Here is a 57,671-nt window from a genome sequence, read left to right as displayed (position 1 = left end):
GCACGTGCTCGTCGATCTCGAACTGGGTTACACCCTTGCGGGTCTGGATTTCCACGGGGACGATCTGGCTATCGAAACGTCCTTCGGCGATGGCGCGGGCTGCCCGCTGCTGGCTCTGCAAGGCTAGGGCATCCTGGTCTTCTCGTGTGATGCCGTGCAGCTTGGCGACGTTCTCGGCGGTGATACCCATGTGGATGCCGTGTAGCGGGTCCTGCAGGGCGCCGAGCATGAAGTCGAGCATCTTGCTATCGCCCATGCGAGCGCCCCAGCGTGCGCTCGGCACGAGGTAGGGGGCCAGGCTCATGGATTCGGCACCACCGGCAATGGCGATGCGCGCGTCACCCAGCAGCAGGCCCTGGGCGGCGCTGACGATGGCTTGCAGGCCCGAACCGCACAGGCGATTGACGCCAAAGGCCGGGGTTTCCTTGGGAATTCCGGCCTGCAGTGCGGCGACCCGGCTGATGTAGGCGTCCTTGGGTGTGCTAGGGATCACGTTGCCGAACACGACATGTTCCACCTGCTGCGGATCGCAGTTGGCGCGCGCGAGGGCAGTTCGGGTGACTAGTGTGGCAAGTTGCGCGGGCGGGGTATCCTTGAGGGTGCCGCCATAGGTACCGATGGCGGTACGCACCGCGCTGACAACGAAAACTTCAGGTCTGTTCATCTGAGACGCTCCTGGATTGATGGCCGGAAGTCTAGGGGGCAGTGGCCTGCCCACCTATGCCGGAATTGCGCGCACTCGGATGTCGAATTTGGACATATCAGCTGATGGGCAAGGACTATGACGGGCAACGCTGAAGAGCACATCGTCCGGACGAATGACTCTGTGGCCGCCTATTTCGTGAAGGCCGCCGTGCACCGACTGGCGCAGGCACCTACGCGCGTGGAGGCGATTCTGCGCGAAGCGGGTATCGAGCCTTCCTGGCTCGATGAACCCTTGCGCCGGGTACCGGCGGAATCGGTGACACGGCTGTGGCTGCTGCTCACCGAGGAGCTGGGAGATGAATTCTTCGCTTTCGATTCGGGTGGGATGCCTCGTGGTACGTTCGCGATCATCTGCCGCAGTGTGCTCCACGAGCCGGACCTGGGGCGCGCGCTGCGCCAGTGCCTGTCCGGCTTCAACTTGTTCCTGCGCGACATCCGCGCGCATCTGGAACTGCGCGGCAATCGCACCGCGATCGTCCTGGAAACCCGTATCGACGATCCCGCTATCCGTGGAGTCGCCGAGGAGATCTACCTCAGCATGGTAATTGGCGTGGCCTGCTGGCTTGTGGGACGCCGGCTCAATTTCGACCGTACCCAGTTTGGCCATCCTCCGCCTCCGCACGGCGCTGAACCCTTGCTCTGGGGACCCTGGATCGAGTTCGAGGCCAGGCGTACCGAGGTGGAGTTCGGTTCAGCCCAGCTGTCGCTGCCGGTGATCCGCAACTTCGCCAGTCTCAAGCAGTTCCTCCGTCACGCGCCAGAGGGTGTGGTGGTGCGATTCCGCAATCGATCAGGGCTTTCGGCCGACGTTTATCGCCGCCTCAAGACGTCCCCTGAGCTGGAATGGCCGTCCCAGACGCAGATGGCAAGCCAGGTTTCGATGAGCGAATCCGCCTTCCGCCGACAGCTGGAGCGCGAGGGTTTTTCCTATCAGGCGATCAAGCACGAAGTGCGTAAGGCATTGGCCTTCGATTACCTCAACGATGAGACCTTGAGCATCTCCGAGATCGCGATTCGTTGCGGATTCCAGGAGCCCAGCGCGTTTCATCGAGCCTTCCGCCAGTGGACCGGCATGAGTCCTGGTAGCTACCGGGCCACGCAAGCCGTTGGTAGGCGCTGAGCGCAGCCTGGCTAGTGCTGCCTTGTCGCGCGCCGTGAATCGTTCGACGTAACTCACCCTCTCGACCGCGTCCGCCCCCCCCCCCCGCTGTCTGACCCACTCCCATGCCGAGATCTGAATCTGCAGTGGGCCATGCTGTCGGGCAGGTTTCATTTGCGCTGCGCCATCCCCCATATCGCCAATCCACTGAACGGAAACGGCGCAAATCAATTCATTTCCTGCTGCCGGTTGCGATTGTGCCCGCCCGTTCAATTTTCGCCGGAGCGGCTGAAGAGCCGCGATTGTTCGTCCCGGGGCGTTGCCTTGTCTGGGTCGTAACAAGTGTTTTGCATAACAACTGTTGCGTAAAAATAAAGACAGGATTACAGTTCTGCAAAACAACAAGAGACCCCCCTGGAGGTCGCGCATGAAAAGCTTCAAGACAGGTTCCCGTCCCAACGACGGCTTCGCCGTCTGCAGAGGTTTTCCCGGCGAAAAGAGCATTGCTTCGTTCGCCATTCAATCCAACTGCCCGGGCGTGCAGTGCCTGATGATTTGTTTGCCGGTGTCGGCGGAGGTGGTCTGATGATTACGCTCAAGCCCAACCTCACCCTTCCTGCGGCCGGACTGTCCGGTTTCGAAACTCCTCTCTCCGAGGAAGAAGCAGCCATACAGGCCTCTGTGCACCGTTTCGCCAAGGACGTGCTGCGTCCTTTGGGTCGCGAGCTGGACCGGATGACCGCCGAAGAAGTGGCTGCGCCGGGCTCTCCCTACTACTCGGTGTTCAGCGAATTCGCCAAGCTGGGGCTGGACCCCGCACTGCTAGCGGAGCTGCCGCCGGAGATGGCAGTGCGGATCGAATCCATGATCGGCGAAGAGCTGGGGTGGGGCGATGCTGGCCTGGCGGTCTCCCTTGGGTGTGCTGGCTTCCCCCTGCAGATGGCCGTCGCTGCCGGCAACGCCGAACTGATCGAGTTGTGCCAGGGGCGGATCGGTTGCTGGATGGCCACCCAGCCGGATCGCGGCAGCGACAACCAGTTGCTCGATATCAAGCGCGATTGGCCCGTAGGTACGCCGGCCAACATCGGGAACCTGACCGCCAAGGTCGTTGGCGACGAGATCATCATCAATGGCCAGAGCTCGGCCTGGGTCTCCAACGGTGCTGTCGCGCAGGTGGCATTCGGTCTGATGTGCGCCGACTACGGTGACGGTTTCTACGGTGAGGATGGATTGCCCAATGGCATCGCTGTGATCGTTCCGCTGGATATCAAGGGGGTTTCCAAGGGCAAGCCCCTGGAGAAGATCGGTCAACGTTCCTTGCCTCAGGGGGAAATATACTTCGATGACGTACGTGTCCCGCGCCGCTTCGCCATTGCCGAGCGGGACGGTTACTACGGCGCCGTGAGCTCCTCCTGGTCCTATGCCGGTACCCATATGAGCCAGGTCTTCACCGGTGTGGCTCGGGCGGCCTTCGAACTGGCGTTGCAGTACTGCCACGAGCGCCGCCAGGGTGGTCGGATGCTGATCGATCACCAGATGACCCGCCTGCGCCTGGGCGAAATGCTCCGCCGCGTGGAAATCGCCCGTGCGGTTGCCCGCCGCTCACTGAGCTTTGCACGCCTCTCGCCACAGACCCATCCCTATGCCACAGCCTCGGCCAAGGTCACCGTGACCGAAGAAGCGTTGGCGGTGGTGGAGGAGGCATTCCGCCTGTTCGGCGGCAATGGCACCACGCTCGAGTACCCCATCGAGAAGCTGCTACGCGACACCCAGTCCGCCCTGATCGAAGACGGCGAGAACCGCATCCTGACCATGCGCCTGGGGTTGCTTGCGCAGCAGCTCTACGCCGAAGGCTGGGCCCAAAACTGATTCGATCATCCGATTCAATCCATCCAAGAACAAAAGCGAGGAACACCCCAATGGCCAAATATCCTGTCGTTGTCTATGGCGCGAGCGGTTACACCGGCATGCTCACCATGGACTGGCTTATTGACCAGAAGATCCCCTTCACTGCCGTGGCCCGTAACGCCAAGCGTGCCCAGGAGATGATGGCGCAACGCGTCGTCGGCCTGGAGTCGGCCACCTACGAAATCGTCGAGTGCCCTCACGAGGTCGAGGCCCTGACTGCCGTCTTCAAGGGTGCAAAAGTTGTGTGCAACACCGTCGGCCCGTTCGTCAACTTCGGTCTGACCACCGCCGAGGCTGCCCTGAAAGCTGGCTGCCACTACCTGGACCCGGCCGGTGAGCAGGAGCATATCCGTGCCCTGCGCGATCAGTTCGGCGAGCTGTACCGCCAGGCCGGCCTGCTGCTGTCGCCCTCGCTGGCCTACATGTACACCTTCGCCGAGATCGCCGCTGAGCTGGCCCTGGAAACCCCCGGTGTCGACTCCCTGGAAACCGCGACCCTGACCCGCGGCCCGCGCGTGGGCGCTGCCGGCGTGACCGTTGGCTCCACCGCCACCATTTTCGAAGGCTTCCGTCACCCGGGTGGTTACCTGTGGGAGAAGGAACTGATTCCGTACGCGCCCAACACCAGCTTCAACGTGGTCTGCCCCAGCCTGCTCGAGTCCGTGTTCTGCTTGCCGTGGGGCGGTACCTCGCTGCCGATCTATTTCCAGAATGACGGCCGCGTGCGCAGCTGCATGTCCTGTGTCGGCTTCTACGACAACCCGGTGATGAGGACCGTCCATGCCCTGGGGCAGAAGTGGGAGGCCGAGTACAAGCATCTGCCGAAGGAGCAGCAGGACGCGGTGATCCAGAACCTGGTGGATTCCACCACCCCGAGCATGCCGCCGCGCGAGCGCAGCACCCTGCAGCGCACCGTGGACTTCGCCATCGGTCGCGGTCAGCTGTCGGCGGTGCGTGCCACCGTGCACGGCATCACCCCCTATATCGCCACCGGTGCGCTGCACGCGGCGGCTGCGGTCAAGCTGCTGGACAACGACGTTGCCAAAGTGGGCTTCGCGTCCTCCTCCAAGGCCTTCGGCCACCGTTACATGCTCGGCTTCCTCGAGCAACGCGGCCTGGCTCGCGCAACCATCACCCAGCTGTGAAGTGACGACGATGGCAATCATTGATTTCTTCGACCGTGGCTGGCGGATCAATCCGCAGGGGCCTGCCTATATCCAGGACGGCACGGTCACGACCTTTACCGAAGCGGGGGACATGTCCTGCCGCATCGCCAACGCACTGCTGGCCAGTGGATTCGCGTCCGGGGTGAAGGGCGCAGTCTGGGCAGCTAACGATGTAACCGCCTGGCTCTGTGCCCTGGGTCTGTGGCGCGCCAACCTGTGCTGGATTCCGGTGGGCGCGCGCAACGCGCCCGAGGAGAACCGCTACGTACTGGACGCGTTCGACTGCGAGATCCTGTTCTTCCAGCGCGAATTTGCCGAGACCATTGCTACCCTGCGGCCGCAGCTGCCGAAGATCAGTCAGTGGGTCTGCATAGATGGTGAAGTGGAGGGGGCCGAATCGCTGGAGCAATTCATCGCGCAACAGCCGGCCACAGATCCACGTGTCTCCGTCGATCCGGACGATGTGATCTGGCTCGGGCCCACGGGTGGCACCACGGGCTTGCCCAAGGGCGTCATGAACACCCATCGCAGCGTGCAGACTAGCTTTGCGCACTTCATGATTAACACGCCGTATCCCGCCAATATCCGGCCGGTGAACCTGGCGGCAGCGCCGATGACCCACACCGCCGGCATGCTGTCGATGCCCTGCACGGCCAGGGGCGGCGCGGTTGTGGTCATCACCAAGCCGGAACCACAACTGTTGCTGGCGGCGATCCCACAATACCGGGTGACGGAGTTCTTCTTGCCGCCAACGGTCATCTACCGGCTGCTGGATATTCCCGACCTGAACAAGAAGGTCGACTTCTCGTCGCTTCGCTACTTCCTCTATGGCGCTGCACCGATGTCGGTGGAGAAGTTGCGCAAGGCGATCGAAGTCTTCGGCCCGGTCATGATGGAAGGCTATGGGCAGACGGAGGCGCCGGGCGCGATTGCGCACCTGACGCCGGGCGAGCACTTCGTGAATGGTGAAGTGGCCAGCGATGAGCGGTTGTCTTCTGTTGGAAAGCCCAACCCCCTGGTCCGCGTGGAGATCATGAACGACGGCAACGAGATTCTCACCCAGGGTGAAACGGGTGAGATCTGTGTGCGCGGCGACCTGATCATGAAGGGCTACTACAAGGATCCGCAGAAAACGGCGGAGACTCTCATCGATGGCTGGCTGCATACCGGCGATATCGGCCACATCGATGCCGACGGCTACTTGCACATCACCGACCGCAAGAAGGACATGATCATCTCGGGCGGGTTCAACGTGTACCCGAGCGAGGTTGAGCAGGTGCTCTGGAGCCATCCTGCCGTACGCGACTGCGCGGTTATCGGCGTGCCCGACGAGACGTGGGGTGAGGCGGTCAAGGCCGTCATCGAGCTGAACGAGGGACAGACCGTCGACGCCGACGCACTGATTGCGTTGTGCAAGGAAAAGCTGGGTTCGGTGAAGGCGCCCAAATCGGTGGACGTCATTGAGGCGCTGCCACGCAGCCCGGTGGGCAAGGTGCTGAAGAAAGACCTGCGTGCCCGTTATTGGCAAGGCGCCAACCGGCAGATCTGAAGTCGAGGAGTCTTCTGATGGAACCCATTTACATTGCCGGTATTGCCATGACCGAGTTCGGTCGTCATCCGGATCGCAGCCTCCAGGACTTGGCCCTGGAGGCGCTCAACGGCGCCTTGGCGGATTCCGGCGCGCAGCGCTCCGACATTGGTGCCGTCTTCTATGCCGGTATTACCAACGGTGCGTTGCAGGGCCAGCTGTCCATCCCGGGGCAGGTGATCATGAGCAAGATCGGCATCGAAGGGGTGCCGGCCTACAACGTCGAGAACGCTTGCGCTTCAGGCAGCACCGCCGTTCACCTGGCAGTGCAGAGCCTGCGCGCAGGCGCTACCGATGTGGCGCTGGCCCTGGGCTGCGAGAAGATGGTGGTGGCCGACAAGGCGAAGTCCTTCGCCCTGTTCGAAGCAGGGTGGGACGTCGCCCGCGCCGAGGAGAACTTCGCCATCCTGTCGAAGATGGGCGACGGCGTCGTGCCGCCGCCCGGCTCGGAGTCCGACCGTCCGTACAGCCGCTTCATGTCCATCTACGCCGGCTTCTGCCGTTGGCACATGAAGACCTACGGCACCACCCAGAGGCAGATCGCGGCGGTGTGCGCGAAGAACCACAACCACTCGGTGCACAACCCGTACTCCCAGTTCCGCAAGCCCTTCACCATCGAGGAAGTGCTAGCGGCGCCGCCGATCACCTACCCGATCACCCTGCCGATGTGCGCACCCATGACCGACGGCGCCGCCGCCGCGATCATCTGCACCGAGGCCGGTCTGAAGCGGATCGGAGCCGACCCCCGGCGCTGCGTGAAGATCGCCGCCAGCGTGATCCGCAGCTTTACCCTGCGGAGCATCGACGAGCCGGAGAAGCACGTCAGCCACCTAGCCGCGCTGCAGGCCTATGAGATCGCCGGCCTGGGGCCGCAGGACATGCATGTCGCCGAGGTTCACGATGCGTCCGCCATGGGGGAGATCATTCAGGCGGAGAACCTCGGACTGGCGCCCCTGGGGCTGGGCGGGGTCTGTGCCGAGCGCGGTGATTTCACCGTGGGTGGCCGAGTCCCGATCAATCCCTCTGGCGGGCTGGAATCCAAAGGGCACCCGCTTGGCGCAACCGGCATTGGCCAACTCTACGAACTGACCACTCAGTTGCGTGGCGAGGCGGGTGCCCGGCAGGTCGAGGGCGCGCGCCATGCAATCCAGGAAAATGGCGGTGGCCTTATCGGGGTCGAAGAAGGCGCCGTCGCAGTTCACATCCTGAGCCGATAGGAGAACGTGTCATGTCAGCACCCCGTCGAGACGCGGAAAACAAGACCAGCTGTGGAGTCGCGCATTTTCGTCGGCTCGGTGGGTGGGTGGAAAGGCCGGCTGACATGCAGCCAGAGCTGGAGGGTGATGTCAGCGCCGATGTGATCGTGGTCGGTGCTGGCTTTGCTGGACTGTCTACTGCATTGGAGCTGACTGCACTCGGTGCGAAGGTAATCATCCTCGAGCAAGAATTCGCCGGCTTCGGCGCGAGTGGGCGCAATGCGGGCTATATCGGTGGCAGCCTGGGGATCGAATTCGAATTCTTCGTCAACCGCGTCGGCATTGAGCAGGCGCGGAAGATCGTCAGCTTCTATGACGAGGGGGTCACCTACGTAGAACGCAGGCTCGAAGAGCTCGGCATCGACTGCGACTACAACCGATCAGGAAATATTCGCGTCGGCGTTCATCCCTCTCAGGAAAAGAAAATGCGCAAGGCCATGGAGCTTGGTCTGGAGCTCGGCTCCACGACGCAGTTCCTGGACAATGCCGACATGCGCGCGCGCGGTATCCCGCCAGCCTTCCTGTTCGGTTATGCCCAGCAGCATGGCGGCACCCTGGACCCCGGCAAGTACGTGATGGGGCTGCGGCGCGCGGCGCTCCGGGCCGGTGTGAAGCTCTACGAGAACACGCCGCTGCTGTCCTACAGCGAAGGTCCGACCATCAGGTGTGCGACCAGGCGGGGCACCGCGAGCGCGTCCTATGTTGTGTTAGCCACAAACGCCTACACCCCGCAGCTCGGCCTTCTAAGGGACAAGGTGGTACCGCTACGGGTCTCGGCGATCGAGACGGAACCCCTGTCGGCAGCGCAACTGACCTCGCTGGGCTGGTCGGGCAGGGAAGGCTTGATCACCTCGCACTGGACGATGGAGAGCCATCGTCTGACCGCTCGCAACACGCTGGTCATCACAACGAAACGGCTCGGTTATGCGTATGGCTCGCAAACCCCAAATGTGCCGGATGAAGTCGCTTATCGAGAATTGGCGGTGGCGCTGAACGATCGATTCCCAACCTTGCGCGGCCTCGGCATCCAGTCGAGTTGGAGCGGGTACGTCAGCATGGCTTATGACGCGCTTCCGGTTGTTGGTGAGACGGGCGCCCAGAAGAACGTCATTTATACCGCCGGGTGTTCCGGGCACGGCGTCGCCACCCAATCGTTGATGGGCTACCTGCTCGCCGAGCGAATTGGCGGTGTCGAGCATCCTCTGCTGGCCGCGTTGCGCCACAAGACGCCCTCGACCCTCCCTGAGCCCTTGCAGTGGTGCGCCGTCAAGCTGGCGCTGGGGGCGGCGAACCTGATGGACAACTGGGTGAATCGTAAGGTGCAGGGCGGCGCCGCTAACTGACCGAGAACCGGAACTGACGTCGCGGGAATCTCCGCACAGTTCCGAACACAACATTTCTGCTTGCGCGGAGCGATGATGAATAACAACTCAAAAGAGGCAGTGCGCGTCACCGCCTGGACCGCGATTCTGGGCGGCATCTTTGCCTACCTGAATGTCGGCTTCATGCTGATGGTCACCCAGGGTGATATGACCGTTTCACTGGACGGTGCGGCGATGCTGGCGTTCCCGGCAGAGATTCGAGAGTTTTTCCGGCTGTCCATGCTCGCCGACATTCTCGGTTTCTATCTGCCGGTGCTGGTGATCGGAGGCTACCTCTGGAGCGTCTTTCGTGAAGAGGCGGGCACCCTTGGGGATATCGCTGTGCTCGCCATCGCCCTCTACGTGGCCCTGGGTGTCATCGGCGCAGCCCTGCAACTTTCCGTGCTTAACCCGCTGGCCGACGCTCATGCGGCGGGTGGTGAAGCAGCCAAGGCAGCGGAAGTTGTCTGGACCAGCATCGCTGTCGGCAGCCAGAAAGGGCTGTGGTGGTGCGAGGGCCCGGTTGTGCTGTTCTGGGGACTGGTGGTCGGTGGCCATCTCAAGCGCGCGGGCTGGGGCCGGTCGGTGCTGCTGCCCCTCAGCTTCGTCGGCTGGTGCTTTGGCCTCTTCTTCCTGGCCGGGTTCTTCCCGCAACTGACCGGACTTTCGGCGGCCCTACTGGTCTTGGTCGTCCTGATCTTCCCGATGTGGATGATCCTGTTCGGCACGCAGTTGCTGCGCCGATCGACCTTCATACTCGCCACAGGGTGAACCCCAGGGCCAGGCCCCGAGGTTCGTTGAATTCCAATAAGCACATCGATCGCCGGGGCTCCCCGGTGAATCTCGCGGCATGCCATCGCCGGCCATTTTGGCTGTTCGCTGCCGTCTTTCCCATGCCGTAACAAGAACGACGACTTCAATAAAAAATACGTGAGGCTACGAGTATGGCGAACAAGCCCAACTCAAATTCTTCTCTCGATCTCAAGCGACGGCAGTTGCTGAAGCTGGCGGGTGCCACTGCAGCGATTGGTGGGTTCGGCCTGACCACAGGGCTGGCGCATGCCAGCGAGACGTCAGGTGACGCGATGGTGTCGACCGGGCAGGACGACGTGCTGGATGTCGTCATTATCGGTGCGGGGCTGGCCGGTCTGACCGCCGCCCGTGACCTGCAATTGGCCGGCAACCAGTCCTTCCTGGTTCTGGAAGCGAGGGATCGAGTAGGGGGGCGTACCCTCAATTACGAGGTGAATGGTTACGTCTCGGAAGTTGGTGGTCAGTGGATCGGGCCTGGTCAGACCGCCGTCGAAGACCTTGCGCGTCAGCTGGAGGTTGGCACCTTCCCGACGTTCTACGAAGGACGCACGGTCGTCATCGGCGGTGACGGTCGGCTGGAAGTCGATTTACAAGGAACCTTCGGCACCGACATGACCGTGGCTGGCAAGCTGAGCGAGATGTCTCGCGAAGTCCCCTCGGGGGCCCCCTGGAAATCCCCCAGGGCTGCTGAGCTGGACAAGCTCTCGGTCGGAGACTGGTTGGCCCAGCAAAACATCAAGCCGGAGGATCGGTCCGGCTGGGATGCCAGCATGACACTGACTGGTGGCGTCACCCCGGCCAAAATGGGGCTGCTGCATTTCCTGTCCATGATCAATTCGGCCGGTTGCGACTACGAAAAACTCGACTCGATCAAGGACAGCGCGCAAGGCACGCGTTTCGTTGGCGGCTCGCAGGCCCTCAGCATCAAGATGGCCGAGCAATTGGGCGATAAGCTGCGTTTGCAGTGCCCGGTGCGGAAGATTTCCGACTGGGATCGCGAGGTCGTGACCCTGCACACGGACCAGGGGGCGATTCGCGCGCGTAAGGTCATCGTGGCCATCCATCCGGCCCTGTGCAACCGGGTGCAGTTCGAGCCGGCCCTGCCGGCGGCGCGTGCAGCACTGCAACGTGCCTGGCCCGCGCATTCGCCGGCACGCAAGATGGCCATGGTGTATTCCCGGCCGTTCTGGCGGGACAAGGGCTTGAACGGGCACATCATGATGATGGATGGCCCCATTATTTGGGCCTGGGACAACTCGCCGCCCAATGGCGAGATCGGCATCATCAATGCCTTCCTCTCCAACGCCAATCTGCCCTCGGATCATGAAACGGCCAAGCGCACGCTGACGGAAATCTTCGCCGACGTTTGGGGCGACGAGGCGCTGCAGCCCGTGGCATACCACGACCAGGACTGGGGGCGTGATGACCCCTGGACGCTCACCTGCGTATCCGCCATCCCGCCGGGCTTCTGGACCACCCATGGCGAGGCGCTGCGGCCACCCTGCGGCAACCTGATCTGGTCCGGTACCGAGACCGCTGATATCTGGGCCGGCTACATGGATGGCGCCGTGCGTTCGGGCCACCAGAGTGCCCTGCAGGCGCTCAACGCGCTGCGTCGGGCATAGGAGGCGAAGATGAAGAAATTGATAGCGGTGGCTGTAGTCGTGGTCCTTGCCGGGCTGCTGGCTTTTTACGGTCGGGATGCCCTTGATCTCTATCGTCTGATGGACCACATCAGCACTTCCACAGAGGCCAAGGAAGCCGACGGCGGCCCATGGCCACGACTGAGCGATGCCTGTGTAGGTTGTCATGGTGTTCAAGGCAAGTCGCAGCATCAGGGGTATCCCAGCCTGGCTGGTCAACCTGCTACCTACCTGGCCAACCAACTGCGTAACTTCGCCAGTGGCGCGCGGGCCAATCCGAACATGGGGCCGCTGGCTATGACCCTGAGCGAGGCCGACGTCCAGCAGTTGGCGGCGTACTTCGCCAAGCAGTCGGCTGCGCAAAACAGCTCCTTCAAGGCTGATCCCGTGCTGCGGGAGAAGGGGCAGAGGCTGGCGTTGAACGGAGGCTGCGCGGCGTGTCACGGCGAAGGGCTGATGGGGCGCGACCAGTTCCCGCGGTTGGCCGGACAGGGGCATGACTACCTGCTGGCCCAACTGAATGCCTTTGCGGAAGGGAGGCGCAAGGATTCGACGGGCGCGATGACAGCCATCGTCTCGACCTTGTCCGCGGATGATCGTCAGGCACTTTCCCACTATCTCGCAGCGCTCGTCCCTGTGGCGAAGTGAACGATCGGTAGAGTATTTGATAGAGGTTATTGCTATGGAAATTAAGGAAGTTCTTGCGCTGCTTTCTAGCGTTTTCTTGATCACTTGCGGTGTGGTTTACGGCCTCAAGTATGTGCGCATTCGGAAGAACTATCTGCTCGGATTTGAGTGGCTGATCGTGGCCTTCTCTGCTTCGAATCTACTGCTATTCCTTGTGACGGGGTTCAAGGTTGGCTACAGCATCTCTTTCTTCCTCGATGCCTTTTCCCGCGCTTTCGGTGTCCCGATTGTGGCCACGCTTGGCCTGATGGCGGTCACCCATAACTACAGGCCTTCGGTTACCAAGGACATCATGATTTTCGGGGTCACCTTCGCCGCCACTTTCGTGCTGGTACTGGCCGACTTCGTTAAAGGGCTGCTGCCGTATTTCTACCTGATCATGTGGGCCTGCTACACCCTCTATCTCTGCTATTTCACTTGGCGTCTGCTGCGCGCCGGCGAGTTCATGCATGCACTGCTCAATGCCTTGACTACGGCGGCTGCTTTGGCCGTGGCGGTCGTCTATGACTTCCTCCCAATCCCGGGAGACGAGGACAAGATGGAGTTCATGATCTACGCCCTGACCGTTTGGGGTTGCCAGATAATCCAGCAGTACTACGCCTACGGCGCGCTGGAGCGGGCGAAGAACAATTCGTTTCAATCGTTTGTCCACGCCAGGTAAGTGACCTGGAGTCTGACTGTAGTGAGCCACCATTGTCTGGCGGCTCACTACACAGCACCAACTTGTCCCCGTAAGAAACGCTCCACTTCATGCTGGCGATACCTTTGTACGGCAACGATAGCGTTGTTGTCAGAGCCTGGGTTTTAACGATCGCCCCATCGGAAGCAGGCAGCCCTTTTTCATCAGTTCAATGGATTGAGCGGAGTGCTGATTCCTACATGCCTCCCCGGAAGTACGTGATTGACGTGCGAGGGGGGCGTGCAGGTATTCAGAAACTCCAGCGCTTACTCACGAAGCACAACAACAAGAGGTAGCGAAAGCATGGGAAAGATGGTCTTTTCAAATTGTTCGCTGGCGCTGAGCCTTGGCCTGATCGGTCAGTTCGCCCTGGGGGCGGTCAGTGTCGAGCAGGCCGCCCAGTTGGGCGCGTCGCTCACGCCTCTGGGAGCCGAAAAGGCGGGTAATGCCGCGGGTACCATTCCCCCTTGGGAGGGGGGACTGTCCAGCGGTGCCGGCAACCGAGATGCCGCGGGATTTCTCAGCAACCCCTTCGCCACAGAGCAGCCGCTGTTCACTATCACCGTGCAGAACATGGCGCAGTACCAGGACCACCTGACGCCTGGGCAAATGGCGATGCTCAAACGCTATCCAGGCACCTACCAATTACCGGTCTACCGTAGCCACCGCTCCGCCAATGCGCCTGACTTTGTCTATCAGGCGGCCAGGGAGAATGCGACAAGAACCAGAATGGTGGACGGCGGCAACGGTCTGGAGAACTTCTCCACCGCGATGCCCTTTCCCATCCCGCAGGATGGCCTGGAAGTAGTGTGGAACCACATCACCCGCTACCGTGGCGGCAGCGCCAAGCGCAGCCATGTGCAGGCCACTCCGCTGGCCGATGGCAGTTTTGTGCCGGTGCACTTCAAAGATCAGTTCACCTTCCGTGATCGCGTTGCCGACTTTGATCCGGCGAACCCAGGAAACGTGCTGTTCTATTACAAGCAGTTGGTGACTGCTCCGTCGCGTCTGGCTGGTGATGTGCTGCTGGTGCACGAGACCCTCAACCAGGTCAAGGAGCCGCGCCTGGCGTGGCTTTATAGCGCCGGGCAGCGACGCGTACGCCGTGCGCCGCAGGTCTCCTATGACGGTCCCTATCCGGCTGCTGACGGCCAGCGTGTCGCCGACAACCAGGACATGTTCAACGGCGCACCGGATCGCTATGAGTGGAAACTGGTCGGCAAGCGCGAAATCTACATCCCCTACAACAGCTACCGGCTCGACGGGGCGGACCTCAAGTACAGCGACATCATCAAGCCCGGGCATATCAATCCCGAGCTGACCCGCTACGAACTGCATCGCGTCTGGCAGGTCGAGGCGACCCTCAAACCAGGCGAGCGGCATATCTATGCCAAGCGGGTCTTCTTCGTCGACGAGGACAGCTGGCAGATTGCGTTGGCCGATCATTACGACGCGCGTGGCGCCCTCTGGCGCGTCGCCGAAGGCCACCTCTCACCGATGTACGACCTGCAGATCCCCTGGCTCGGCACCGAGGCGCTGTATGACCTGATCAACGGCCGATACATCGCGTCCGGCATGCACAACGAGGAGAAAAAGGCGCTGCAGTTCGGCTTCACCTCCAGCGCCGCCGAGTACACCGCCGCCGCACTGCGAAGCTCAGGCATTCGCTGACGACTACTCCATAGTGGGCCACAAGCCCGCTCCTTTTTGCCGCCCTTCGGGGCGGTTTTTTTTCGGTTCTTCGCGGAATGTCGGGGGGAGAGGTCTGTTCACACTGGATTGGCAATGTTGCGCGAGCGCCGTTGTCTGAAACCAAGCCTGCGGATGTTGCCCTCTCTCCCGCCCCCGCTCTGCGCCCCAGCGGGATCGCTTCGCGCTCAGTCGTTCATCGGCACCGGAAGCGATGATTTCGAAAGCGTGCCTCTTTACCCCTGAAGAAGAGAGGGGTGACTCGCGCCGGGGAGTCCACGCAGTCCTGGATTCCTGTACGGACCTGAAATGACGCAATGAAGGTGACGCCGCGCGAACTGCTCCGTCAGGGCGGGCGAGCGGAATGGATCGTCCCTCGCGCCGTACTCCCGGAGCGACGATGCTGGGCGGGGACGCCGAGTTCGGAGGCAGGGGCCAGCCCTTTGGTTCCTTTTTAGAGGACGGGGGGCCATCCGTCGATTGAGAAAGGGACTCGCCCGGACAGGCGAAACAGACACCCGCAGGCCACGCGGGAATGAGCCAGGCGCCAATGCCTGATACCGGACTACCGTTCCGTTGCCGAGCTCTGGAGCAGGGCTAATTTCGTCTGATGAATATTAATAATAACGTGTGTTGTGTTAAATTTATCCGGGATTACCGTTCAGCAAAACACCACAGGCTTCAGAGGTTCGTGCCATGAAAGGCTCTATCGATTTTCAGCGCCGCACGCACAGAACTCCAGGAGTGCGTGCGTCGCTCAGTACTGCTCGTGCTTGAGCAAGGAGACCCGAGATGAAGCTACTCAAGACATTCCTGTTCTGCGGTTATACCTGCAGCCTGGCTATGGCACTGACGGGGTGTCAGGAAGAAATACAAACGACAGAGGCGCCGCGTCCCGTCCGCACGGTCATCGCGAAGTCTGTCTCAATCGGCGATGAGGTCGCCCAGACGGGCGAGATCCAGGCGAATGTCGAAACCAACCTCGGCTTCCGCATCGACGGCCGCGTCGCGACCCGTGCCGCGGAGATCGGCATGAGTGTCGTCAAGGGGCAGGTTCTGGCGACACTCGATCCGAACGACGTCCAGAACGAAGTGCTGACCGCCGAGGCCGAGGTGAAGAGTGCCGAGGCGGCGGAGGGATTGGCGAGGTCGGAGCTCGATCGGCAGCGCACCCTCTTCGCGAAGCAGTTCGTCGCGCGTGCGCGGGTCGAGGAAGCCGAGGCCAACTGGCGCGCCGCCAACGCCAAGCTCAAGGTCGCCAGAACGGGACTGCAGACCGCCCGCAACAAGCTGACCTACACAGAGCTCCGTGCGCCCGACGACGCCATCGTCAGCGCGGTACTGGTCAATGCCGGGCAGGTCGTCGATGCTGGCCAGCCGGCGATCAAGCTGTCTTCCACCCATGAACGCGATGCCGTCTTCAACGTGTCCGAGCGGATCTACACCAGTGTGCCCTCCGACGTGCAAGTCGAAGTGGCGCTCCTCTCCGATCCCTCGGTCAAGGTGATCGGCCGGGTCCGCGATGCGAGTCCAACCGCGGACCCGGCGACCCGCACCTACCGCGTCCGTATCGCGCTACCCGACGCCCCCGTTACCATGGCGCTGGGCGCCACGGTAAGTGGACGCCTGATCCTGCCCGGTAAGTCGCTCATCATCCTGCCGTCCTCGGCCTTGACGAGCGAGGCTGGCAACGCTGCAGTGTTCGTGGTCCAGCCCACCAGCCAGGAGCTTGTCCGCAAACCGGTGGTGGTGGCGCGCTACACGGCGACGCAAGCGCTGGTCGAGTCCGGGCTCAGCGAAGGCGATGCCGTGGTCACCGCGGGTGTGAGCAAACTCAGGCCCGGCCAGAAAGTCACCTACGATGTCGGCGAGGTGGCCAAATGAGTTCGAACAAGGCAGGTCCGGAAGGGCAGGGCGGCTTCAATCTCTCGGCCTGGTCGATCGCTCAAAAGCCGCTGATCTTCTTCCTCATGCTGATCACGCTGCTCGGCGGCGCGATGAGTTATTCGAAACTGAGCCGCAACGAAGACCCGGCCTTCACCATCAAGACCATGGTGGTGGCCGCTCGCTGGCCCGGCGCGAACATCGACGACACGACGAAGCTGCTGACCGATCGCCTGGAGAAGAAGCTCGAAGAGATCCCCTGGCTCGACCGGCTCGACAGCTACACGCGCCCGGGCGAGACGGTGATCATGGTGAACCTGCGCGACGATGCGCCGGCAGACATCGTCCCCGACGCCTGGTACCAGGTGCGCAAGAAGATGGCCGATATCGCCGCGACCCTCCCCAGCGGGGTCCAGGGTCCGTTCTTCGACGACGAGTTCGGCGACACCTATGGCCAGATCTACGGGTTCACGGCCGAGGGATTCTCGGATCGGGAGTTGCGCGACTACCTCGAGGGCGTGCGTGCGGAATTGCTGCGCATCCCGAGCATCGGCAAGGTGCAGCTCCTGGGCGTGCAGGAGGAACAGATCGCCGTCGAATTCTCCCCCAGCCTGCTGGCCGCCTTCGGGCTGGACGAGCAGGCGGTGCTGAGGGCCCTGAGCGCTCAGAACGCTGTCAGCCCCGCCGGAACAGTGCGCCTGGCGGACGACAAGATCGCTCTGCGCGTGAGCGGCAGCTTCGTCTCCGAGGAGAGCCTACGGACCATGACGCTGCGGGCGAACGACCGGTTCGTGCCGCTGACTGAGCTGGCTACTATCCGGCGTATCCCGGCCGACCCGCCATCGCCGCAGTTCCGCGTCAACGGCGAGAAGGCGCTCGGCGTCGCCATCTCCATGGCCTCCGGCGGCAACCTGCTCGAATTCGGACAAGCGGTGCGGGACCGCATGGACGAGGTGAGGAGGGCGTTGCCCCACGGCATCGAGATGCTCCAGGTCGCCGATCAATCTACCGTTGTCAAGCAGGCCGTGAGCGGTTTCCTGAAGGTGCTGGCCGAAGCGATTGCGATCGTGCTCGCTGTCTCGTTCCTCTCGCTCGGCGTCCGCGCCGGCCTCGTCGTCAGCATCTCGATTCCCTTCGTCCTGGCTCTGACCTTCATCGGCATGGAGCTGACTGGCATTGGCCTGCAGCGCATCTCGCTCGGTGCGCTGATCATCGCCCTTGGCCTGCTCGTCGACGACGCGATGATCACTGTCGAGGCGATGATTGGAAAGTTGGAGGAGGGCTGGAGCCTCAAGCGAGCGGCGAGCTTCGCCTACGACTCGACTGCCTTTCCAATGCTGACGGGCACACTGGTGATGATCGCCGGCTTCATCCCGGTCGGATTCGCCGCTTCGAGCGCGGGTGAATACTGCTATTCGATGTTCATGGTGGTATTGATCTCGCTGTCCGCATCCTGGGTGGTCGCCGTCCTTTTCTCGCCCTTGCTCGGCACCTTGCTCCTGCCGAAATCCTTACCGAATCATGGCCATGGCAACGGCCGGATCATGGGGCTCTACCAGCGTGCCTTGTCCTGGGCCCTGGGACATCGCGCGATCACGCTTGCCGCGGCTGGCGTCGCCTTCGCGCTGTCGCTTGTCGCCTCGGGCCAGCTCGAACAGCAGTTCTTCCCGCCCTCCGACCGGCCGGAGCTCCTGGTCAGCCTGACGCTGCCGCAGAACGCGTCGCTGGAGGCGACGGAGCGGGAGGCGCTGAAGCTCGAGAAGCTGCTCAAGGAAGACCCCGGTGTCGATCTGTTCTCGACCTATGTCGGTTCCGGTGCGATCCGCTTCTACCTCCCTATGGAGGTGCTACTGCAGAACGACAATGTGACCCAGGCGGTGGTGGTGACCAAGGGCATCAAGGAGCGTGACGCACTGCAGGTCAAGCTCGCCGGGCTGTTCAAGACGGAGTTCCCAGGGCTCATCGCGCGGGCGACACCTCTCGAGCTCGGCCCGCCGGTTGGCTGGCCCCTCAAGTACCGCGTCACGGGGCCCGACCAGAGCAAGGTGCGCGACCTGGCCGGACAGCTCGCCAACCTGCTCTCGACCAACACGGATACCCGCGAGGTGCATCTGCTGTCGGGCGAGCCGCAACGGAGCGTCATCGTCGCCATCGACCAGACGCAGGCACGGGCGCTGGGGCTTTCCTCCGAGGAGATCGCCAGTGCCATGGCGTCGATCTTCTCTGGCACGACCGTGACCACCGTGCGCGACCAGGATCGTCTCGTTGACGTGATCGTTCGCGCGCAAATCGGTGAGCGCACGAACCTCGCGACCCTGGCCAACCTGCAGATCCGCTCGGCCCAGGGGCTTGCCGTCCCGCTGTCGCAGATTGCCAGGCTCAGCTACGGCGTCGAGGATCCGATCATCTGGCGGAGGCAGCGTCTCCCGCTGGTCACCGTTCAGGGCGACGTTCGTGAGGGCGTCGAGGCGGCGACCGTCGTGCAGGCGCTCGCGCCCGCCGTCGCGCAATTTGCCGCCGGCCTGCCCAAGGGCTACAAGGTCGAAACCGGCGGCGCCGTCGAGGAAGCCGCGAAGGGGAGCGCCTCGCTGGCCGCCGTACTGCCGGTGACCGCACTCGTGATGTGCGTGCTGCTGATGCTGCAGCTGCGCAGTTTCTCGCGGATGTTCCTCGCCCTGGCGATGGCACCGTTCGGCCTGATCGGAGTGGTCCTGGCCATGCTGCCGACCGGAACGCCCATGGGCTTCGTGGCGCAGCTCGGCGTCATCGCCTTGGTCGGCATGATCGTCCGCAACGCCATCATCCTCATCGAGGAAGTGGACATCAATGTCGGCGCGGGCCGGTCGCCACGCGAGGCCATCGTGCACGCCGCGACGCACCGGGCACGCCCCATCGTGCTGACGGCCTGCGCGGCGATCCTCGGCATGATTCCCATCGCGCCGCAGATCTTCTGGGGGCCGATGGCCTTCGCGGTGATCGGCGGGCTCGCCATAGCGACGGTCGTGACCCTGACGGTCCTCCCTTGCGCCATTTCCCTCCTGCTGCAATGGGAGACAGGTCGGTGCAGTCGGCTAGAGCCCGAGCCCTTGCAACATACATAATCGGGCATCAGTTTCGGCACAGTGTTCAGACATGATTGGCAGGTCTCACTGTGCTGCATCTGATAACCCTGACCCAGAAATGCTTTAGGCATCAGCTTTGGGAGGATCCAGTTGAAAAGTCGGCACCGTCCCGGCTTCCTCGCGCGGAGCCGAAAAAACGATTGATGCGTTGCTACGGGAAATCTGGAGTAGTCAACCCTGTTGCTCTGTCTACGGCACGTTGCCGTGACTTTGCCAGGGCTTGGGAAACCGGCGATGTCGGTCTCGCCGCGCTCGGACCAATCTACGGAGTCGAGCACTGGCGTAGGTTGGTGCGGGCGGCGTTACGCTGGAGCGATGCGTTCATCCAAGCCGATAGACGTCTTGCTCGTCCACCTGCACCCGCCCGTCGGCCAGAAGTTCGACCAGGTGCTGCGAAATCGTGCGGGTCTCGGCGTCCACGACCCATGCCGCCTCGAACCCCGGCGGATAAAGCATCCGCCGCTCTACCAACTGCCCCAGCGTCTTCGGTGATTCACGCAACCATGCCAGAAGCCGCTGCTCGCGCTCATCGAGTACTGCCGTGTAGGCGGCCAGGTCCCGCAGGAATCGTGCTCTCTCCGTGTAGACGCCGCGATGGTGGGAGGTGACCCAGACCTTGGCCGGAATTTCCGGCAACCGAGCCAGGCTGCGGCGGAAGTCACGAAGGTTCGAGCAGGCATCGCCGTAGTACGGGCCGAAGCCGGTCAGGTCGATATCGCCGATGAAGGCAATGCCCTCCGGTTCGACCAGCAGAACCGAGTGGCCAGCGGTATGGCCAGGCATGTGGAATGCCCGGATCGTCGACTGGCCGACATTCCAGGACATGCCGTCCTCGTAACCCTGTGCGTCGGGTCGTGGTGCATAGAAAAAATCTCGCTGGAACTTGTCCAGCGTCTGCGAGATCTGGAGCTCGTCCGTCATGCCAAAGGCTGCAGCCATGCCGCTCCAGCTACGCGCTGCCTGCAAGTCGGCTTCTGGCACGTACACCCAGGCGTCGGGAAGGCGGTGCAATCCGGCCATATGGTCTTCGTGCACGTGGCCCATGACCACCAGTTCAGTGGTGTCGAACTCGGGGCCGATGTAGTTCGAAACGATGGGCGTGTCGAAGGCCGCACGCGTGTCCGAGCCACGGATGAGCACCTGGTTACCGTCGGGATATTTGCCGCTCTTCTCGCCGAAGAAGACAGAGACACGGCCGAAATCGAGACGTTGGATGCCTTCCCGCAAAGCGGAATGGGTTGCTGCAGGAACCATGGCGAATTTCTTCCTGAACTGGCAATTCTTTTGTGAAGCCCCATGCGGGGATGCGATGGGACGGCGGCCTTACACTACGCCAGTCCCATCGACAACAGGTCCGGTCAATGGTCTGCGCTACCCAATGCGCGAGCAATGTCACAGGCAGCCTTGGCGCCAGTCTCGATGGCACCCTCGATACCTCCGACACCTATCGCCGCGATGTCCCCGCCTGCGAAATGGATTCGGCCGTGGGGCCTTCGCATCTGTGGAACCACCTGGGTCAGGTTGCCAGGCCGGTGATGAACCCATCCGCCTTGTGAGAAGGGATCGCTTGCCCAGTCATGCCAAGCGGTTTCCAGCACTTCGATATCCGGGACGAAGACCCGCAGTGCGCGTTGCACGGCCTCAGGGTCATTGCCATCGAGTGCCGACGCATCCGAGCAGAAGCACACCACTAGCGTGTCGCCATTGTGGCGCCATTCGGCCCGGGCGGTGCTGATGGGATGCTTGCCGACCGGGGCGTGGGCGAGAAAGGCCTCGATCTCGCCCTTGACCCTCGCCCAGATCTTGCTGGGCATGATCGGGTGTTTCTGCTCGATCATGGCACGCACAGGTTGAGCAAGCGGCGGTTCGATGGAGACGTCGTCCAGGGTGTTGAGAGGGAGTGCCACGACGGCATGCCGCGCCTGGATACGCTGCCCGTCACGGGTGGTCACTATCACTTGGTCCCCGTTGTCCTCGACCGCAGTCACCGGCGTGCTCAGGAGGAGCTCGGCCTTCGAGTCGGCGGCCATCGCGTTGAGCAGTCGTCCGGTTCCACCGTCGATCGGCCAGTGCCCGGCCACTTCCATGAAGGCTTTCCAGTCGCCGAAATAGATCGCGCTCCAGAGCAGGAACTGGGCAAGCCCCTGTTCGCTCTCGGAGCCGATTAGCGTCGCCATTACGTTGACCAGGAGATCACGGTCATAGGCGGAAAGGTTCATCGAATCGATCCGGTCGCCGATAGTTTGCTGGTCAACCGCGCTAACGTTGCACGCTTCGATGCGGTCCACCCGTGGAAAGTGCGCACGTGCATCGGCGAAGCACCGGGTGATGAGCGGGTCGGTCAATCGGGTGAATTCAGCGGGGGTTCCGCAGTGCACCTCGCCATCGGCCAGCCAGTAGGCTTTGGCAATCGACAGGGGTGTCACCAGGCCGATACCGTAGCGCGTGAGTTCACGCCAGACATGCGCCTGGGTCCAGTGTACGTAAGTGCCGCCCAGCTCCAGCGGGCGGCCGAATGCTTCACCCAGATGGGTGCGTCCGCCGATGCGCTCGCGTGCTTCGAGCAGCACCACCGAGTGGCCTGCGATGCTCAGGTCGCGGGCCGCGGTCACACCGGCAAAACCGGCACCGATCACGGCGACGTCGTACAGATCTGTCATGTGAGTTTCTCTAGGTGGAGAGGAGATGAGGGGCGAGCACCGCTCAGGCGGTGCGCACTTTGCGATTGAGGCGTTCGTCCATGCGGTTGGCCGCGGCAAATGCCCCGTTGACGGCACACCAGCGCAGCGGCTCGGGCAATGTCGATGGCGTTTCGTGGTGCATCAGCATCGTCAGCAGTGGGTTCTCGATGCCTCCAATCCGCTCGGCGAGCATGTGTCCGACTAGACCCTGGGTGCCGAGACCATGACCGGAACATCCTGCGGCGTAGTAGATGTTCCGATTGGCCCCGGTTGTGCCGATGACGGGCAACGTATCGTTGGCAAAACTGATGTAGCCGCTCCAGCAGCTCCTGATGGGGATGCCCTTCAAGGTCGGGAAGCGTTCATGCAAAGCAGCCCTCAGCGCGTGGTAGTGACGGTGCTCAGGCTCACTCGGTGTCTTTGAACCGTAGGCGTAGCGCAGCCGCTTGGTGGTCGACACGAGCGTATTGCGGGCCGTCAGGCGGTGACTTTCCATGGTCCAGTGCGCGGTCGTTATGCCTTCGCGCCCTGGCCAGCCCAGTGCCGCCAATTGCACCGACGAAAGAGGTTCCGTCTCGATTGCGGAGACCCGCAACGGCACCACCTTGTTGGCGAGCAGACCGAGCTGCGGCGTATAGGCGTTGGTGGCGAAGATCAGCAGCGGTGCGCTCGCGCTACCGCGCGGAGTGTTCACCTTGATGACCGGACCTTCGGTGTATGACAGCAGTGGCGTGTTCTCGTGGAGTTTCACGCCCGCCCGAATCGCCGCACGCCGCAGTCCCAGGACGTACTTGCCTGGATTGAGCGTGCCGCCGCGTGGCACGTAGCTACCGAACAGGAACGCTGGAGGGATGCCGCGCGCGCGCATATCGGCCTGATCCAGAAACTCCGAAGCGCAGCCGAGCTCGGCGCCGATCTGCATGTTTTCGCGCAACCGCCTTTCCTGGGAGGGGTCGATGCCTGCACGGATCAACCCCGACTGAAGGTAGTCGCAGTCGATCTCGTACTCTTTGAACTTCGCTTCGGCGAAAGCGACGCCTTCCTCGTAGAATTGGACGACCTGTCTCGCTTTTTCGGTGCCGATCTTCTTGAGGAAGAACTCGTATCCGAGCCCTTGCCCGCCAGCCAGATAGCCCGCGTTGCGACCGCTCGCGCCGAAGCCGGCGAACTCACGTTCGAGGACGACCACGCGGGCGCCTTGCCTGGCCAGCTCCAGGGCTGCGCAAAGCCCGGCCAGCCCAGCGCCAACGATCACCACATCCGCGGTGACGTTGCCCACGAGATCCGGCTGCAGGTCCCTCGGCTTCTCTTCCCATCCGCCGAGGGTTCGATACTTGTCATCGAGTCGGGTCATCATTCTGCCTCTTTTGAATGTTTCAGCGTGTACGCTTTGCCTGGCCACACTGCCCAGGCCACGGTCACGCTGGCGAGCGCGGCCTCAGGCAGCGCAGCGACGTACAGATCGGTCATGAAAGTTTCCCTCTTGAGACAGGCAGGTGGGGGGCCAGTGTTCTGCTTGCTCCAGAGCCCGGCTGCGAACCGTTGATAGCGCCGAGCTCCTGGCCAGTGACCAGGTCGAGTGAACGCTTCGTGGTACGAGGCCCATAGAGGACGACGGGGATGGCGAAGATGATGTAGCAGGCCGCTGCGGTGAGCATCACGCTCTCGATCCCCCCGGCGGAGAAGAGCGTTGCGCCCAGGACACCGGAGGCGGCCCCGCCGAACCGGCCGCCGGACATCACGATCCCGCTGCCCAGGGCACGCAATTGGGTGGGAATGGTTTCTGGGATATAGGTGTAGTAGGCGTTGACGACGAGCCCGGTAATGATGGCAGTAGCCCCGCCTGCGATTATGACCACCGAGCTGTTGGTCGAGAGACCGAGCAGCACGAGCGGTATCGCGCTGAGGATGGAGGTGGCGAGGATGGTTGTCTTGCGCTCGAACCGGTCCAGGAACAGGTAGGTGAGGAACGGTGTGACGCAATAGACCAAGTTCCAGACGAACATGGTCTGGTATGCATCGCCCTCGGAGTATTGGAGGCCATGGATGAGTGCGTAGACACCCCAGTTCGCAAACAGGTAGTAGGCCAGGCTCGAGCCGAAATAGCCCAGGGTGACGACGGCCATGGTGCGCAGCACTGCCTTGTTTCTCAGGAGCTGCGGTAGTGAAGGCTCCTTGATCCTTTCCAGGTTCACTACCTGTGGTTCGCTCAGCGGGCCGTTGCGCAAGGCTCGTGCTTCCAGCTTGCGGACGATCTTCTCGGCGCTGTCGATCTGCCCTCGCGAGATATACCAGCGGACCGATTCCGGCAGGACGAAACGCACAATGGGAGCGATCAGCAGACCGACACTGCCTGCGATGAGCAGGTAGCGCCAGGCATTGGGGCCCCCATGGGGTAGAACAAACATGGCGAGTGCCGCCGCCCCCACTCCGGAGACCACGAACCCCAGTGTCACGATGGACACGAAGCGGCCACGTGACTTGCTCGGAAACATCTCTGCGATGTAGACAAGCAGGACCGATGTGGCCGCTTGTACGCCGATACCCGTAACCACGCGGGAGATCAGCATGATCTCGAAGTTCGGTGCGAACGCTGTCGCCAGTGCTCCCAAGGAGTAGAGGACAGTGGACCAGACGAGGACCGAACGGCGTCCCCACTTGTCCGAGAGCCTTCCTCCCACCAGCGCTCCGATGACCATTCCCACGAAGAAGGCGCTGCTGATGACGCCGATCTGCTCCAGGCTCAGGTTGGTGTGCGTTTTGATGGTCGGTATCGAGTAGGCGAAGATGGCGTTGTCGTAGTACTCCAGCATAAGGTTGGCCGCGAGTAACAGAGCCCAGACATAGTGAGTGGCCATTACCGGCAGGCGGTCCAGGCGCGCCGTCAGGTTCAGCGGGTATTCGGGGGGGACGGATTGCTCCGGGCCGTCAAAGCGATTCATGTTCGTCTCCATCAGCGTTTTGTATTTGTTCTGTTGTCTTCTTGATGAAGCTGCACTGACGCGCGCGGACGTTGAGGCGCCAGCAATGGCGTCAGTGCGTAAAAGCGTTACTCAGCGGCTGCCTCATAGGGCAGCATCAGTCGGTACCGCTGCCGGCCACCGCGACGACGCGGATTTCTATCAGGAACTCGGGGCGGGCGAGCTGGCTGACGCCGATACCTGTCCACGAGGGAAATCGCTCGGGGATGAACTCATCCTTGACCTTGATGAATTCCTGGATGTCGCCCCGGAGATCGGTATGGAAAGTCATCAGCTCGACTATGTCGGCCATGCTGGCGCCCGCAGCTTCGAGGACGCTTTTCACGTTGTCGAACGCCAGCCTGGCCTGGGCCTCCATCCCTTCACCCACGGCCTGCGTGAGCCGATCGACTCCCACCTGGCCGGAGGCCCAGATCAGATCACCGACACGGGTCGCTTGTGAGAAGTGAAGCCGGTCGTAGAGTTCCTGGGTGTGTGGCGGGTTGATCATCTGTCGATTCATGGTCGAGATACTCCTTGCGATGTTCAGTCAGATGATCTGGCGGAAGATGGGCGAGCGGAACGGTTCGCCCTCGTTGAGCTTGGCCATCTCTTCGGAGAAAAGGACGCCGTTGCGTGCGTATTTCGGGTTCGATGTCGGCAGGCAGCGGAACCTGGCGTCGTCACCGAAGAAGCGCAGCACCAGCGTGTGGCGGTCCGGGCAGTCGGCATCGACGGCGGCCCCCCCGTGTAGCGAGTGTGGGTGAAGCAAGACGACATCACCCGGCGTGATCGGCCACGAAAGCACGTCCCAGGCGTTGGGGTCTTCTGCGAGGTCTTTGTCGATGTGCGGCAGGCGGGGCAGAGAGCCGTCACCGTAGAGCGGGTCAGTCGGATCCTCTGCATTGGCGAAGCTGGCCCCGTCGTACTGGATGCCGCGGTGTGAACCACGCACGATCTCCAGGGAGTTCTTCTTGGGGATCTTGTGGAAGGTGATCCAGGCATTGCCCCAGTGCTCCCCGGCCCAGGGCAGGTTCGCGGTGTCCTGGTGCCACGGTCCGCGACCGCTCTTGCCTCCTTCCTTGGCGAACACTTCCTCGGCGAAGTACCAGACATGCTCCGAGCCCCAGAGCTCCTGGAACAGCTTGCCGAACGGGAGCGACATCACCAGGTCATCGTACTTGTCCTTGACGGCCGGGTTGGCGTTGTCGATGTGGGTCTGCAGCTTGGTCCCGTCGAGCGCCTGGAACTTGTACGGCCCCGGGTTGGCGACATTCCACTTGAACGCCTCGTAGCACTGCGCCAGTTCCGTTTGGTCGAGGCAGTTCTCGATGAGGACGGCGCCGTCGTTGCGAAAGGCTTCGCGAATCGATTGATCGATGAGCATGAGGTGTCTCCTTCTATTTATTTGTCGGGGTGGAGCCAGACTCCCAGACATGACCTGGCGAGGTGAATGCCTCCAAGTGGGTATTTGCCATTACCCCCCCGCAGTGCCGGTCTGGGGGGCATCACGCTGGCGCCGGCCGGGGGCCGTCGTTCTTTCCGGCTTCGGAGAGGCGTAGTAGTACGGAAGGAGGATGTTCAGGCCGTCAGTCGGGTGCGCTGTGATGGAGCATCTTTCTGAGCCGTGTCGACGCCCTTGGGCGACGGCGTGCGACAGCCCGTGATAAGCGAGTTGGGGTAGTTGGCCAGGGCGTCCGCGACGCGGTTGCCCGACACGATGGCCGAGCTCAGGCGTGTCGGCGAAGTCGATTCCGTTGGGTCAGAGCAGAAGCCCAAGGGCTTTCGCACGGGCCGTCGCCATCGTCCGACTGCTGACTTTCAGCTTTGAATTGATGTGCTTGGCATGGGTTTTGACGGTGTAAGGGGAGAGCGAGAGGATTTTTGCGATCTCGAAGTTGGAGTAGCCCTTGGCGATCAGGCTGAGTACTGCCAACTCGCGCCGGCTCAGCAGCTCGATCTCCGGCGCTGGGGCCGTCTGCAAGTCTGCGACCGGCCCCGCTTGCAGGCTGGACCCCATGGCTTCCAGATGGGTTCCCATGAGCAGGTTGTGTTGGCCTTGGCTTATGGCCATGGCGGCAGCCGAGGCCAGGAGCCGTTCTGCCTTGTGCAGATCCCCCCTCAGGCGGACAACTTCAGCCAAGGCATGCTGGGCCTGGCAGACGATGATATTGAAAGCATTGCCCTCGGCGCGTTGCAGCAGTTGGTCGAGCAGCGTGTTGGCCTCGCCGAAGGAACCCCGGGAGCACAGCACTTCTGCTTGAAGGAAACCCGCCAGGGCGTAAAGGTCGGGGTAGGCACTGGGCGGTGTGAGGGCATGCTCACCTTCGTACTGCTCACGTACGCGGGAGAGCAATCGGGATGCCGATTCGTAGTGATTGGCCTTCATCCAGATCCTGGCGGTGCACAGGTCGAGGACGCCTCTGTAAATCACTTCGGCAACGTTCCAGGAGTGCATCAGTCGTTGCGCATCCGCTAGTCGCTGTTGTGCAGTTGCGAAGTCGCCATTGTTGGCATCGAGCTGCGCAAGTATCGCCGGGGCGTGGCAAGCCACCGGATTACGGCTTGCACAGGAGAGCAACAGACCTTCTTCCAAGGCCTCGCGAGCCTGCCGCTCTTGTCCCGTCAGGATCAGGAGCCAGCCGCGCCGGATCAACGCCGCACCTTGCAGGAGTGCCGAGTCCGGGCCCTGGACCAATAGTTGATCGAATTGGTCCAGGGCCTGCAGGGCCCGAGGCAGATTGCCGGCCAGTTCCTCGATCAGCACTTCGTCCAGTATCAGCAGGCACTCGAACAGCGTTTCTCCCTTGCGGCGGGAAAGCTCGATACCTTGGTGTTGAAGGCGCTTGGCCGTCACGACGTCACCCATGGTCAGGCTGGCACGCGTCAGGCATGAGAAGCAGAGAATCATCTGCGCCCAGCGCTCATTTCTCGCGAGGCGGTCTAGAGCTCGGCATCCAATTCTCTGCGCCTCCTGCGCGTGCCCCTGATGCAGAGCCAGCTCGGCGCTCAGGGCAAGGTGCAGGTCGAAGTCTTGCTCTGCGATGAGCTGGATGGTGCGCTCGGCCTGTTCCAGGCGTCCCCCTAGCAGCAGGGCCCTGGAAACGACTTCCAGAGCTTGCGGGTTCTGCTCGATCCAGGCGATGCCGAGCTGATCGATACCTTCCAGGAGGTAGTTCAGGTTCTGCCCGATGAGCAGCTCCCGTGTGGCGATCTGGCCCATTGAGACCAGCGCGCGTGAGGCGTCCGGGATGGCCAGCGCGTAGCGGAAGGCTTCGACGTGGGCGCCGGCCAGGTGCAGCCATTGGCTAGCGGCGAGCAAGGGAGGGGCCTGGTCGGGATAGCGCTCTTGCAGAAGTCGCTTGAGCGGTGCGAACAGAGTGAAGTGGTCCGTGGAGCCCGGCAGACGACGCAGGAAAACCTGCTCGCTACGCAGCTTGCGCAAGGCCATGGGATCATCGGCCAGGAATGCGCAGAGCGGGCCGTCGACGAATGGCGCATGGGCGATGACGCGCAGAAGAGAGAGCATCTCCTTCGGCAGGTGCTCCAGGACTTCGCTGTCAAGATAATCCTCTACCAGTGAATTGCGATGCAGCAGGCCGAAGGGCCTGTCGACTCCCGACCGCAGAGACAACAGGTGCAGACTGATGCCTGCTATCCATCCGTCGCTCTGTCGCTGTAGTTCCACTGCGGAGATACGTCGGCTCAGCTTCAGCTGAGAGAGCAGCAGCTTTATCTCGGCTTCGGTCAGCGCCAGTTCCTCTGCACCCAGCAGGGTGAGTTCGTCGGCCAACAGCCACCTGCCGACTCTCCAGGAGGGAAGTCGACGTGTGCAGACCAGCCACTGGAGTGTGGTTGGGCAGTGCTCGAACAGGTGCTCGAGCCATTTGTCCGTGGTTTTCTCCGGGCAGTAGCCATCCAGCACGACGAGGCCCTGTTGTCGGTGCTTCAGTACTTCTTCCACCGATGGCGACAGTTCATCGAGGTCCAGGGCCTCGGCGAACTGGGCACGGAGATTCTCAAGGCCTTTCTCAACACTGTGCAGGTCGAGCCACACCACTGGGCAATGAGGCAGACGTGCAGCGAACTGTCGGGCCAGTTCGCTCTTGCCGAACCCCGCCGGAGCGCAAAGCAGGCGAATGCGTCGACCAGAATCCAGGTTCTCCAATAGGCGAGGGCGCACAAGCAGGCCGGGCGCCTTCGATACTTCATCAGGATGGGTCATGTTTTCTGCTCGCCTGATTCCTGGTTGAGTGGCTGTGAGAGAGTCCTGATGACAGCATTCATACCACCATCCCGGCACGTGCTTCAGGAGAAACGCGCCGAGTGGCAATGCTTCCACTCGTCATTCATCTGGGGTTGCTTGATCCTGAGTTCCGTCCAGGGCGTTCCGCCCCGGACGGATAAAGTCTCAACGGACCCCGCTCTTGCGCAGCGCCGAAGGCGTGAAGTCGCTCATTCTTGCCGTGAACCCATACTCCATGCTGCGATCTTCCTCGTTCTTCATGCCCAGCGCGACATAGCGTCCGGCCAGCAGGTCGTACAGCACTTCGAGCGTGTAGCCCATGTGCTGTTGGTTGAAGTAGTGCTTGGCATGGCCTTCGCCGACACGCCAGAGCTGGCCACGACCGTCGTAGTGCTCGGACAAGGCAATTTGCCAGCTATCCTCGTCCACGTAGAACACGCGCTTGGCGTAGATGTTGCGCTGTCCTTCGCGCAGGGTGGCCTCGACCACCCAGACCCGGTGCAGCTCATAACGGGTCAAGTCCTGGTTGATGTGCCCAGGCTTGATGACTTCGTCATACCTGAGCGCAGGCGAGTCCAGCTCGTAGCTGTTGTAGGGGATGTACATCTCGCGCTTGCCCAGAAGCCTCCAGTCATAGCGATCCATCGCGCCGTTGAACATGTCGTGGTTATCGGTGGTGCGCAGTCCATCGGAGGCGGTGCCTGGCCCGTCGTAAGCGACCTGGGGCGCGCGTCTTACGCGGCGCTGACCGGCGTTGTAGACCCAGGCCAGGCGCGGCTCCTTCACCTGGTCCAGAGTCTCATGGACGAGCAACACGTTGCCGGCCATGCGCGCGGGGGACGTGACCGTTTGCTTGAACAACTGCAGCAGATTGCGCGCGCGCTGCGGGTCGATGCCCTCCGCCAGGGCCGGTTCGACGACCTCTTCCTCGAGGTGAACCATGGTGTACTGGCCGTTTACCTGGGGGGTGGCCTGGGTGATCCAGCGTCGGAAATTGCCACCTAGGTAGCGGGTCTGGTGGTTCCAGATCACCTCCGTACCAGTCCTGGGCTGCGGGAAGGGATAGTGGCCAGTCGTGAAGTTCTCGATGCTTAGACCATCGGCGCCGAGTCGGACGACCTTGGCATTGGTCTCAGCGGCATCGTACATGCGTTGTGGCAGAGCCAGGGTGCGGTGGCTCGGGTAGACCGGCAAGCGGTAGGTTTGCGGATAGCGACGCAGCATTGCCAGTTGGCCTTCGCTAAGGTTCTTGCGGTATTTCTCGGCGCTTTCCGCAGTGATGACGAACAGTGGCTTTTCCCCGGTGAACGGGTTTGCCTGGAAGCCCCTGTCATTGATACTCGCCGCATCGGTCGGCAATCCGCCGGTCCAGGCCGGGATAGTGCCCTCCTGATTGCCGATCTTTTCAGCCCCCAGAGGCGTGAGGCCGATAAGGTCGGCAGCGCCTGCAGAGGCGGTCGACAGGGCTATGGCCAGGACGTACGCGGGCGACCAAAAGTGCTTTTTCATGGCGTTATCCTTGAATTAGAAGCTGGCGCTGAAACTGACAGCGACGTAGTCACGATCGGTGTTGGGGTTGTATCGCCCGTCGAAGAAATCGACGTAGGAGAGCGAAGCGCCATAACGGTTCAGGTAGTTGGCGTTAAGCGCCAGGTACGCCGACTTGGAACCCTCATTGAAGTTGGGGCCGTAACCGTCGACATCATGGGACCAGGCAATCTCGGGAATGAGGTTGATGCCGGCGAAGACGTTGCTGTACTCAAGGCTGGCGGCCAGGCGATAGCCCCATGAGCTGCTGCTGAAGTAACCGTGCCCGTTGCAGAAGCGCGGATTGTCGGGGTTGAGCACGGTCTCGCACACGCCAGGCGTTGCGACCTCACCGTAGCCATAGATAGAGTCGCGGCCGAAGCGCAGCTCACCCGGACCACTCTTCAGGCCGTTGATTCGGTTGTAGGCCACCTCGCCCGCGAGAGCGAGGCGTTGCGCACCTGCGACCTGCTCGATCAAGTGGACAGCACCGAGTTGGAATTGAGTGACCGGCATGCGCTTGTAGCCGGCCAGGTCGGCGCCGGGGGTGAGGGGGCCGTCCTGTATCACCTCCGGGCTCGTTGGGCCGAGAATCGAGTCCAGACCGAGGGCTGCGAAGGTCAGGTCGGTGCTATTGAGCGCCAGAGGCATGTTCGGCCGATAACTGATCTCGCCGGTAACCGCAGTGGCGCCCAGGGTGGTCTGGAAGCTCAGACCATACAGGCGCATATCTTCGGGGTACTCGATGAAGTAACCGGTGTTGGGCGTGTTACCTATCAGGTTGGGATCGAAGGCCGGGTCGGACGGGTCCAGTACCGCGCTGTTGACCAGGCTGTATACCGGCAATCTGCTGTGCAGATTCATGGCATAGATGCCGATCTCGCTGTCGTTCAGCTGCGGGACGAACCAACGCAGGGCCACCCCGTACTGGCCGGTGTCACTGGCGTCGCGGTCTTTAAGGCGTGGCAGGAATATGGCGTTAGCGGGATCGAAATCGCTGCCGAAGATCAGGTTCCTATCGTTGCAACCATCGGCGGCGACGTCAGTACTGGAGTAAAAGGTGCCGCAGTTGTCGATGACCGTCTTGGCCCACTCCAGCTGGTAGAAAGCCTCCATAGATAAGCTGTCGCTCAGGTCCTGGGCAACATAGAACATGTTGACAGGGATCAGCCCTTCCTTGATCTCCGCACCTGGGCGGCGGAAGGCCGCGACGTCGACAGGGTTGATCTGATTGACGCCACGAATGAACAGGTTCTCCCCCCAGCTGACCACCTGCTTGCCAAGGCGCACCGTGCCAGCCAGGTCATTGATCTCGTAGCCGGTATAGACGAAGGCGTCGAGGAACTCTGCACCGGAAGCCTTGGCGCTGCGTGCACGGCCGTGGTCGTCAATGTCGTAGAGGTGCTGGTGGCCATCCTTCAGTTCGAAGTCGTACCAGTACTTGCCGCGGACGAAAAGGCCGGAATCACCGTACTTCAGTTCGAGGTCGTGGACGCCCTTGAAGATGCTGGAGATCACCTCGTGCTTCTTGAAGTTCAGTCGGCCATCATCGGCCGTGGTCGTCGATGACGTGCCGCCGTTGGCAACGCCAATGAAGTCCTTATCCGAATCGCGCGTCGCCCAACTGGTGCCGACGGACAGCGAACTGTCGAAACTCCCCTGAATCTCCCCGATGTCGAAGTTCACGGCCTGGGCCTGGGAGGCCAGGAACAGTGTAACGAGGGGCAGCAGTACGGGTTGCCGCCAGCTATTTGTTGTTCTTGTCGTCATAGCGTTTCCTGTGAAGTGGTGCCGTTTGGCGGCATCAGACTCACAGACAGGGCTCGACGAGGTGAATGCCTCTTAATGGGTATTCGCCAATACCCCCAGTGTCGCGTCATACCGCTGATGCGGCGCCCCGGCCTTACACTTCGCGCTCGCTCATAGGGTGCGCTGCGTGCACCAAGCCATGCCGATGGACGCTCAGTGCAATTTTGGAGGAGGTACGGCGGTGGTGGTGAGCGTCCTTGCCCACCTTGGCTGGCAGCGGATTACCTGGCGGTCGATTTCGGCGCCAGGCTGGAGAGGTAGTGGACCGTGGCCTTGAGTTCGTCTTCCGAGAGCAAGCCGGCCATGGCGTTCATGGCCTGGGTAGGGTCTTGGCGCTGCCCCTGCTTGAAGGCCTGCAACTGGTCGAGAAGATAGCCTTCGCCCTGTCCGGCGATGCGTGGGCCGAGGGGACCACCGGAGAGGTTTTCTCCGTGGCAGGCAATGCATCCTCTGGCGGCGACAACGGCTTTCCCATGTTTCGCCAGTGCTGCATCCTGGCCCGGTGCCTCCGTGGTTTCCGGCGTCTGCCTGGAGAAGTAGTCCGCCAGGGACTTGATCTGGGCATCGGTCAGGCTCGCGGCCAGCGGCCCCATCTGCGCGCTGTGGCGGCGACCCTGGGCGAAGGCGTGCAGCTGGGACTCGATATAGGGCGCTGGCTGGCCGGCCAGCGCCGCGTACTGCCCGTCACGGGGCTGTCCCCTGACGCCGTGGCAGAGCGCGCAGGAATCCTGAATCTGCGGCCAGGGCCCTCCGTTGGCCTCGTAGTCGCTGTAGTAGCCATCCAGGGCATCCATGAATCGATAGCCCGTCAGCAACTCCGGACCCAGCAGGGTGGCTGCCGCCGCGAGGCCAGCCGTGATCACCGTGGTGCCGATAAGAAAGGGTCGTTTCATTGCGAAGCTCCCAGGCCCTGGACAAGTGATTGGAGCGCCTGGAGGACGGCCAGGCGTCCGGAGCGAAGGGTTCCGAAGATCGAGAAGCGTTGGGCGCTCCAGGGTTCATGGCCTAGGTTGGTGGCCAGGGCCATCAGCGCCGCCGCCGCGATGGCTACCCCAAGTACGGTGGCACGTTTCATCAGGCGCTCCTCCGTGCCTTGGCAAGCGCTTGCAGGGCTTCCAGTGCCGCCCTGTGTCCCGAGCGCACCGCGCCGTCCATTGAGCTGGCCCAGATGTCGGCGGTTTCGGTACCCGACCAGATCAGGCGACCCACCGCGGGTTTCAGGTAATGGCCCCATTTCGTCAGGAAACCGGGGGGGATGGACGCGACGCAGGTCAGGGTCCAGGGGTCTACCTTGCCCCAGTCGTAGTCGTGGAACTGCTTGGGATGCAGCGCTTCGTCACCCAGGGCCTGGGCGAAGATGCCCGAGAGAATGCTCCCTGCTCGCTTGGCGTCATGGGGCAGTTGGGCGGTTCTGACAAAGGTGGCGAGTACGCCGACGCGTCCGTCTGGCGGTGAGTTGTCGTAGGAGAGAATCACCGGACCATCGGCCTGGGTGATCTGCCCGTTGAGTCCCTTTTCGCGCCAGAACGGCCGGTCGTAGACATGCACGGTCTTGCGCATCGGCGCATGGGACGGCCAGAGGCGTTGCAGTTGTGCGCGGCCCTCGGGCAGCGCGGGTTCGAAGGCGATCTGATTGCACAGCGCCGGGTGCAGCGCGGCGATAACCTGGCGTGCACGGATCAGGCCCAGGTCGGTATGGATCTCGACGATATCGCGATCCCAGCCGACGATCTTGCGCACGGGGCTGGACAGCCGCACCTTTTCGCCTAGGGCCTCCCGCATCCGGGCGCACAGGACCTGGGAGCCACCGACGAAGCGGGTTTCCTGGGCGCCGCCCTTGAAGCCTTCGAGCTTCTCCATGCTGCTGTCGGCGGAGTTGATCAGCGAGAGATAGTGCAGCAGCGACAGGTTGGAGGGCGGCGTTCCCGTGGTGAGGCCGATGGAGGCGTCGAAGCTCAACCGCCCTTCATTGTCGATGCCCTGCTGGTCCAGCCACTGGCCGACCGACAGCTTGTCGATGGCGGCTGCGTCGGTCGCGGTCCAAGGTTCCCTGCTAGGGACTCGCCGCGCCAGTTCATCGAGCTTCATGACGACCGGGGCGTGGCTATTCTGGCCGCTGGATAGGTCCTGCTCATACTTGGCGCCACCCACCAGGTAGACGTTCCTGCCCTGGTAGTAGGTGGGGAAGGTATCGACTTCCAGCTCGCGGGCTAGGTCGAAGATGGCGGTCTGGCCCGGGCCGATCCATTGCCCGCCGGCCTCGGAGATGACGCCGTCGCCCAGGTCGTGGTTGTAGGTGCGCCCGCCCACGCGGTCCCGGGCCTCCAGTACCACGAAGGACTCGCAGCCAGCGCGCTGCAGATCCCGTGCGGCGGTCAGGCCGGCCAACCCTCCACCGATGATCGCCACGTCAAGAACATCGTCCTGTCGCGCTGAAGCGTCCTGAGCCATGGACCGGCCGGCCAAGGCCACTCCGCCCACCAGTGTCGCGCTTCCAATCGCCTGCAGGAGCAGGCGCCGCTGGCGCGCCGACAGCGACAGTTCATTGTTGTCTGAATCCATCTTCGCCTCGGTCAACTCTGTTGTTTTAATTCGAATAACTGACGTTATGTAAATTAACTCACAACGAGTCATGTGCAAAGAGAAGAATGGCAGGGCTGTCGCAAAAGCGTTGGGTGTCGCAGGCGGATAGCCGCCGTGGCGGACACCGGGTCTGCCGCGGCGGAGTTTGGGGGAGGGCGGCGTCAGGGCAGGGTGAAGAGCACCTTCACCTTGTCGTTGACGGCGCTTCTGTCGACATAGCCGATGGCGTTCGATTCCTCGGCGACCAGCGCCACCACTGCGGCGTCATCGGCGGCGCTTCGCAGCGGCTGGCCCTTGCCGGTGAACACCAGGCCGGACCAGTAGGACTTGAGCTGCGACTCGTTCTTGCCGGTCACGCTGCCGTAGAACTTCTCCTTGGTCGGGTTCCAGCCTGCCTGGTCGATGCCTTTGAGGCGCGTGTCCTTGCCGAGGAAGATGTTGGCTACATCCGATTGGCTGGGGGCGGCGCTGGTGCCAGCGTTCACCACCACCACCACTTCGGAGTGAGCCTGGGTGGCTGCCAATAGCAGGGCGATGGCCAGCACGGCCTTTGAAAACGGCTGCATGAGGTCACTCCTTAGAACACGAAGTCGATGCCGACGCTGATGATGTCGCCGTCATAGTTGCGCGGGGGGATGCCGGCCGCACCATTGCTGGCAACGAAGCTGGCGTGATCGAAGGTCTCCTGGGCGCTTTCGACGAAGGTGCCGCGATAGCCATTGCCCCGGGTGTCCACCCGCTTGTACTCGCCCTTGAGGATGAGGGTCGGCGCCAGGTTGTAGTTCAGGCCATAGGTCCAGGAGCTCTGGCGGCCATTGTCTTCATCCAGTTGTGCATAGGTGACGTGGAGCAGCACGTCACCTATGCGACGACCGCCCATCAGGTAGAACGCGTCGATGCTGCCTTCCTGGTCCGCCTCGCTGTTGTTGCTGGTCCATTCGTTGGAGGTGATCCAGGTCCCATTGTCGTACTGGTAACCGATAGAGGTGAACTTGGCCTTCTGTAGATCCAGTTGCTTGAAGCTGACGCTGGTCGGCACACCGCCCGGTGCCATTACCAAGGCCGTGATGTCGGCGTCGACATCGGCTTCGGCGTAGCCGGCGCGCAATGCGCCGAAGTCGTTGGTTTCCAGGGTGACGTTGGCGGCGAAGACCTTCTTGTAGTCGATGTCGTAGAGGTCATCCAGGGTGAACAGGTTGCGGTTGACCGCCTGGCCGCCGGCTACCTGGAACGCCAGGGAGCCGATGCCGATGGGCAGGCTGTAGAGGAGGTCGCCGCCTTCGTAGTTGCTCAACTGGACCTGACTGTAGACCTCGTCGGGCAGTCGAACCCAGGGGTGGGTGAAGCCCACGTCGAGGGTTTCCGAGTACATGTACACCGGCAGGCGCAATCGGCCCGCGCGCAAGGTCAGGCCGTCGGTGGCGGCCCAGGAGAGGTAGGCCCACTCCAGGTTCGATTTCCAGGTGTCCTGCTCCGCCTTGGCGGTGGCCTGGACGGTCACGCCCAGGCTGTCGGTCAATCCGTACTGGAACTGGGCGCCTAGCTTGGAAAGCTGGTCCCCGCGCCAGGAGTCAGTGGTCTGGCCGTTGATGCCATAGCTGCGTCCGCTGTCCTCTCCCCCCAGGTAGGTGAGGCCGGCGCTGCCGAAACCATTGAATCGATATTCGCCCTGTTCCAGGGCGATGGCCGGGGCGCTCGCGATGAGGCCGGCCAGACCGAGTGTTCTAATGCCTTGCATGCTGTTACTGCTCATGTGGTTGGGAAAGGTCAGATGCGGAACTGGGCGGTGGCGCAGCGCAGCTGCTCACCGGTATCCACGAGTTGTTCGCCCAGGCGCGCGGTGGCGTCGGCTCCCAGGGTCGTGGCCTGGGTGTCCTGCTGCAGGGCTTCGGTGTCCTGCTGGATCGAGCGGGAGAGTCCGATCTGCTCCTGGGTGAACTGGGCGATGCCCGCGTTCAGCTCATCGATCAGGAGTACGGCGCGGGTGATCGCCTCCAGGGTCCGCGTGGCCTGGTCGGAGCTTTCGATGCTGGCCCTGGCCTTTGCGCCATTCAGCGTCATTGCCTGCAGGACGCCATTGGCGCTGTTCTGCAGGCGCTGGATGATGGCCTGGATCTCCGCGGTGGACGCGGCGGTCTTCTGTGCGAGGTTGCGCACCTCGTCGGCCACCACGGCGAAGCCGCGTCCCTGCTCGCCGGCGCGCGCCGCCTCGATGGCGGCATTGAGTGCGAGGAGGTTGGTCTGTTCGGCGATGCTGCGGATCACCGTCAGCACGGAGCCGACCTGCTGGGTCTCTTCGTCCAGTTTCTGCATCGCCTGCACCGAACCCAGTACGCTGCTGCCGAGGTCGCCGATGCTCGAGGACAGGTTGTCGATGTTCCGTCGCGCCTCGTCCGCCTGGCGGGTGGCGGCGCTGGCCTCTTCGGAGGCTTGCCGCGAGCGCTGCGCCACTTCCTGGATGCTGCCCGCCATGGTGCCGATGTCGCGGTTGATGGAGTCCGTGCGTTCCTGTTGGGAGCGGGCGCTCTCTTCGGCCCCCTGGGTCAGGCGATGCAGCTCCCTGGACATCTGCTCCAGCGGGTCGGCCGTTTCGATGATGGCGCGAATGGTGCCCTGCAGCCGGTCCAGTAGGCCGTTGAACAGGTTGATCATCTCGCCGATTTCATCGTCGGACTGGACGTTCACGTGGCGTGTCAGGTCTCCGTCGCCGCTGGCGATGGCCCTGAGCGACGCGATGACACCTCGCACGTTGGTCATGACCTGGCGAATCACCAACACGGCACCGAGGCTCACCAGCAGCAACAACATGAGGCTGAGCAGATAGCCGACGCGCGTGGTCGTGGCATTGTCCTTCCGGACCTGGGTGAGGCCGGTCTGGAAGTCCGTGTAGACATCATTGCGGAAGCGGTCTCCCGCCTCCCGGGCCTGGCTGAGGTCGCTGGCCATGCGGTTCAGGTTCGGTCGAACCTCGTCGAAGGAGGCATCTACGAGCAACCGTTCGGTTGTCGCAAGCGCGTTTTCGGCGTAGCGCTCTATGGCGTTCGTCCAGTCCCGCAGCTCGTCACTCCTGCCGTTTCGCCCGTCTGTCAACGACTTCAGCTCCGCCAGCCTGGCCTGCACGTCCACCAGCGTGGTGCGGGCCTCTTCGAGGGTTTCCCGTTCGCCGGCGGCGACGGCTCCATTGAGCAGGTCGGGAACGCGAGCGAACTGGAAGATCACCCGATCCGCGCTCTCCAGTGTCGGATAGCTCAGGGTCTCCAATTCCAGCAGGCGGTTGTCGTTGTCGTTCAGCTGCACGGCGGTGTAACCCACGAACAGCAGCAGGCCCAGCAGGGCGACGGTTGGCGGAAGAGAGAGTTTCAGAGTCAGTGGCATGGAGTTGAACATGGGTCTGTCGCTCTTGGTGGAACCTGTGTGAGTCGTGAAAGAACGCCCGGCGCGCCTGGCCGCGGGCGCAGCGGGCCTTGCCGGTTGCCGGTCGTGGAGGCTCCACGGTCGGTACCGGCCCGCTGGCGGGGTGGCAATCTGGGGGCGTGCCGCGCTCTGCGACGCGGCAGTCCGGCGGCGTTTCCGGTGGTCTACATCCGGTCTCGCCCATCCAGCTGTGACCATGCCGTATCGACTGCGCGCTTCTGTGAGTCGCTCAGTCGTTCCAGGAAGAACAGGCGTCGGCGTTCCTCCTGGCTCGGCAGGGCGATGTCCGGCAGTAGTCTCCGGTTTCGCTCGCGGGTCAGGTCGAGGCTGGGCGTGAAGTGCGTAGCCCTGGCGTTGCGTGCGGCGTTGCGCGGGTCCAGCAGGTGGTTGATGAAACGATAGGCCGCGGCCTTGTTGGGGGCATCGCGCGGAATGGCCAGGCTGTCGATGAACATCAATCCGCCTTCCTGGGGAATCAGGAAACGGAGTTCGCCATTCTGGTTGGCCAGGGAGGCGATACCGTTCCAGGTGACAGTTGCGCAGATACGGCCCTGGGCCAACTGTTCCACCAGGTCGGCGAAGCCGGACGGGCCCAGGGGAATACCCAGGTCATGGAGTTCTCGCGTGGCCTTCTCGATGCCCCGCGCACTCTGGCTACGCAGGTTCTTGCCCCGGTAGTTGAGGAAGACCGAGAGCATCTGTTCCGGCTCGTTGTGCAGGACGGCGCCGCAGGATTTCAAGCTGTTGGCGTTGGCGGGGTCGAACAGCAGGCCCCAGCTGTTCGTCACCGGTCCCTGCAATGCCCGGGCAGCGGCCTTTTGATGGACGACCAGTCCGGCGATACCCCACATGTAGGGCACGACGAAGCGTTCCGCGCGGTTCTTCGACGACAGCCTGGCCAGCAGTTCACCGCTCACTTCGGCTCGATTCGGCAACAGCTGCAGGTCCAGTTCGAGCAGTTGCTTCGCCTTGATCATGCGTTCGAGCTGGAAGTCGGTGGGGACTATCACGTCGTAACGCTGCCCCGCTGCCAGGTCAGCCTCCAGCTCGGCGGCGGTGGTGAACTGGCTGTAATCGACCCGGATGCCGGTATCCCGCTCGAAGTCGTCAATCACTTCGGGGTCTATGTACTCGGCCCAGTTGTGCACTCTGACGACGTCGCCCGCTGTCACCTGGACCGCGGTGAAAGCCATCCAGAAGCCTGCCAGCAGGCTCGTTCGCAAACGCTTTCCGCGTTTGCCTTGAGACGATGGAGTTACCTTTCTGGACAGCGACAGCGCCATGTTTAACAGGTCCATCCTAGCCCTCACCACTTGGTTGCGGTTTAATTATTATTTCATGTGTTACGCAAAATACAGGAGTTTCGGAATCGTGCAAGGGAAAAAGCGTCAGATACGCGCAGCCGGCACCAGGCGCGGGGCGTGGCGTGGCGTGGCGTGGCGTGGCGTGGCGCGTATTCAGGAGGAGTGAGGGGTTAAGTCAAGGAAGGCTTGGGAGGGAAGGGCGACGGGCCCTGCGACGGGCCCGGGAGCGAATGGATTACTGCGCGGATGCCTTGCCTCTGGACGGGCGCTTGGTGGGGGCGGGCGGTGAAATCAGGATGATCAATGCATCGAGCAGGGCCTGGCCGCGTTGCGCGCTGAAGCGTTCAGGCTCGATTGGCAACATCATCAGCCAACCGTCGCTGATGGCGCTGACCTGGTCGGCCAGCAGATCGGCCGCGATATCGTCGCGAATCTTGCCCTTGGCCTGGCCTTCTTCCAGCACTGCGGTGAATACCTGGCGGAAGCGTGCGTAACGCTGCTTGATGACGACGGCGAAGGCGGGTTCGTGACGGGCGTGGGTCAGCAGTTGCAACCAGGCCAGCCAATTGTCCGGTTCGTCGGACGTGGTCCAGTCGAGCCATTGCCGGATGAGCGCCCTGATATCAACCTGCTCGCGGTTGGTTTCCAGCAAGGCATCCACCCTGTCGAATAGGTTCTGCGCCACGGCGCTGACCATCTCTTCCTTGTTGGCGAAGTAGTAGGTCACGGCGCCCGTAGTGCAGCCGGCGTGCTGCGCCACCTTGCGCATCGAGGCCCCGGCGTAGCCCTCCTGCGCAATTACCGCGATCGCGGCTGCCAGCAGCTCGGCGCGCTTGGCGTTATGGTCGCCGACAGGCCTGCCCCGACGTGCGACGGGTTCGGACTCGCTGTCACTCGTGCGCTGGGTTTCGGTTCGAGGGCGGGTTTTGGCGTCGGACATGGGGGCTCTGGAAGATTGTCAGGTCAGTTTGAAGTATTGCTGCCCGGCTGCAACGGCGGGTGAGCGCGGCCCAGCATAGGGAAATAATTGGAATAAAGCACTCCAGGAGCGCCGGGGTAGCCGCATGACGCGCGGAACCACCCCGACGATGCTTGCCTTAGTCGTCGGCGCGGAAGATCACCGGCTTGATGTCGGTGAACTTGGCGATATCACCGAGCACTTCCAGCGTCTTCGGCGAGATAAGGGCGGCATCGATGGCCGGCTGGTCTGCGAAGCGCAGGATCGCCAGCGCGGCCAGGGGCTGCGAGCCCGAGGCCGGGAAAAGCACTTCCGCCGATTGCAGGCCGAACTCGCCCCACGCGGCTTGTGCAAGGGGCAGGTGGGTGGTCACGTAGTAGTTGCGGTCGAAACGGGATTCGGCGGTCAAGGGGTAGCTGACGGTCAGGGTTGCCATGAAAAGTCCTTGTGCGGGTTGTTGGTAGTGTTGCTGTGGGATGTTCAGTCGCTTGCGCAACCGGCCACGGCCACCGCGCGGATCTCCAGGCGCAGCCCGGGCAGGGCCAGTTGCGAGATGCCCACTGCGGTCCAGGAGGGGTAACGATCGGGGAAGTACTGGTCCTTGACCTGCGCGAAGGCCTGCATATCACCCTGCAACTCGGTGTGGAAGGTCATCAACTCAACCACATCGGCCAGGGTGGCACCTGCCGCTTCAAGCACATTCTTCAAGCCTTGGAAGGCAAGATGCGCCTGCTCTTCGACATCCTTGCCCGGCGTCATGGTGGCGTCGATTCCGACCTGGCCAGACACCCAGATCATGTCGCCCACGCGGGTGGCCTGGGAAAAGTGGAAGTTGTCGTAGAACACCTGGGTGGGTGGCGGATTGATGGACTGTCGCTTCAGGTACTGGGCATTCATTCGCGGCGCTCCTGTCAGACGAGTTGGCGGAAGGTCGGGTGGCGGAAGGCGTCGCCGGCGTTCAGGGTCGACAGCTGCTCGGTGAACAGGACGCCTTGTCTCGGGTAGCCCGAATCGCTGTTCTCCGGTAGCGGGTGGAAGGTGGCGTCGTCGCCGAAGAAGCGGAAAACGAAGGTATGACGATCCGGGAAGTCGGTGTCGACCGGCGCACCACCGTGGAGCGAGCCGGGGTGCAGCAGCACAACGTCTCCGGGCTCGGTGGCCCAGGACAGAATTTCGTAGGCGTCAGGGTTTAGTCGGCGCTCGGCTTCGACATCCGGAAGGCGGGGCAGGGTGCTGCCGCCATGCAGGGGCTGGGTCGGATCGTTGGGGTCTATGAACGTGGTGCCGTCGTAGCGTGGGCCGCGATGAGAGCCGCGAACGATCTCCAGTGCATTTTTCCGGGGAACGGACTCGAAGCTGATCCAGGCATTACCCCAGTGGTTGCCGGCCCAGGGCAGGTAGGAGGTGTCCTGGTGCCAGAGGGTCCGGGAGCCATGCCCTCCGGCTTTGAGGAACACCTCTTCGGCGAAGTACCAGACATTTTTCGAGCCCCAGAGATCAGCGAACAGCTGGCCGAACGGAAGGGAAGCCACAAGTTCTTCCAGTCGTTCCTTGGCAAGCGGGTTGGCATTGTCGACATGGGATTGCTGCTCGGTTCCATTGAACATCCGGGTCGCGTGAGGACCGTGGTTCTCCAAGGCCCAGTCAAACGCCGCCCGGCAACGGGTCAGTTGCTCCTGGTTCAGCAGGCCCTTGATCAGAACCGCCCCGTCTGCCTGAAACGCCGTGCGTAGCGCGTCGTTCATGGTGCTGTCTCCTCTGAGGTTTTCTCTCGGATGGAGGGGAGACTAGCAGCGTGAAATATTTAACGCAACGCCTGTTATGTTAAAAATCGAGACCGAATCGATCGATCCCTTGAGTGGCTAGCTGGATGTTTAGTTAGCATTGGAATCTTGCCAGCTCTTGCGGGCGCGTAGAAACACGATGATGTCCGATTAGCCCAGACGAGAGGCAATGCTCTCTCGGTTCAGGCCCTGTAGCTCGTAGTACGGCTCGAGCTCTATGCGTACAGCGGTCAGTATCTGGCGGTAACTGAGCGCTTCCGTCTGGAGGCGCCGACGCAGGGTGCGAGAAGTGACGTGTAAGGCGTCGGCAGCGCTTTCTAAACTGGGCACGATCGCATGTTCCAACTTCGAAACGGATGCGCTTAGCCACGTCTGCGGCCAAGCCGCTGAATTGGTGCAGACGGGCCATTCGCCGCTCCAGTTCACTGACGATCATCTCTGCCCGTACCGGATGGTGGCCACGCACTGGTACCTCGAGGATGCTCGCTTCGAATGCCAGGCGTGTTTGATGGCAGTTGCACATGCACACCAAACCATCCCACGTACTCCTCATGGTTCGGCGGACGTGGATAGTCGAACTCTGCGTACAGCGGTGTCACGGGATGCAGACAGTCCTCGCGTAGCTGGGTCATGATCACCACGAGTGTGTGTTCGCTGTAGTACTGGCGCAGTCGCTCCGAGTCTTCCACCCTGACCTCCAAAATCAACTGACCGTTCTCCGTTCAGCGTGGGTATTCACTACTACCCCCGCCTTCATTTTGGTGGAGGTGATCCAAAGGAATTCTGCGTCCTTTACCAACTCGGGAAGCCATCACCAGACACCCAGCAAGGAGAGCAGAAAAGGAAATTCGCCTGCGGACAATTCAATTTCAAAAGTTTAGAAACCAAAGATCCGGAATTCCCTTAATGCTGGAGAATTTTCCGTCATTCCCGAAGCTGAAGCCTGCGCCACATGTCGGCACGGGATCACAATTGGGGTGGCGCAAAGGGCGCGAAGCCACTATTAAAAATCAAAGAGTTACAGCGCAAATGTCCTAATTTTTGCCTTATCTCGGCACGCCCCCAATAATGCCCTCCCTAGGTTAGAGTTGCTCGCGAGCTACGTGGTCTCCGTATTGGCAGGTAGCAACTACGGGCTCGAGGACGCAACCTATTTGCGTCCTCGACGTCGTGGCTCTGGCAATCACTCCTTAAGTCGCAACCCCTTGATAGAGAGCGCTCGACGTTGATCGGAACAAGCGGAGTAGGGCGTTAAGGGTTGGAGGCGAAGGTCCGCCTATATCGATCGACGAGTCAGCGAGGGGCACTCGAAGCTTGAGGCCATCCGCTGCCTCAAGCGCTATATCGCCCGAGAGGTTTATCACGTGATACGGCAACGAAACCGCCAAATTGGACAAGTCCAAATTGCTACTTGACGCTTAGAAGGGCGTCCGTGGCAGCCAGTTCACCAGTGCGGACTACCAGCGCTTTCTGACTCGCAACACGCTGGTTTGTAGCATGAGTGCCGTCGGGCATTGTGGCGATAACGCTGCCTGTGAAGGCTTTTTTGGTCTGCTCAAACGGGAGCGTGTTGCCCATCAAACATATCGAACGCGCGATGAAGCACGGGCCGATCTATTCGACTACATCGAGCGGTTTCATAACCCACGAATGCGTCGTAGAGTCGCCCGGCAAGATTTGAAGTTTTCAGCCCTTTTCAAACCGTCCGTGGAAATGGGGTAGAACCCGACCAAGGGCGGCAACCATAAAGTGCTCAAGGCCTGGAAGGCAGAGTTCGGAGCGAATGTGGTGGCGGGCTGGCAGCAATAACTATTGCCACGACATAAAACGCTCTTTAGGGCAGTCTTTTAGTCGCGAAGTGTTACACCTGTCTTGCTGAGGTCGGTGACGTGCTCTACCCCAGCCAGGCAATTGGCTCGAGGCCTAGGTTCTGTAACCCAAGTGGTGCGTGTAGCCGGTCCGCAATGCTCATGTTATTTGGCTTTGACGGGGCGTCTTTATCCAGCTCGGCGCGGGTTAACGAACCACGAATAATGAATGGATATAACTCTAAAACGGAAGCCGCTCGAGTGGGGACGCTGAATAAGTTTGTTGACCTGGATCGCTATTTTGCCCCACTCAAGAACGACAGTGAGGCGCTCAGTGATTTGGGGCCGCTATGGGGGCGCCGTTACGGAGGCTGGCTCTCCTGGCAGGAGCTGCTTCAACGTCGTCGCGTCGTCCTGTTGGCTGAGGCCCTGAGTGGCAAGACGGCGGAGCTGAAGCATCAGTGCGCACGTATAACTGCTGAAGGGAAACCTGCGTTTTTCGTATCCATTGAAGACTTGGCTGATCGTGGTATCGAGGCGGTTCTAAGCGAGAGCGAACTCCAAGCCCTCCTAAACTGGAAAACCTCCACTAACACTGATGCCTGGTTTTTCTTGGACTCGGTCGATGAGGCCCGCCTGAACGATCGGAAGCTGAATCTAGCCCTGGCCAGGCTCAGAAAAGAACTGGCCGCGGAGAATCTCAATCGCTGCCACTTCGTTGTGACCTGTAGGGCCAGCGACTGGAAGGGGACTTCTGATCGAGATGCATTGGAGCGTGAGCTGCCCTTCAGGTCAGAGCCAACACCTGCGCTGGTACTTGATCGCGACGAAGCTCTCTTTGCGCCTAGGACCAAGAGCACGAAAAGAACGGCGCAACACGTAAGAAACGAAGCCAAGGCAGGCAACGGTGACCTACTTGTAGTGCACCTGGCGCCGTTGAGCAACGAACAGAAAGCCCTCTTGGCCAACACTATGGGGCATGACAGTGCGACGTTTCTGAAGGCTCTGAGCCTTTCAGGCCTCGATGCATTGTCGGAACGCCCGGGAGACCTGATCGATCTCCTGGAGTACTGGGCAACGCACGGTCAATTTGGAACGCTGACAGAGATGATGGCGGAGTCTGTTAGGCGCAAGTTGAAGGAGGAAAACAGCTTCCGCCCCGCAACGGATAATCTCAGTCCTGCCGATGCGCTCCTCGGCGCGGAGCAGCTAGCCGCGGCGCTAGTGCTCTGCAAAACATTCCTGATAAAAACACCAGGCGAAGAGGCCGCCTCCAATCTAGTCAAGGGAGCTATAGATGCTCGTGAGGTGCTGGGTGACTGGAACCAGCACTCTATCAACGCGCTACTGCGGCGTGGCCTCTTCGCTCCAAGCACCTACGGGCGCATAAGATTTCACCACCGCTCTGTGCAGGAATACCTCGCGGCTTGCTGGCTCAAGCGACTGCTCGACAGCAACTGCTCAATAGATGAGATCCGCAAGCTCCTTTTCGCTGAGCCATATGGAGTAGGGACAGCTGTTCCAGCGCTACTTCCAGTCACTGCATGGCTCGCACTCTGGGTGCCAGAGGTGCGCAATACGCTGATTGAGCGAGAACCGGTTGCACTTATTCTCCATGGAGACGCCCGCTCGCTTCCCTTGGAGTCTCGAGAGCGATTGCTGCTTTCCTATGCCAAGCTCGATGCAGAGGGCAAATTGAATGCCTCTCACATCAACGAGCGAGCAGCTTGGATGTTTTCCGAAGGTGCGCTAGCCAAGACAGTGCGTCAGGCATGGGGCATCAACAGCGACGCCCATTTTAGATCGAACCTACTGAAGATCATCGAACAAGGGCAGATGACGGGCTGTGTCAGCCTTGCCAAGGCGGTTGCACTCGACAGCAGTCAGGGGCAAGTCAATCGTCTACTGGCGGCTCGCGCCCTGAAGTCGTGCCAGAGCGCTGATGGCCTCAGAGCCCTCGCCAAGCAGGTTTGCGCTGAACCCGACCAACTGAGCGCGTGGCTGGCACCGCAACTTGTAGAGCTGCTTTACCCGTCCTATCTGAGTACAGCCCAGCTACTTGATGCAATCCGTCGCTCGGAGCCTCCCAAGCCATACTCCTCAGAAGGTTTTGCCCCGCACCTCGCATCGCTGCACGCAGTCGCACCCGCCAGAGGGGCGCAGCAGCAACTGGTGGAAGGCATCGCAAAACTCGTCGCCCATCACGATGATGAAGACATGGATGAGGAACTTTCGCCTACGCGCCAACGTGGGCTGAAGGAGGGTTGCTCGGCATTAGCCCTAGCTGAACTTGAGCAGTGTGGGGGAGGGGAGGTGTCGTCCAGTACGCTCCAACTGCTCATGGCGATTGAACGTTTTCATGGTCTCTCTGATTCAGCGACGCACACCGAGCTGCGCAGGCATATCAACGCCGACCACACACTCAAGCGGCAATTGATGTGGGCGGATGCCGCTACAGACCGCTATGGTAGGCCCCGAGAAGCACCGGTGTCGCTAATCCAACACGTTCTTCTGTTCACCGGATACCAGCTTTGGGAGCTCAACGCTGCGGATCTGGAGTGGCTGATTGATGATGTACAGCACACGAGTTCAGATCACGATCGGATGGTGGCATTTACAGCGTTGATCGGGATCCTCAACGGCCAAGGCAAACTTGACGAGTCTCGCTCACTGTTGGAGCAGATTGCGGGAGATGCCGCGGCTCTCCGTGACTGTCTCGAGTCCGCCTATCAGCGAAAGCCTGATCGATATGATCTCGAAGCTGAGGCTCACCGCAAGCTTGTTCAGGATCGGCATGATGCTGAGCTGGAAGCATTGAGAGCGTTTCGTGACCAGCTAGTGGGCGACCCAGGATTACTCAGCCGTGATGAATCGTTCGATACCTGGGAAGACGGCTTGTGGCGACTACATGATTTGACCGATTGGTTGAAAGCGAGGAGCAATCAGGAGCAGGACCAGTCAAAAAGCGATTGGCAACTGATTGCCGAAGCCTATAGCCCAGACGTGGCCACGCATTACATGGATGGAATGAGGCAGGTCTGGCGCCGAATCAAGCCAGAACGGCCGATCATCACAGGCGACAGAAGCTATTCAACCAAGTACAGCAGCACACTCGCCTTTGATGCAGTCGCGGTGGAGGCATCTGGTGACGGATGGCCATCAGGCTTGAACCATTTGGAGGTTCTTCAGGCCATCAGCCATGCCCTATGCACTCTCAATTTCAGGGCTCCCTGGGTTGAGGCCTTAATTGCTGCCAAACCCGATATCGTGCTGCCCGAAATAACTAAAGCCGTTCGAACAGAGTACAGGTGGAAAGGACGCTTCTACGACATCATTCAACATGCGGCCTACAACGAGACCTCGGCCCTGCCAGCTGTTACCCGTGAGGTCTTCAAACTGGTCTCATCGGCCGAGCCAGCACAGATAGATCTACGCAGGAACTGCATGCTCATCGTGGCCAGGGGGCTCACTTATCTTGATCGCAAGCAAGTCCGACGGCTGGTGCAAAGACGTCTGAAGATTCATCTGCTCAAGTCCGATGAGCGCCCCACTTTTGACTACCTCGGGATACTCGCTCTGCTAGACCCTGAAGACCTTGCACGCCTGGTAGTTGCCGAGCTTAAGCAGCGTAATAGTGAGGGTAATGCGGATTTTGATACGCGTGTTCAACGCTGGTTGGGCACATTGTTTGATCACCGATTTACCGGGGGGCTAGCAGCGTCCGTTCTACCGATTATCTCGGTCGCCTTGCTCGCGGACCTGCTGCGTTTGGCTTATGCACACGCTCCGAGGGGGCGAAGCGGCAGCCGGAATGAGTACACCACTGAGGATGCTGCCGAATCGGCCAGAAATGAACTCCTCGGTGCTCTGCTAGCCCGTCCCGGGCACGAGGCCTTCGCGGCACTGAGCAAGCTTTCCAGAGCGCCGGAATGCGCAGGATCGGAGAAGCGTCTCCAGGAACTGGCCCATTCAAAAGCACAAGCCGATGCAGACATCGTGGCATGGAAAGCGACTGAGGTATTCGAGTTCTCGGAAAAGAAAAAATTACCTGCCAAAAACGGTTTGCAGTTGCTCAATTTGACATTTGGCATGTTGAAGGATCTCGCCCATTTTCACGGTGCTGATGCTTCTAGCAGGAGCACCTTTGTTTTTGCTCGTGAGGAGGAGCATGTCCAAGAATGGCTGGCCGAGCGACTGACAGAACGGAAAGGTGGACGCTTCCATGTGCATAGAGAAGCTCAGGTCGCTGAGAGGAATGAGCCAGACATTGTGATCAGTTCTACAGCCTCGACTGCGGAGCTGGCGATCGAGATTAAGCACGCTAACAAGGGGTGGACGGTACAGCAGCTAGAAAAGGCTATTACGTCGCAACTGGTCGGTGACTATCTGCGTACACCGTCCCGTCGCCACGGGATTTTGGTCGTGACGATGCACCGCCGCCGCCGTTGGAAGCTGGATGGTGAGTGGCTGGAATTTCCGCAGCTGATCAAGCATTTGGAGAGCGTTGCAGCCAATACCGTTTGTAACCGCTATGGAAGTCTTGAGGTCAAAGTTGTCGGTATCGACGCATGCGACCCGCAGCCTAAGCCCAAGCCTAATGTGAAACTTCCTGATGCCACAACGCGCCCGAAGCGCTCGCTGAACAGGTCAGCGAAAAAAGCAAAGTGAGCGCATCCTGACCATGCGTATCATCGCTCGGGAGCGGGCTGATCTGATGGTGCTGGATACAGCACTCGAGCGGATCAAAGACGACTCCTTTGGCTTCTGCGAGGAGACTGGATTATCCATCGGCCTGCAGCGTCTGCTCCTCAACCCGGCAGCATCACTCACGATCGATGCTCAAACTCGCTTGAAGCAACGTCAGATGCATAGCGGACACCGATCCAAGGTGTCCGTTACCGACTCAAGCAGACAATTCCGTGAGAAAGAGAACTCCTGCCGGGCGGATGCTGGCTGCAGGGACGACCGAAGCCACTGCGCAGCTGGAGGCTGACCGTGCAGTGGGATACCAGCTTGGGCTTGCCTACCACGCGTTTGCCAGCGTCCGAAGCCGAAGTCGGGCCACACCAATATCGAACGCTGTACGATTCAATGGCCTTGTGCCACGATTGATGCGTTTTCAAGATAGTATAAGTCAGCAGGAAAGGGCCAGGCTTCTTTAGAATCTGGAATTAGGGCAAGGATAATTACACTAAATGCACCTCCCGGTCCTCACAAAGCAGCCCTCGTTAACTGCACGGCGAATAGTTAGCCACATTAGCACCAAACTCAGTAATGGATAAAACGTGGAACTAAGACTTATTCCTGCAGCCACTATATTCATAGGATCATACTTACCCTTGAGCATGATACTTTTGTCTCAGGACCTCAAGTATGAGATGATGAAATTGGAGTTCTGTTCGGCGCTTCTTAGTCAGCCTGAAAAATGCCTTATTCCTTTTTCAAATCCAGCTCTGTCTATCGGATTTTTTTTCCTTTGCTTTGCCTGCTTCGTGGTAACAGTTGTGACCCTAAGGATAAAAACACCATCGCAGCAAATAATAGTAAAGGAAGCAAAACACATACCTGCCGATCTAATGAACTACGTGCTGCCATATATCGTTTCCTTTATGAGTATTCAGTACTCGGAAACTAGCAAATTCATTGGATTCTTAATATTTCTTGGTTGGTTGTTTTGGCTGTCATACAAGTCCGGACAGATAATACTAAACCCAATCCTCATTGCTCTTGGGTGGAAGCTTTATGAAATAAAATACAGTTTTATCGGCAGCCCAAACGAATTGGTGGGCAAGGCTCTCGGCCGATCCGAATTTAGTCCAAATGCAGCATGTGAAACTGAAACAATTCAGGACATAATCATCAAGAAGGAATAGCGCGTGGCTGAGATTGAGGATCTCCATAATTTCGACATTCAAAACGCCCAGGTTAACCTATGGGTATTTAAAAAATCCACATCAGGTCAGCCTCCCCAGCTTAAATTTAACGCTCACTGGGTAAGCCTAAGTGAAAATGTTATAGCAAAGCTCAAAGAGACGGCAGGGCAATGTCGATTAGACATGACCGAGACCATAGAGTATGGTTTGCTGGCTCAGAACAACGAAGGCAGTGCATTGCGCGTTCCACTTATAGAAACGCATGCGGACAAGATTATTGCAGAGTCGCTGGATCAGACACCCGCAAAACGGGTTGATGAAATGAAGAAAATGCAAAATGCGGCTTTTTACGCGGTAAAAATATCTTCTCCCGCTGGCAATCTCTACTGCGTCAAAAAAACCGACGACAGTTGGAAAACAAAGAAACGCAATGGCGCCATCAATACCCTATTCAGGGCAAATATTTTGGAGATTGATGATTCGCCGACGTTCAACCTTGCAAAAACTTTTGATTTCTTTATTTTGAATGACTCTCTATTTATTTCTAGCAAGAGGCATTTTGAATCCATTCTAAGCCACAAGGCCGCTCATGAGAATGACTTCATTGAGCTTCTTGCGGAACCTGCATTCCAACAGGTCTTCACAGGCGTAGAAGAGGTCAGGACCTATGTTGGGAATAACGCAATCCAACTTCGTCGCGCTTCTGCTATTCGACAAAAACAGAATTATCTTGACCCTGTTTTTATGCAGAACCTGAGGGCGGAGTATGCAAACTTTGGATTGAACATCAACTTTGCTCCCGGCGGCCAAATCACCCCTAGCACTGAGACATGCCCAGACATATTTAAAGCGCTACTTGATCACCGACTAAAATCTCATTTCTCTGGACGTATCTATGATGTCCAGAACACGGAAAGCATAACCCCACCTTGATGTGCGTGGATTTTTTATTGGCCCGAAACGGACTGCCACATGGCACTTATTCGTTTCGGATGATTGCCAGGAAAATCCAGGCCGGTCAGATGGAGTAGGGGGGCTTATGTAACATTGCTAGCAATTTAGGCCCTCATCACTGCATCCAAGCGATCTTGATTATACGGCCTTGAGGGCGGATCGAGAGTGTGGCACGCAACAGTCGACGCGTAGACAGCTATTCGCCATGCTGTCACGGTAACATCGCCGGGTGATAAGCACGATTTGACTATACCTGACAGCAGGAGCGGCTCCGTAGCCGAGGATACAAGGCGTCGGGGCAATAGAGATGGAGCCGTGCGGCTTGACGTTATTGGTGTGCTTCGTCAGTCCTTCGGATCGGCTGGGAGTAGCCTACGTGAACGAATCACTATTCTTTGAGGCTGACCGCGGAAGATTTTTCCGGCCACTGAACTCGTCGCGCCGCGAACTCTTCGCGACCTGCCTTCGGCTGCTCTATGACCGATTGCACGGTCCAGCGGCGGATTATGCGCACAACCTCGGGCGGGACGATTTGACCGAACTGGTGCTGCCTGTGGTCAAGGAGCATTTGGCCAGGCCCGTCGAGGCGGCGGACCAGGATGAGTTTTCTTCCGCCGATGCCAACGACCCCCTCCAGATGACCGGATTGGTCATCCGGGCTCTGTTGAAAGATGGCTGGCTCGAAAAGGGGATCGAGCGAGAAGGCCTTGTAACCAGCTTCAGATTCTCCAGGACGGGCAAGCTGTTCGCTGAAGCCTTCTGGTCGCTGCACCGGCCCAGCCGCAGTCGGCAGCGCAACATGCGGAGCTGTCGCAACGCACTGGAAGCGGCGCTGAGCAGGAACGATGCCCATGATCTGGTGGACGCATACGAATTTGCCGAAAAGGTCATCGAGGACCTGACGGAGGGTATCGACCTCTTCAAGGATCTTGCGCGAAGCTTGATGCGCGAGGCGTCGCTGGTAGTCCGCTGGGACGACTTCGTGGAGTTCTTGCAGCGTTTCCGCCGCGATTACTCCAAGCAGCTAACGGCGGACAGTGCCACGCTGAACCGTCAATCGATCCGGCAGAACCTGGAGAAACTGCGCACCCAAGTCACCGTCGCCCAGCAGCGGCGATTCGAGAGTGACCTTCGGGATATCGCCAGTTGGGCGGTGAGCGAGCACATGGGCGACTCAGTGTTCGACTGGATGCTCGAGCGTATTGAGGAAATGGTGGACGCTGCCTGCGACACGAAACAGCCCATGTTTGTGAAATCCATGGAGGCCTACGTCCGCCGCGTTACCGGATTGGTCCAGCAATCGATGATGCTGCGAACCGGACACAACCGCCACAGCTTTATGGCGGTGATCCAGCGCCTGGCAAATTCACCACAGGATATTCAGGACTCAATCCTGTCCAGCATCGCCGCCGACATGGCGGCAGTCGATATTCGGCTACTCGATCCCTCTGCATTCAAGCTCCGCTCCGCGACCCAGCGGCGCAAATCTCTCACGGTGACCATCAGACCGCGCCCCACCCGGGAGGCCCGATTGGAGGCCGCGATGGTTCGAGCCGAAGCCGAAGCCTTCTCCATTCCCAACGAGGACGTTGCGGCCGTGCTCCGCCAAGAGCTCCGCCTAGTCGGCAGGGGAATACGGCTGTCCTCACTGCCCCGCGAAACCGCACGGCAAGCCATTCACTTGTTCCAGGCGGTCGAGGCAGTGCGGAGCGCGAAAGGCAATGACCTGGTTGCCTCCAAGCTTGAGTTCCGCTTCGACACCGACTTCTACAGCGGCTGCGACTACCTCATCGACTTCAGGGAGTGAAGGAATGAACCTGATTTCCACCGTCAACTCGCAATTGAATTTGCACAACCTGAGCCTCGATCGTTTTCGGCAGATCATTACTCGCCTGCTGGCCCATGGAGTGATCGTCCGCGATGACGATCGGAACGAGCAGTTTCTCTACGACGATGCCCGGAGAGTGGAGCCGCTGCTCCTCGACTATTTCGACATTGCGGGCCTCCGGCTCCACCATGACAGCAACGCCTGCTTCTTTCGGCTCTATGCGCCAGGTGCGCGCGTGGATGGGCTGCCGGATGACGACCTTGATCCTGTGCCCGCGTTGAGGGCGAAGCTATCACCCGACTTTGTCGCCGCGGCACTGGCGCTGCGGTTCATTTATCAGGAGCACCTCAATGCGGGGAGCATCGAGCTGAGTGGCGAAGCGACGATCTCACTCGAGGACCTTGCTGCGACAATGCAGACGCAACTGCGCCGAAGCCTGCCGTCGACAGCAGGGGAGAAAATGGACCTGTTGGGGCAGTTGCGGCGGCACAAGATCCTGCGATTCAACTCCAGCTTCAGCATCACTGACGAGGATGCATTCCTTGCGATCCGGCCGATGATCCTGGGGGTCGTCACGAATGACGCCCTCTTATCGGCATTGGATGCGGATGGGGTGATCGAAGTGCAAGCCACCGCCGAGGAGCAGGACCGTGAAGATTGATCACCTGATTCTTGGCAACTGGGGGCAAATCGAGCCAGGGGACTACCAGCTCGGCGACATGAGCTTGCTGACCGGGGGGAGTGGCGCCGGCAAATCCACCTTCCTGGATGCGCTGCAGATGCTGATGACAGCGGGCTACAAGGGCATCCTTCACTTCAACCCGGCCCAGGGAGAAGTGACTCAGGACCAGCGTCAGAAGACCAAAAGGAACCTCGAGTCTTACGTGGTTGGAGCCGAGTACAGCAAGTTTTCGAGGCCGGACGGCGCCCAGACCTATGTGGGCGCAGTGTTCATGCCGGACAAGGGAGAAGAGGGGGCCAAACCCTTCACCGCGCTTGTCGCCGCCTCGGCACGAGTCGACACCGTTGGGAACAACCGGGTACCCGTGCTGGAGCGGTCCGAGGTGCTGATCATTTTGGATGGCGTCCGTCTCTCCGTGGCAGAGTTGTTCAAGGACGGCTCGCAGCAGGAGTGGGTGGCGGCCGAGGAGGTGGTCCGTATGCTCAAAGGGAAGGGCTACCACCCCATCCATTTCCCAGGCAAACGGGACTACCTCTGTGCTTTGTATGGCCGGTTCCGCGGAAAAAGCGGAGTCACGTGGGAGGACGCCAGAGCGGCTGCGAAGGCCTGGGTAGAATCCATCGCCTACAAGAAAATTGGCTCGGTGAATGACCTGGTCAAAGACGAAATCCTCGCCTTTGACGGTAAAGCTCTCCAGGAAGGCATCGAACGCATCAGCGGTTTGATGAAGCAGGTCACCAACCTGCGGAAGGAGAGCGAACGATTGCAGGCGACGCATGACCGACTCGCCTCGCTGACCGGAAAAATTACCGACACGATCATCGGCCACGAGGCTGTCCTCAAGCATGAGGTAGCTCTCAGGCACTTGAAGGTATTGAGCGTCGACGCTGCACTTGAGTCATACCGCAATCAGGTAAATGTCCAGCGCGCCGCTATTCTGGAGAACGAGACGCAGCTTGCAGGTCTGAACGATCAGAAAATCGAACTCAATCGCCAAGTAAGAGCCCTAAACACCAAACTGATGGGGTTCCAAGTCCATCAGGAAAAGCAGAGCCTGGAGGCACAGGCCAAGCTGGCTACAACATCAGCAGCTCAGTGCGTTTCGACCTTACTGCACGGCCTTGACCAGGCTCGGAATCTATCGGCGGCGGCAGAAAATGTCCTCGGCCGGCACATCCCAGCTGAGATGGTGGGTATGTCCCAGGCCATGGAGGCAGTTACCGCTGCACACCGCAGATTAGAGCGTGTTCAATTGCAGGCCTTGAACCACCAGCTGCTGAAGCTGGCCGCTCAGTCTGACCTCGATACCGGCATGCTCCGGGACGCGGCCACCCAATGCACCAGTATTCAAACCGGTTGGGGCCGGTTGCACTCAGCCCTGGTCGGGACAGATGAACCCAGCCTGCTTCTGCAGTGTTACGCCGCCCAGTCGCCGGTCTCCGATGCTATTCGTCAATTCGGTGACGAGCTGAGAGACAAGGAAAACGCCCGGGCGCGGATGGTGACTGGAGGGGGAAACTACCCCAAATGGGTCAGTTTTGCGCTGGACCGTATGCGGGAGGCACTGCCGAGCGCCAACGTGCAGGTGCTTTGCGACTTGATAGAACCGGCCTCCGACCACTGGCAAGCGGCAATCGAGGGCTACCTGGCTGACGCCCGTTTCAACTTCGTGGTGCCCGCCGAGTTTGAACGGGATGCGATCGACATCGCCCAACGGCTGGGGCTGAAATCCAAGGTCATCCAAGGCAAGTACTGCCAACAGCATGCTGACCCTTCGCGCGTGCCCGCGGAATCGATTATCCACGAGCTGGCCACCGAGCATCGCATAGCCAAGGCCTATCTCATCGAACAATACGGTCGAGTCGTGAAAGTGGCGTCCAGCAAGGAGCTGAGGCATACGCCACGTGGCCTCACCATGGATGGGAAGGGCAGTGGATCCCGGACGATGTTCAGTGCGAAGGATGTGGAGTTGGTCTTTGGCAAGAAAGCCAGAGCAGTGGCTATCGAAAGGTTGTCAGCCGAGATTGCCGAGCTCGAGCAGCAACTCAGCACAGTGCGAGGCCATCAAACTGACCTGCAGGAAATCATCACTGTGGTCCAGCGCCTGCAGAAACCCGCGTTGGAATTCCAATCGCTTCAGGACGCTGCAACGGACCTTGAAAAGGTCCGTCAGGCGTTGGCCAGACTTGACCTCACTGAGATCGTGAGTCTTGAGTACGAGATCGCGAAGCTGAGCACAGATTTGCAGGCGGTCGAAGATACCAGCAATAAACTCGTCGGCGCGGTGGCGGTGTCCATGAGCAGCATCAAGGAGTGGAACGGCACGATTATGGACTTGCCCCTATCAAACCGGACACCGGTACCCCGTTAAGTTGATGCCTCAGCCAAGCGTCTGAACTCCCGAGGTGAGCGGTAGTTCAGTGCGCTGTGCGGATGTTCCTCGTTGTAATGCTCGAAGGCGATGGCCAGGTTGCGCAGGGCCGTCGCTCGATCGGGCTTGGGCATGTGGCGGATATAGTCGCGCTTCATGGTCTTCACGAAGCTCTCCGCCATCCCGTTGCTCTGTGGGCTGCACACCGGTGTTGTCAGAGGTAGCAGGCCGATCTGCCGGGCAAAGACCCGGGTCTGTTCGGCGGTATAGGCCGAGCCGTTATCGCTCAGCCATTGCACCGGCGACGCAGGCAGCTCGCTACCGAAGCGTTGCTCGACGGCTTCCAGCATCACGTCGCGGACATCGTCGCCACTGTAGCCGTGTGGGCTGGCCACCCAACTGATGGCTTCGCGGTCGCAGCAGTCCAGAGCGAAGGTCACGCGCAGTTTGTCACCATCCTCGCAGCGGAACTCGAAGCCATCCGAACACCAGCGGGTGTTGCTTGTATCCACGGCGACACGACCTTCGTGACGCCGCGCCACACCCGGCTGCTTGCGACGGCGTTCCAGCAACAGATCGTGATCACGCATGACGCGGTAAACCCGCTTCACGTTGACCGGTGGCAGGGCCTGTTGCTCATGCTGCCGACGCAACAGACCCCAGATCCGACGATAGCCATAGCTGGGCAGGGCGCCGACTGCCTGCTGGATCTGCTCGACCAAGGTCACATCGTTGAACGCTCGGCGCCGACGAGGCCGCAGCCCTGGAGCGGGTTGTTTGAGTCGAGCCGTCAATTGCGAGCGCGCCACACCGAGACTCTCACTGACCGCCTTCACTGGTCGTCCCCCGGCAACAAGGGTGAGTGCGCAATCCATTTTCGCGAGCGGGCGATCTCCACCGCTTCCTTGAGGATCTCGGCCTCCATGGTCTTCTTGCCCAGCATCCGTTGCAGTTCGCGGATCTGCTTGAGGGCATCGGCCAACTCGGAGGCGGGCACCACCGCTTCACCGGCACTGACCGCCGAGAGGCTGCCGTCCTGGTAGAGCTTGCGCCAGTGGAACAGTTGGTTGGGGTTGATGCCGTTGCGCCGGGCCACCACCGAGACGCTTTGCCCGGGCTCGAGACTCTCGCGCACCATGGCCAGTTTTTCCTCGACGCTCCAGCGGCGACGCCGCTCCTGGCCGAGCACTTCGATGGTTTTGTCTTTGCTGGTAGTCATAAACACAGTCGTTTGCCTATCCCTTATGGTAAGGGGGAAACGGTGTCCTGTGTTTCAAGGGGCTCGTTCA

General features: G+C 60.8%; 43 protein-coding genes and 2 pseudogenes (1 of these 45 running past the window's edge). 23 read left to right on the top strand and 22 right to left on the bottom strand.

What is annotated here, in order from left to right; genetic code table 11:
* On the bottom strand, window positions 1–664 hold the 5' portion of the coding sequence (locus tag E8E95_RS20275; RefSeq protein ID WP_280353343.1) for an acetyl-CoA C-acyltransferase family protein. 521 nt of this gene lie to the left of the window's left edge; only the first 664 of its 1,185 coding nucleotides appear in the window; the start codon lies at window positions 662–664; the stop codon falls past the left edge of the window.
* A gap of 117 nt (window positions 665–781) precedes the next feature.
* Here E8E95_RS20275 and E8E95_RS20270 point away from each other — a divergent pair, with 117 nt between their 5' ends.
* The 14 genes from E8E95_RS20270 (at window position 782) to E8E95_RS20205 (ending at window position 19,579) form a co-directional block, all read left to right on the top strand.
* Window positions 782–1,825 carry an AraC family transcriptional regulator gene (locus tag E8E95_RS20270; protein WP_179058753.1) on the top strand — a complete coding sequence of 348 codons (1,044 nt, stop codon included), beginning with the start codon at window positions 782–784 and terminating at the stop codon, window positions 1,823–1,825.
* 406 nt (window positions 1,826–2,231) lie between these two features.
* The gene (locus E8E95_RS20265; RefSeq protein ID WP_179058752.1) at window positions 2,232–2,390 is read left to right on the top strand and encodes a hypothetical protein; all 159 of its coding nucleotides are present in this window, start codon (window positions 2,232–2,234) and stop codon (window positions 2,388–2,390) included.
* Window positions 2,390–3,673, top strand: a complete 1,284-nt coding sequence (locus tag E8E95_RS20260) for an acyl-CoA dehydrogenase family protein (protein WP_179058751.1) — start codon at window positions 2,390–2,392, stop codon at window positions 3,671–3,673. Before E8E95_RS20265 ends, E8E95_RS20260 begins: the two co-directional genes overlap by 1 nt.
* Before the next feature lie 50 nt (window positions 3,674–3,723).
* Entirely contained in the window at window positions 3,724–4,857 is a 1,134-nt protein-coding gene (locus tag E8E95_RS20255) for a DUF5938 domain-containing protein (RefSeq protein WP_280353337.1), read from the top strand.
* A gap of 10 nt (window positions 4,858–4,867) precedes the next feature.
* Window positions 4,868–6,427 carry an AMP-binding protein gene (locus E8E95_RS20250; RefSeq protein ID WP_280353335.1) on the top strand — a complete coding sequence of 520 codons (1,560 nt, stop codon included), beginning with the start codon at window positions 4,868–4,870 and terminating at the stop codon, window positions 6,425–6,427.
* Between the two features lie 17 nt (window positions 6,428–6,444).
* Window positions 6,445–7,683, top strand: coding sequence for a thiolase family protein (locus E8E95_RS20245; RefSeq protein ID WP_179058748.1), 1,239 nt, complete (start codon window positions 6,445–6,447; stop codon window positions 7,681–7,683).
* 11 nt (window positions 7,684–7,694) lie between these two features.
* Window positions 7,695–9,065 carry an FAD-dependent oxidoreductase gene (locus tag E8E95_RS20240; RefSeq protein WP_280353331.1) on the top strand — a complete coding sequence of 457 codons (1,371 nt, stop codon included), beginning with the start codon at window positions 7,695–7,697 and terminating at the stop codon, window positions 9,063–9,065.
* Between the two features lie 72 nt (window positions 9,066–9,137).
* The gene (locus E8E95_RS20235) at window positions 9,138–9,854 is read left to right on the top strand and encodes a hypothetical protein (protein WP_256873306.1); all 717 of its coding nucleotides are present in this window, start codon (window positions 9,138–9,140) and stop codon (window positions 9,852–9,854) included.
* Between the two features lie 173 nt (window positions 9,855–10,027).
* Complete coding sequence (locus E8E95_RS20230; protein WP_280353326.1) at window positions 10,028–11,521, top strand: FAD-dependent oxidoreductase; 1,494 nt, start codon at window positions 10,028–10,030, stop codon at window positions 11,519–11,521.
* Window positions 11,522–11,530: 9 nt separating this feature from the next.
* Window positions 11,531–12,187, top strand: coding sequence for a c-type cytochrome (locus E8E95_RS20225; RefSeq protein WP_179058745.1), 657 nt, complete (start codon window positions 11,531–11,533; stop codon window positions 12,185–12,187).
* Between the two features lie 34 nt (window positions 12,188–12,221).
* Complete coding sequence (locus E8E95_RS20220; protein ID WP_179058744.1) at window positions 12,222–12,887, top strand: hypothetical protein; 666 nt, start codon at window positions 12,222–12,224, stop codon at window positions 12,885–12,887.
* A 330-nt stretch (window positions 12,888–13,217) separates the two neighbouring features.
* Window positions 13,218–14,576 carry a DUF1329 domain-containing protein gene (locus E8E95_RS20215; RefSeq protein WP_280353693.1) on the top strand — a complete coding sequence of 453 codons (1,359 nt, stop codon included), beginning with the start codon at window positions 13,218–13,220 and terminating at the stop codon, window positions 14,574–14,576.
* A gap of 810 nt (window positions 14,577–15,386) precedes the next feature.
* Window positions 15,387–16,478: an efflux RND transporter periplasmic adaptor subunit gene (locus E8E95_RS20210; RefSeq protein ID WP_179058742.1), complete on the top strand. Its 1,092-nt coding sequence runs from the start codon at window positions 15,387–15,389 to the stop codon at window positions 16,476–16,478.
* Window positions 16,475–19,579, top strand: a complete 3,105-nt coding sequence (locus E8E95_RS20205; RefSeq protein WP_280353321.1) for an efflux RND transporter permease subunit — start codon at window positions 16,475–16,477, stop codon at window positions 19,577–19,579. Before E8E95_RS20210 ends, E8E95_RS20205 begins: the two co-directional genes overlap by 4 nt.
* Window positions 19,580–19,921: 342 nt before the next feature.
* Here the strand turns inward: E8E95_RS20205 and E8E95_RS20200 are convergent, their stop codons facing one another.
* The 20 genes from E8E95_RS20200 to E8E95_RS20105 form a co-directional block, all read right to left on the bottom strand.
* Window positions 19,922–20,854, bottom strand: coding sequence for an MBL fold metallo-hydrolase (locus tag E8E95_RS20200; protein ID WP_280353318.1), 933 nt, complete (start codon window positions 20,852–20,854; stop codon window positions 19,922–19,924).
* 104 nt (window positions 20,855–20,958) lie between these two features.
* Window positions 20,959–22,260, bottom strand: a complete 1,302-nt coding sequence (locus E8E95_RS20195) for an NAD(P)/FAD-dependent oxidoreductase (protein WP_179058739.1) — start codon at window positions 22,258–22,260, stop codon at window positions 20,959–20,961.
* Between the two features lie 43 nt (window positions 22,261–22,303).
* The gene (locus E8E95_RS20190) at window positions 22,304–23,635 is read right to left on the bottom strand and encodes an FAD-dependent oxidoreductase (protein WP_280353315.1); all 1,332 of its coding nucleotides are present in this window, start codon (window positions 23,633–23,635) and stop codon (window positions 22,304–22,306) included.
* A gap of 112 nt (window positions 23,636–23,747) precedes the next feature.
* On the bottom strand, window positions 23,748–25,223 hold the full coding sequence (locus tag E8E95_RS20185) for an MFS transporter (RefSeq protein WP_280353312.1): 1,476 nt from the start codon (window positions 25,221–25,223) through the stop codon (window positions 23,748–23,750).
* A 136-nt stretch (window positions 25,224–25,359) separates the two neighbouring features.
* The gene (locus tag E8E95_RS20180) at window positions 25,360–25,764 is read right to left on the bottom strand and encodes a RidA family protein (RefSeq protein ID WP_179058736.1); all 405 of its coding nucleotides are present in this window, start codon (window positions 25,762–25,764) and stop codon (window positions 25,360–25,362) included.
* Between the two features lie 27 nt (window positions 25,765–25,791).
* The gene (locus E8E95_RS20175; protein WP_028628332.1) at window positions 25,792–26,628 is read right to left on the bottom strand and encodes a phytanoyl-CoA dioxygenase family protein; all 837 of its coding nucleotides are present in this window, start codon (window positions 26,626–26,628) and stop codon (window positions 25,792–25,794) included.
* Between the two features lie 375 nt (window positions 26,629–27,003).
* Window positions 27,004–29,466: a LuxR C-terminal-related transcriptional regulator gene (locus E8E95_RS20170; protein WP_280353309.1), complete on the bottom strand. Its 2,463-nt coding sequence runs from the start codon at window positions 29,464–29,466 to the stop codon at window positions 27,004–27,006.
* 186 nt (window positions 29,467–29,652) lie between these two features.
* The gene (locus tag E8E95_RS20165; RefSeq protein ID WP_280353305.1) at window positions 29,653–30,996 is read right to left on the bottom strand and encodes a DUF1329 domain-containing protein; all 1,344 of its coding nucleotides are present in this window, start codon (window positions 30,994–30,996) and stop codon (window positions 29,653–29,655) included.
* Between the two features lie 15 nt (window positions 30,997–31,011).
* Window positions 31,012–32,784: a DUF1302 domain-containing protein gene (locus E8E95_RS20160; RefSeq protein WP_280353302.1), complete on the bottom strand. Its 1,773-nt coding sequence runs from the start codon at window positions 32,782–32,784 to the stop codon at window positions 31,012–31,014.
* 260 nt (window positions 32,785–33,044) lie between these two features.
* Window positions 33,045–33,716 (bottom strand): c-type cytochrome, encoded by a 672-nt coding sequence (locus E8E95_RS20155; protein WP_280353299.1) that lies wholly within the window; start codon window positions 33,714–33,716, stop codon window positions 33,045–33,047.
* On the bottom strand, window positions 33,713–33,898 hold the full coding sequence (locus E8E95_RS20150) for a hypothetical protein (RefSeq protein ID WP_179058731.1): 186 nt from the start codon (window positions 33,896–33,898) through the stop codon (window positions 33,713–33,715). Before E8E95_RS20150 ends, E8E95_RS20155 begins: the two co-directional genes overlap by 4 nt.
* Complete coding sequence (locus tag E8E95_RS20145) at window positions 33,898–35,385, bottom strand: FAD-dependent oxidoreductase (protein WP_280353296.1); 1,488 nt, start codon at window positions 35,383–35,385, stop codon at window positions 33,898–33,900. The genes E8E95_RS20150 and E8E95_RS20145 overlap by 1 nt, the downstream gene beginning before the upstream one ends.
* A 182-nt stretch (window positions 35,386–35,567) precedes the next feature.
* Window positions 35,568–35,972 carry a phosphate ABC transporter substrate-binding protein gene (locus tag E8E95_RS20140; RefSeq protein ID WP_179058729.1) on the bottom strand — a complete coding sequence of 135 codons (405 nt, stop codon included), beginning with the start codon at window positions 35,970–35,972 and terminating at the stop codon, window positions 35,568–35,570.
* 11 nt (window positions 35,973–35,983) lie between these two features.
* Entirely contained in the window at window positions 35,984–37,144 is a 1,161-nt protein-coding gene (locus tag E8E95_RS20135) for a porin (protein WP_280353292.1), read from the bottom strand.
* A gap of 29 nt (window positions 37,145–37,173) precedes the next feature.
* Window positions 37,174–38,793 (bottom strand): methyl-accepting chemotaxis protein, encoded by a 1,620-nt coding sequence (locus E8E95_RS20130; protein ID WP_280353290.1) that lies wholly within the window; start codon window positions 38,791–38,793, stop codon window positions 37,174–37,176.
* Between the two features lie 191 nt (window positions 38,794–38,984).
* Window positions 38,985–40,043, bottom strand: a complete 1,059-nt coding sequence (locus E8E95_RS20125) for an extracellular solute-binding protein (RefSeq protein WP_280353287.1) — start codon at window positions 40,041–40,043, stop codon at window positions 38,985–38,987.
* 316 nt (window positions 40,044–40,359) lie between these two features.
* The gene (locus tag E8E95_RS20120; protein ID WP_280353285.1) at window positions 40,360–41,064 is read right to left on the bottom strand and encodes a TetR/AcrR family transcriptional regulator; all 705 of its coding nucleotides are present in this window, start codon (window positions 41,062–41,064) and stop codon (window positions 40,360–40,362) included.
* 157 nt (window positions 41,065–41,221) lie between these two features.
* Window positions 41,222–41,518 carry an EthD family reductase gene (locus E8E95_RS20115; protein WP_280353283.1) on the bottom strand — a complete coding sequence of 99 codons (297 nt, stop codon included), beginning with the start codon at window positions 41,516–41,518 and terminating at the stop codon, window positions 41,222–41,224.
* Between the two features lie 44 nt (window positions 41,519–41,562).
* Window positions 41,563–41,979: a RidA family protein gene (locus E8E95_RS20110; protein ID WP_280353280.1), complete on the bottom strand. Its 417-nt coding sequence runs from the start codon at window positions 41,977–41,979 to the stop codon at window positions 41,563–41,565.
* Between the two features lie 14 nt (window positions 41,980–41,993).
* Window positions 41,994–42,827, bottom strand: coding sequence for a phytanoyl-CoA dioxygenase family protein (locus E8E95_RS20105; RefSeq protein ID WP_280353278.1), 834 nt, complete (start codon window positions 42,825–42,827; stop codon window positions 41,994–41,996).
* A gap of 1,316 nt (window positions 42,828–44,143) precedes the next feature.
* Here E8E95_RS20105 and E8E95_RS20100 point away from each other — a divergent pair.
* The 9 genes and pseudogenes from E8E95_RS20100 to E8E95_RS20060 form a co-directional block, all read left to right on the top strand.
* Window positions 44,144–44,281: pseudogene (locus E8E95_RS20100) on the top strand (IS110 family transposase); the annotation flags it as partial.
* Between the two features lie 16 nt (window positions 44,282–44,297).
* Window positions 44,298–44,588: pseudogene (locus E8E95_RS20095) on the top strand (IS3 family transposase); the annotation flags it as partial.
* Window positions 44,589–44,899: 311 nt separating this feature from the next.
* Entirely contained in the window at window positions 44,900–49,342 is a 4,443-nt protein-coding gene (locus tag E8E95_RS20090) for a hypothetical protein (RefSeq protein WP_280353276.1), read from the top strand.
* 13 nt (window positions 49,343–49,355) lie between these two features.
* Window positions 49,356–49,667, top strand: coding sequence for a TraR/DksA C4-type zinc finger protein (locus E8E95_RS20085; RefSeq protein WP_280353274.1), 312 nt, complete (start codon window positions 49,356–49,358; stop codon window positions 49,665–49,667).
* 292 nt (window positions 49,668–49,959) lie between these two features.
* Window positions 49,960–50,547 (top strand): hypothetical protein, encoded by a 588-nt coding sequence (locus E8E95_RS20080; protein WP_280353271.1) that lies wholly within the window; start codon window positions 49,960–49,962, stop codon window positions 50,545–50,547.
* A gap of 3 nt (window positions 50,548–50,550) precedes the next feature.
* Window positions 50,551–51,480: a Kiwa anti-phage protein KwaB-like domain-containing protein gene (locus E8E95_RS20075; protein WP_280353269.1), complete on the top strand. Its 930-nt coding sequence runs from the start codon at window positions 50,551–50,553 to the stop codon at window positions 51,478–51,480.
* A 397-nt stretch (window positions 51,481–51,877) separates the two neighbouring features.
* Window positions 51,878–53,308 (top strand): Wadjet anti-phage system protein JetA family protein, encoded by a 1,431-nt coding sequence (locus tag E8E95_RS20070; RefSeq protein ID WP_280353266.1) that lies wholly within the window; start codon window positions 51,878–51,880, stop codon window positions 53,306–53,308.
* Window positions 53,309–53,312: 4 nt separating this feature from the next.
* Entirely contained in the window at window positions 53,313–53,990 is a 678-nt protein-coding gene (locus tag E8E95_RS20065) for a DUF4194 domain-containing protein (protein ID WP_280353263.1), read from the top strand.
* Entirely contained in the window at window positions 53,980–56,382 is a 2,403-nt protein-coding gene (locus E8E95_RS20060; protein ID WP_280353261.1) for an ATP-binding protein, read from the top strand. The genes E8E95_RS20065 and E8E95_RS20060 overlap by 11 nt, the downstream gene beginning before the upstream one ends.
* Here E8E95_RS20060 and E8E95_RS20055 read toward each other — a convergent pair.
* Window positions 56,379–57,601 (bottom strand): IS3 family transposase gene (locus tag E8E95_RS20055; protein ID WP_280347810.1). Its coding sequence is split into 2 segments (ribosomal slippage): window positions 56,379–57,256 and window positions 57,256–57,601, totalling 1,224 coding nucleotides; the frame shifts between segments, so codons are not numbered across the junction. The two genes, E8E95_RS20060 and E8E95_RS20055, sit on opposite strands and share 4 nt — an antisense overlap.
* Window positions 57,602–57,671 lie beyond the last annotated feature (70 nt).

This window comes from Pseudomonas sp. BN414 (assembly GCF_029871275.1).
Taxonomy (GTDB): domain Bacteria; phylum Pseudomonadota; class Gammaproteobacteria; order Pseudomonadales; family Pseudomonadaceae; genus Metapseudomonas; species Metapseudomonas resinovorans_C.
The sequence above is the reverse complement of the archived record's forward strand: the minus strand, read 5'-3'. Positions and strand labels throughout refer to the sequence as shown.

Bases quoted from the DNA above. Each gene is read 5' to 3' on its own strand.
- E8E95_RS20230 (WP_280353326.1), top strand. From the start codon at position 10,028: ATGGCGAACAAGCCCAACTCAAATTCTTCTCTCGATCTCAAGCGACGG.
- E8E95_RS20200 (WP_280353318.1), bottom strand. From the start codon at position 20,854: ATGGTTCCTGCAGCAACCCATTCCGCTTTGCGGGAAGGCATCCAACGT.
- E8E95_RS20225 (WP_179058745.1), top strand. From the start codon at position 11,531: ATGAAGAAATTGATAGCGGTGGCTGTAGTCGTGGTCCTTGCCGGGCTG.
- E8E95_RS20245 (WP_179058748.1), top strand. From the start codon at position 6,445: ATGGAACCCATTTACATTGCCGGTATTGCCATGACCGAGTTCGGTCGT.
- E8E95_RS20115 (WP_280353283.1), bottom strand. From the start codon at position 41,518: ATGGCAACCCTGACCGTCAGCTACCCCTTGACCGCCGAATCCCGTTTC.
- E8E95_RS20265 (WP_179058752.1), top strand. From the start codon at position 2,232: ATGAAAAGCTTCAAGACAGGTTCCCGTCCCAACGACGGCTTCGCCGTC.
- E8E95_RS20220 (WP_179058744.1), top strand. From the start codon at position 12,222: ATGGAAATTAAGGAAGTTCTTGCGCTGCTTTCTAGCGTTTTCTTGATC.
- E8E95_RS20260 (WP_179058751.1), top strand. From the start codon at position 2,390: ATGATTACGCTCAAGCCCAACCTCACCCTTCCTGCGGCCGGACTGTCC.
- E8E95_RS20185 (WP_280353312.1), bottom strand. From the start codon at position 25,223: ATGAATCGCTTTGACGGCCCGGAGCAATCCGTCCCCCCCGAATACCCG.
- E8E95_RS20150 (WP_179058731.1), bottom strand. From the start codon at position 33,898: ATGAAACGTGCCACCGTACTTGGGGTAGCCATCGCGGCGGCGGCGCTG.
- E8E95_RS20210 (WP_179058742.1), top strand. From the start codon at position 15,387: ATGAAGCTACTCAAGACATTCCTGTTCTGCGGTTATACCTGCAGCCTG.
- E8E95_RS20065 (WP_280353263.1), top strand. From the start codon at position 53,313: ATGAACCTGATTTCCACCGTCAACTCGCAATTGAATTTGCACAACCTG.
- E8E95_RS20270 (WP_179058753.1), top strand. From the start codon at position 782: ATGACGGGCAACGCTGAAGAGCACATCGTCCGGACGAATGACTCTGTG.
- E8E95_RS20110 (WP_280353280.1), bottom strand. From the start codon at position 41,979: ATGAATGCCCAGTACCTGAAGCGACAGTCCATCAATCCGCCACCCACC.
- E8E95_RS20240 (WP_280353331.1), top strand. From the start codon at position 7,695: ATGTCAGCACCCCGTCGAGACGCGGAAAACAAGACCAGCTGTGGAGTC.
- E8E95_RS20180 (WP_179058736.1), bottom strand. From the start codon at position 25,764: ATGAATCGACAGATGATCAACCCGCCACACACCCAGGAACTCTACGAC.
- E8E95_RS20085 (WP_280353274.1), top strand. From the start codon at position 49,356: ATGCGTATCATCGCTCGGGAGCGGGCTGATCTGATGGTGCTGGATACA.
- E8E95_RS20175 (WP_028628332.1), bottom strand. From the start codon at position 26,628: ATGCTCATCGATCAATCGATTCGCGAAGCCTTTCGCAACGACGGCGCC.
- E8E95_RS20165 (WP_280353305.1), bottom strand. From the start codon at position 30,996: ATGAAAAAGCACTTTTGGTCGCCCGCGTACGTCCTGGCCATAGCCCTG.
- E8E95_RS20145 (WP_280353296.1), bottom strand. From the start codon at position 35,385: ATGGATTCAGACAACAATGAACTGTCGCTGTCGGCGCGCCAGCGGCGC.
- E8E95_RS20190 (WP_280353315.1), bottom strand. From the start codon at position 23,635: ATGACCCGACTCGATGACAAGTATCGAACCCTCGGCGGATGGGAAGAG.
- E8E95_RS20135 (WP_280353292.1), bottom strand. From the start codon at position 37,144: ATGCAAGGCATTAGAACACTCGGTCTGGCCGGCCTCATCGCGAGCGCC.
- E8E95_RS20250 (WP_280353335.1), top strand. From the start codon at position 4,868: ATGGCAATCATTGATTTCTTCGACCGTGGCTGGCGGATCAATCCGCAG.
- E8E95_RS20155 (WP_280353299.1), bottom strand. From the start codon at position 33,716: ATGAAACGACCCTTTCTTATCGGCACCACGGTGATCACGGCTGGCCTC.
- E8E95_RS20205 (WP_280353321.1), top strand. From the start codon at position 16,475: ATGAGTTCGAACAAGGCAGGTCCGGAAGGGCAGGGCGGCTTCAATCTC.
- E8E95_RS20195 (WP_179058739.1), bottom strand. From the start codon at position 22,260: ATGACAGATCTGTACGACGTCGCCGTGATCGGTGCCGGTTTTGCCGGT.
- E8E95_RS20215 (WP_280353693.1), top strand. From the start codon at position 13,218: ATGGTCTTTTCAAATTGTTCGCTGGCGCTGAGCCTTGGCCTGATCGGT.
- E8E95_RS20090 (WP_280353276.1), top strand. From the start codon at position 44,900: ATGAATGGATATAACTCTAAAACGGAAGCCGCTCGAGTGGGGACGCTG.
- E8E95_RS20120 (WP_280353285.1), bottom strand. From the start codon at position 41,064: ATGTCCGACGCCAAAACCCGCCCTCGAACCGAAACCCAGCGCACGAGT.
- E8E95_RS20235 (WP_256873306.1), top strand. From the start codon at position 9,138: ATGATGAATAACAACTCAAAAGAGGCAGTGCGCGTCACCGCCTGGACC.
- E8E95_RS20105 (WP_280353278.1), bottom strand. From the start codon at position 42,827: ATGAACGACGCGCTACGCACGGCGTTTCAGGCAGACGGGGCGGTTCTG.
- E8E95_RS20160 (WP_280353302.1), bottom strand. From the start codon at position 32,784: ATGACGACAAGAACAACAAATAGCTGGCGGCAACCCGTACTGCTGCCC.
- E8E95_RS20255 (WP_280353337.1), top strand. From the start codon at position 3,724: ATGGCCAAATATCCTGTCGTTGTCTATGGCGCGAGCGGTTACACCGGC.
- E8E95_RS20130 (WP_280353290.1), bottom strand. From the start codon at position 38,793: ATGTTCAACTCCATGCCACTGACTCTGAAACTCTCTCTTCCGCCAACC.
- E8E95_RS20170 (WP_280353309.1), bottom strand. From the start codon at position 29,466: ATGACCCATCCTGATGAAGTATCGAAGGCGCCCGGCCTGCTTGTGCGC.
- E8E95_RS20140 (WP_179058729.1), bottom strand. From the start codon at position 35,972: ATGCAGCCGTTTTCAAAGGCCGTGCTGGCCATCGCCCTGCTATTGGCA.